The sequence below is a fragment of the Marinicrinis lubricantis genome (assembly GCF_042658665.1).
GTDB lineage: Bacteria > Bacillota > Bacilli > Paenibacillales > KCTC-33676 > Marinicrinis > Marinicrinis lubricantis.
This window is the reverse complement of sequence record NZ_JBHSQV010000184.1, coordinates 57672-115342: the sequence shown is the minus strand read 5'-3', so window position 1 is coordinate 115342 and position 57671 is coordinate 57672. Positions and strand designations below refer to the sequence as shown.

At 46.6% G+C, this 57671-nt stretch carries 57 protein-coding genes, 1 pseudogene and 1 riboswitch (2 of these 59 cut by a window edge); of the genes and pseudogenes, 36 read left to right on the top strand and 22 right to left on the bottom strand.

The window, feature by feature from the left end:
- Positions 1-671, top strand: partial view of a copper amine oxidase N-terminal domain-containing protein gene (locus ACFPXP_RS20490; RefSeq protein ID WP_379896281.1) — the 3' portion only. The gene continues 463 nt to the left of window position 1, outside the view; 671 of the gene's 1134 nt are visible here — the last part of the coding sequence; the start codon falls outside the window, past its left edge; its stop codon occupies positions 669-671.
- 64 nt (positions 672-735) lie between these two features.
- Here ACFPXP_RS20490 and ACFPXP_RS20485 read toward each other — a convergent pair whose 3' ends face one another.
- A complete protein-coding gene (locus ACFPXP_RS20485) occupies positions 736-981 on the bottom strand; it encodes a NifU family protein (protein ID WP_379896280.1) in 246 nt (81 codons plus the stop codon).
- Between the two features lie 142 nt (positions 982-1123).
- On the opposite strand from ACFPXP_RS20485, the gene ACFPXP_RS20480 reads away from it, so the two are divergent.
- Positions 1124-1390, top strand: coding sequence for a YuzB family protein (locus ACFPXP_RS20480; RefSeq protein WP_379896279.1), 267 nt, complete (start codon positions 1124-1126; stop codon positions 1388-1390).
- A gap of 210 nt (positions 1391-1600) precedes the next feature.
- Here the strand turns inward: ACFPXP_RS20480 and mqnE are convergent, their stop codons facing one another.
- Positions 1601-2701 (bottom strand): aminofutalosine synthase MqnE, encoded by a 1101-nt coding sequence (gene mqnE, locus ACFPXP_RS20475; RefSeq protein WP_379896278.1) that lies wholly within the window; start codon positions 2699-2701, stop codon positions 1601-1603.
- Positions 2702-3055: 354 nt separating this feature from the next.
- On the opposite strand from mqnE, the gene ACFPXP_RS20470 reads away from it, so the two are divergent.
- The gene (locus tag ACFPXP_RS20470) at positions 3056-3409 is read left to right on the top strand and encodes a HesB/IscA family protein (RefSeq protein ID WP_379896277.1); all 354 of its coding nucleotides are present in this window, start codon (positions 3056-3058) and stop codon (positions 3407-3409) included.
- Positions 3410-3445: 36 nt separating this feature from the next.
- Here the strand turns inward: ACFPXP_RS20470 and ACFPXP_RS20465 are convergent, their stop codons facing one another.
- Positions 3446-4240, bottom strand: a complete 795-nt coding sequence (locus ACFPXP_RS20465; protein ID WP_379896276.1) for a helix-turn-helix domain-containing protein — start codon at positions 4238-4240, stop codon at positions 3446-3448.
- A gap of 333 nt (positions 4241-4573) precedes the next feature.
- Here ACFPXP_RS20465 and sda point away from each other — a divergent pair, with 333 nt between their 5' ends.
- The gene (gene sda, locus ACFPXP_RS20460) at positions 4574-4732 is read left to right on the top strand and encodes a sporulation histidine kinase inhibitor Sda (RefSeq protein WP_379896275.1); all 159 of its coding nucleotides are present in this window, start codon (positions 4574-4576) and stop codon (positions 4730-4732) included.
- Between the two features lie 346 nt (positions 4733-5078).
- On the opposite strand, the gene ACFPXP_RS20455 is transcribed toward sda, so the two are convergent.
- The gene (locus ACFPXP_RS20455; RefSeq protein ID WP_379896274.1) at positions 5079-6077 is read right to left on the bottom strand and encodes an NAD(P)/FAD-dependent oxidoreductase; all 999 of its coding nucleotides are present in this window, start codon (positions 6075-6077) and stop codon (positions 5079-5081) included.
- Between the two features lie 403 nt (positions 6078-6480).
- On the opposite strand from ACFPXP_RS20455, the gene ACFPXP_RS20450 reads away from it, so the two are divergent.
- Together ACFPXP_RS20450 and ACFPXP_RS20445 are read left to right on the top strand one after the other, a co-directional pair.
- Positions 6481-7680, top strand: coding sequence for an NAD(P)/FAD-dependent oxidoreductase (locus tag ACFPXP_RS20450; RefSeq protein WP_379896273.1), 1200 nt, complete (start codon positions 6481-6483; stop codon positions 7678-7680).
- Positions 7681-7719: 39 nt separating this feature from the next.
- Complete coding sequence (locus ACFPXP_RS20445) at positions 7720-7968, top strand: hypothetical protein (protein WP_379896272.1); 249 nt, start codon at positions 7720-7722, stop codon at positions 7966-7968.
- 139 nt (positions 7969-8107) lie between these two features.
- On the opposite strand, the gene ACFPXP_RS20440 is transcribed toward ACFPXP_RS20445, so the two are convergent.
- Positions 8108-9211: a hypothetical protein gene (locus ACFPXP_RS20440; protein WP_379896271.1), complete on the bottom strand. Its 1104-nt coding sequence runs from the start codon at positions 9209-9211 to the stop codon at positions 8108-8110.
- 185 nt (positions 9212-9396) lie between these two features.
- Positions 9397-10161 (bottom strand): hydrogen peroxide-dependent heme synthase, encoded by a 765-nt coding sequence (hemQ, locus tag ACFPXP_RS20435; protein ID WP_379896270.1) that lies wholly within the window; start codon positions 10159-10161, stop codon positions 9397-9399.
- 173 nt (positions 10162-10334) lie between these two features.
- On the opposite strand from hemQ, the gene ACFPXP_RS20430 reads away from it, so the two are divergent.
- The 4 genes from ACFPXP_RS20430 to dnaI all read left to right on the top strand — a co-directional run bounded on the left by ACFPXP_RS20430 (position 10335) and on the right by dnaI (position 14201).
- On the top strand, positions 10335-10634 hold the full coding sequence (locus tag ACFPXP_RS20430; RefSeq protein WP_379896269.1) for a YuiB family protein: 300 nt from the start codon (positions 10335-10337) through the stop codon (positions 10632-10634).
- A gap of 165 nt (positions 10635-10799) precedes the next feature.
- The gene (locus ACFPXP_RS20425; RefSeq protein WP_379896268.1) at positions 10800-11672 is read left to right on the top strand and encodes an alpha/beta fold hydrolase; all 873 of its coding nucleotides are present in this window, start codon (positions 10800-10802) and stop codon (positions 11670-11672) included.
- 90 nt (positions 11673-11762) lie between these two features.
- Entirely contained in the window at positions 11763-13229 is a 1467-nt protein-coding gene (locus ACFPXP_RS20420; RefSeq protein WP_379896266.1) for a DnaD domain protein, read from the top strand.
- 18 nt (positions 13230-13247) lie between these two features.
- Positions 13248-14201 carry a primosomal protein DnaI gene (gene dnaI / locus ACFPXP_RS20415; protein WP_379896264.1) on the top strand — a complete coding sequence of 318 codons (954 nt, stop codon included), beginning with the start codon at positions 13248-13250 and terminating at the stop codon, positions 14199-14201.
- Between the two features lie 78 nt (positions 14202-14279).
- On the opposite strand, the gene ACFPXP_RS20410 is transcribed toward dnaI, so the two are convergent.
- A complete protein-coding gene (locus tag ACFPXP_RS20410; protein WP_379896262.1) occupies positions 14280-14426 on the bottom strand; it encodes a YqzM family protein in 147 nt (48 codons plus the stop codon).
- Positions 14427-14675: 249 nt separating this feature from the next.
- On the opposite strand from ACFPXP_RS20410, the gene trxA reads away from it, so the two are divergent.
- Both trxA and uvrC read left to right on the top strand, forming a co-directional pair.
- The gene (gene trxA / locus ACFPXP_RS20405; protein ID WP_379896260.1) at positions 14676-14993 is read left to right on the top strand and encodes a thioredoxin; all 318 of its coding nucleotides are present in this window, start codon (positions 14676-14678) and stop codon (positions 14991-14993) included.
- Between the two features lie 216 nt (positions 14994-15209).
- Positions 15210-17054 (top strand): excinuclease ABC subunit UvrC, encoded by a 1845-nt coding sequence (gene uvrC / locus ACFPXP_RS20400; protein ID WP_379896304.1) that lies wholly within the window; start codon positions 15210-15212, stop codon positions 17052-17054.
- On the opposite strand, the gene ACFPXP_RS20395 is transcribed toward uvrC, so the two are convergent.
- Positions 16960-18600, bottom strand: a complete 1641-nt coding sequence (locus ACFPXP_RS20395) for a CPBP family glutamic-type intramembrane protease (protein WP_379896258.1) — start codon at positions 18598-18600, stop codon at positions 16960-16962. The genes uvrC and ACFPXP_RS20395 overlap by 95 nt on opposite strands.
- 147 nt (positions 18601-18747) lie before the next feature.
- On the opposite strand from ACFPXP_RS20395, the gene ACFPXP_RS20390 reads away from it, so the two are divergent.
- Positions 18748-19410 carry a potassium channel family protein gene (locus ACFPXP_RS20390; RefSeq protein ID WP_379896257.1) on the top strand — a complete coding sequence of 221 codons (663 nt, stop codon included), beginning with the start codon at positions 18748-18750 and terminating at the stop codon, positions 19408-19410.
- Here the strand turns inward: ACFPXP_RS20390 and ACFPXP_RS20385 are convergent.
- A complete protein-coding gene (locus tag ACFPXP_RS20385) occupies positions 19400-20317 on the bottom strand; it encodes a LysR family transcriptional regulator (protein ID WP_379896256.1) in 918 nt (305 codons plus the stop codon). The genes ACFPXP_RS20390 and ACFPXP_RS20385 overlap by 11 nt on opposite strands.
- Positions 20318-20630: 313 nt before the next feature.
- On the opposite strand from ACFPXP_RS20385, the gene ACFPXP_RS20380 reads away from it, so the two are divergent.
- The 5 genes and pseudogenes from ACFPXP_RS20380 to ACFPXP_RS20360 all read left to right on the top strand — a co-directional run bounded on the left by ACFPXP_RS20380 (position 20631) and on the right by ACFPXP_RS20360 (position 25920).
- Positions 20631-21284: a succinate dehydrogenase cytochrome b558 subunit gene (locus ACFPXP_RS20380; RefSeq protein ID WP_379896254.1), complete on the top strand. Its 654-nt coding sequence runs from the start codon at positions 20631-20633 to the stop codon at positions 21282-21284.
- A gap of 27 nt (positions 21285-21311) precedes the next feature.
- On the top strand, positions 21312-23069 hold the full coding sequence (gene sdhA / locus ACFPXP_RS20375; protein ID WP_379896253.1) for a succinate dehydrogenase flavoprotein subunit: 1758 nt from the start codon (positions 21312-21314) through the stop codon (positions 23067-23069).
- Between the two features lie 2 nt (positions 23070-23071).
- Positions 23072-23836: a succinate dehydrogenase iron-sulfur subunit gene (sdhB, locus tag ACFPXP_RS20370; protein ID WP_379896252.1), complete on the top strand. Its 765-nt coding sequence runs from the start codon at positions 23072-23074 to the stop codon at positions 23834-23836.
- A 328-nt stretch (positions 23837-24164) separates the two neighbouring features.
- On the top strand, positions 24165-24656 hold the full coding sequence (locus ACFPXP_RS20365; protein ID WP_379896251.1) for a DUF2062 domain-containing protein: 492 nt from the start codon (positions 24165-24167) through the stop codon (positions 24654-24656).
- A gap of 42 nt (positions 24657-24698) precedes the next feature.
- A pseudogene (locus ACFPXP_RS20360) lies at positions 24699-25920 on the top strand (CynX/NimT family MFS transporter).
- A 161-nt stretch (positions 25921-26081) separates the two neighbouring features.
- On the opposite strand, the gene ACFPXP_RS20355 reads toward ACFPXP_RS20360, so the two are convergent.
- Positions 26082-26888 carry a histidinol-phosphatase gene (locus tag ACFPXP_RS20355; RefSeq protein WP_379896249.1) on the bottom strand — a complete coding sequence of 269 codons (807 nt, stop codon included), beginning with the start codon at positions 26886-26888 and terminating at the stop codon, positions 26082-26084.
- 16 nt (positions 26889-26904) lie between these two features.
- Positions 26905-27807 (bottom strand): LysR family transcriptional regulator, encoded by a 903-nt coding sequence (locus ACFPXP_RS20350; RefSeq protein WP_379896302.1) that lies wholly within the window; start codon positions 27805-27807, stop codon positions 26905-26907.
- A gap of 257 nt (positions 27808-28064) precedes the next feature.
- Here ACFPXP_RS20350 and ACFPXP_RS20345 point away from each other — a divergent pair, with 257 nt between their 5' ends.
- The gene (locus ACFPXP_RS20345; RefSeq protein WP_379896248.1) at positions 28065-28838 is read left to right on the top strand and encodes an SDR family NAD(P)-dependent oxidoreductase; all 774 of its coding nucleotides are present in this window, start codon (positions 28065-28067) and stop codon (positions 28836-28838) included.
- Positions 28839-28935: 97 nt separating this feature from the next.
- Here the strand turns inward: ACFPXP_RS20345 and ACFPXP_RS20340 are convergent, their stop codons facing one another.
- Both ACFPXP_RS20340 and ACFPXP_RS20335 read right to left on the bottom strand, forming a co-directional pair.
- On the bottom strand, positions 28936-29178 hold the full coding sequence (locus ACFPXP_RS20340) for a YkuS family protein (protein WP_379896247.1): 243 nt from the start codon (positions 29176-29178) through the stop codon (positions 28936-28938).
- A gap of 152 nt (positions 29179-29330) precedes the next feature.
- Positions 29331-29573 (bottom strand): DUF2573 family protein, encoded by a 243-nt coding sequence (locus ACFPXP_RS20335; RefSeq protein WP_379896246.1) that lies wholly within the window; start codon positions 29571-29573, stop codon positions 29331-29333.
- 82 nt (positions 29574-29655) lie between these two features.
- Here ACFPXP_RS20335 and ACFPXP_RS20330 point away from each other — a divergent pair, with 82 nt between their 5' ends.
- The 5 genes from ACFPXP_RS20330 to lepB all read left to right on the top strand — a co-directional run bounded on the left by ACFPXP_RS20330 (position 29656) and on the right by lepB (position 35331).
- Entirely contained in the window at positions 29656-30939 is a 1284-nt protein-coding gene (locus tag ACFPXP_RS20330; protein WP_379896245.1) for a DEAD/DEAH box helicase, read from the top strand.
- A gap of 253 nt (positions 30940-31192) precedes the next feature.
- On the top strand, positions 31193-32629 hold the full coding sequence (locus ACFPXP_RS20325; RefSeq protein ID WP_379896243.1) for an S-layer homology domain-containing protein: 1437 nt from the start codon (positions 31193-31195) through the stop codon (positions 32627-32629).
- A gap of 157 nt (positions 32630-32786) precedes the next feature.
- Positions 32787-33533: an ABC transporter ATP-binding protein gene (locus ACFPXP_RS20320; protein ID WP_379896242.1), complete on the top strand. Its 747-nt coding sequence runs from the start codon at positions 32787-32789 to the stop codon at positions 33531-33533.
- The gene (locus ACFPXP_RS20315; RefSeq protein WP_379896241.1) at positions 33530-34756 is read left to right on the top strand and encodes an ABC transporter permease; all 1227 of its coding nucleotides are present in this window, start codon (positions 33530-33532) and stop codon (positions 34754-34756) included. Before ACFPXP_RS20320 ends, ACFPXP_RS20315 begins: the two co-directional genes overlap by 4 nt.
- A gap of 35 nt (positions 34757-34791) precedes the next feature.
- Positions 34792-35331 (top strand): signal peptidase I, encoded by a 540-nt coding sequence (gene lepB, locus ACFPXP_RS20310; protein ID WP_379896240.1) that lies wholly within the window; start codon positions 34792-34794, stop codon positions 35329-35331.
- Between the two features lie 45 nt (positions 35332-35376).
- Here the strand turns inward: lepB and ACFPXP_RS20305 are convergent, their stop codons facing one another.
- From ACFPXP_RS20305 to ACFPXP_RS20275, 7 genes are all read right to left on the bottom strand, one after another.
- Positions 35377-36675, bottom strand: coding sequence for an aminotransferase class I/II-fold pyridoxal phosphate-dependent enzyme (locus tag ACFPXP_RS20305; RefSeq protein WP_379896238.1), 1299 nt, complete (start codon positions 36673-36675; stop codon positions 35377-35379).
- A gap of 95 nt (positions 36676-36770) precedes the next feature.
- Entirely contained in the window at positions 36771-37616 is an 846-nt protein-coding gene (gene asd, locus ACFPXP_RS20300) for an archaetidylserine decarboxylase (protein ID WP_379896237.1), read from the bottom strand.
- A gap of 572 nt (positions 37617-38188) precedes the next feature.
- Positions 38189-38986, bottom strand: a complete 798-nt coding sequence (locus tag ACFPXP_RS20295; protein ID WP_379896236.1) for a TatD family hydrolase — start codon at positions 38984-38986, stop codon at positions 38189-38191.
- Positions 38970-39767: an ABC transporter ATP-binding protein gene (locus tag ACFPXP_RS20290; RefSeq protein WP_379896235.1), complete on the bottom strand. Its 798-nt coding sequence runs from the start codon at positions 39765-39767 to the stop codon at positions 38970-38972. Before ACFPXP_RS20290 ends, ACFPXP_RS20295 begins: the two co-directional genes overlap by 17 nt.
- 15 nt (positions 39768-39782) lie before the next feature.
- The gene (locus ACFPXP_RS20285; RefSeq protein WP_379896233.1) at positions 39783-40565 is read right to left on the bottom strand and encodes an ABC transporter permease; all 783 of its coding nucleotides are present in this window, start codon (positions 40563-40565) and stop codon (positions 39783-39785) included.
- Complete coding sequence (locus tag ACFPXP_RS20280) at positions 40562-40852, bottom strand: MTH1187 family thiamine-binding protein (RefSeq protein WP_379896232.1); 291 nt, start codon at positions 40850-40852, stop codon at positions 40562-40564. Before ACFPXP_RS20280 ends, ACFPXP_RS20285 begins: the two co-directional genes overlap by 4 nt.
- Positions 40853-40873: 21 nt before the next feature.
- Positions 40874-41905, bottom strand: coding sequence for an ABC transporter substrate-binding protein (locus ACFPXP_RS20275; RefSeq protein WP_379896300.1), 1032 nt, complete (start codon positions 41903-41905; stop codon positions 40874-40876).
- A gap of 145 nt (positions 41906-42050) precedes the next feature.
- A riboswitch (TPP riboswitch) is annotated at positions 42051-42162 on the bottom strand.
- Positions 42163-42384: 222 nt separating this feature from the next.
- Here ACFPXP_RS20275 and ACFPXP_RS20270 point away from each other — a divergent pair.
- The 6 genes from ACFPXP_RS20270 to pflA all read left to right on the top strand — a co-directional run bounded on the left by ACFPXP_RS20270 (position 42385) and on the right by pflA (position 50769).
- On the top strand, positions 42385-42564 hold the full coding sequence (locus tag ACFPXP_RS20270; RefSeq protein ID WP_379896231.1) for a cytochrome c oxidase subunit 2A: 180 nt from the start codon (positions 42385-42387) through the stop codon (positions 42562-42564).
- 17 nt (positions 42565-42581) lie between these two features.
- Positions 42582-43055, top strand: coding sequence for a cytochrome c oxidase subunit II (locus ACFPXP_RS20265; RefSeq protein ID WP_379896229.1), 474 nt, complete (start codon positions 42582-42584; stop codon positions 43053-43055).
- Positions 43056-43116: 61 nt separating this feature from the next.
- A complete protein-coding gene (locus ACFPXP_RS20260; protein WP_379896298.1) occupies positions 43117-44781 on the top strand; it encodes a b(o/a)3-type cytochrome-c oxidase subunit 1 in 1665 nt (554 codons plus the stop codon).
- Positions 44782-44989: 208 nt separating this feature from the next.
- Positions 44990-47590, top strand: a complete 2601-nt coding sequence (adhE, locus tag ACFPXP_RS20255) for a bifunctional acetaldehyde-CoA/alcohol dehydrogenase (RefSeq protein WP_379896297.1) — start codon at positions 44990-44992, stop codon at positions 47588-47590.
- A gap of 71 nt (positions 47591-47661) precedes the next feature.
- Positions 47662-49932: a formate C-acetyltransferase gene (gene pflB, locus ACFPXP_RS20250; RefSeq protein ID WP_379896228.1), complete on the top strand. Its 2271-nt coding sequence runs from the start codon at positions 47662-47664 to the stop codon at positions 49930-49932.
- Between the two features lie 96 nt (positions 49933-50028).
- A complete protein-coding gene (pflA, locus tag ACFPXP_RS20245; protein WP_379896226.1) occupies positions 50029-50769 on the top strand; it encodes a pyruvate formate-lyase-activating protein in 741 nt (246 codons plus the stop codon).
- A gap of 139 nt (positions 50770-50908) precedes the next feature.
- Here pflA and ACFPXP_RS20240 read toward each other — a convergent pair whose 3' ends face one another.
- Together ACFPXP_RS20240 and ACFPXP_RS20235 are read right to left on the bottom strand one after the other, a co-directional pair.
- On the bottom strand, positions 50909-51640 hold the full coding sequence (locus tag ACFPXP_RS20240; protein ID WP_379896225.1) for a Crp/Fnr family transcriptional regulator: 732 nt from the start codon (positions 51638-51640) through the stop codon (positions 50909-50911).
- Positions 51641-51704: 64 nt separating this feature from the next.
- Positions 51705-52835, bottom strand: coding sequence for a YheC/YheD family endospore coat-associated protein (locus ACFPXP_RS20235; protein ID WP_379896224.1), 1131 nt, complete (start codon positions 52833-52835; stop codon positions 51705-51707).
- A 162-nt stretch (positions 52836-52997) separates the two neighbouring features.
- On the opposite strand from ACFPXP_RS20235, the gene ACFPXP_RS20230 reads away from it, so the two are divergent.
- The 6 genes from ACFPXP_RS20230 to ACFPXP_RS20205 all read left to right on the top strand — a co-directional run.
- Positions 52998-54143 carry a glycosyltransferase family 4 protein gene (locus ACFPXP_RS20230; RefSeq protein ID WP_379896223.1) on the top strand — a complete coding sequence of 382 codons (1146 nt, stop codon included), beginning with the start codon at positions 52998-53000 and terminating at the stop codon, positions 54141-54143.
- A 76-nt stretch (positions 54144-54219) separates the two neighbouring features.
- On the top strand, positions 54220-54399 hold the full coding sequence (locus ACFPXP_RS20225; protein WP_379896222.1) for a hypothetical protein: 180 nt from the start codon (positions 54220-54222) through the stop codon (positions 54397-54399).
- Between the two features lie 175 nt (positions 54400-54574).
- Positions 54575-55435 (top strand): glycosyltransferase family 2 protein, encoded by an 861-nt coding sequence (locus ACFPXP_RS20220; protein ID WP_379896221.1) that lies wholly within the window; start codon positions 54575-54577, stop codon positions 55433-55435.
- The gene (locus ACFPXP_RS20215; protein WP_379896220.1) at positions 55374-56477 is read left to right on the top strand and encodes a glycosyltransferase family 2 protein; all 1104 of its coding nucleotides are present in this window, start codon (positions 55374-55376) and stop codon (positions 56475-56477) included. The genes ACFPXP_RS20220 and ACFPXP_RS20215 overlap by 62 nt, the downstream gene beginning before the upstream one ends.
- Before the next feature lie 3 nt (positions 56478-56480).
- Entirely contained in the window at positions 56481-57530 is a 1050-nt protein-coding gene (locus ACFPXP_RS20210; protein WP_379896219.1) for a GT-D fold domain-containing protein, read from the top strand.
- 77 nt (positions 57531-57607) lie between these two features.
- Positions 57608-57671: the start of a hypothetical protein gene (locus ACFPXP_RS20205; RefSeq protein WP_379896218.1), read on the top strand. The gene runs 323 nt beyond the window's last position; the window shows 64 of its 387 coding nt (coding positions 1-64); its start codon is at positions 57608-57610; its stop codon lies beyond the right edge, outside the window.

Sequence of the window (57671 nt, the reverse complement as noted above, 5' to 3'; positions counted from 1 at the left end):
GGCTTGATCCTGCATTGCAAAAGCTGTATATTTCCGAAGGTAAAAATCCGACAGCTGTCATTGAGCAACTTCAAATGGACAGCACGGAATGGCTCAGTATGGAGGCGGCTGTCATTGACGATACCTCCTACCTTATCACGATTCAATCGGTGACGGGGGAACCGCATCTTCATACTTACCAATATCGCTATCTCGTTAGCGAAGGAGAACTGCGGCATCATACACAGATCGATTATTATGGTTTTAAGTCGACTGTGAATCGATCCGTATTTGATGGCAAAGCGGTGATGCTGGATAGTACGACACTTGAAATTGTAAATACGTCGGGTAACGTCGAGCACAGCTACCCGCTGCAGGAGTATACCGGTATGGAGGGGCCATTCATCGTAGAGCAGGTATATGAAGATTATTTGCTTGTCCGTCCCTATCGGTTGGACGCTTTAGTTCTAATCGATTTGGAAAATAAACGAGCGACAACGCTGTATGAAGCTCTGCTAAGCGAAGAAGAGCAATCTTATTTGGAAGAGCGTTATTCGGATGGCGAAGGCATTATGTTCGACTATCCCGGCGATCAGATTCGCTTTGTGAAGCGGGAAGGGGATACATTCCACTTTACGTATAAAGGTTTGTTCGACAATAAGGAATATAATGTAGAATATGAAGTCCAGTAAAAGATCCATCAACAAATGAACAACAAAAGCCTCTGGCTATGCCAGAGGCTTATTGTTTGTCATATTAGAATACTTGTTCAACTTCCGTAATACCTTCAACCTCTTCAATGAGAGCTCTTTCGATACCGGCTTTGAGCGTAATGGTGGAGCTTGGGCAGCTGCCGCATGCACCCATTAATTTTAGCTTAACGACTCCATCCTCTACATCAACCAACTCGCAGTCGCCGCCGTCGCGCTGCAAGAAGGGACGCAGCTTATCTAAAACCTCCAGTACTTCATCATACTGAGTTTTTTGTGCTTGTTCACTCATTTGATTCAACTCCTTCCTTCCATTATTATAGTACAATAAGCCGTAAAAGAAAATGGCAACCTGAATGAAAAGGTGATGAACAATTTTAGGAAGCCCTAATTCATCCATTATATACACAGATCAAATAGAAAGGTGAAGCGGGATGAGACCGATCATTGAATTTTGCACCAATAATATGCATCATGGGACCGATGAAGTGATGGACAAGCTGGAGGAAAATCCTGATTACGATGTGATTGAGTACGGCTGTCTGAATAACTGCGGACAATGCGTAATGGAGCCGTTTGCGCTGGTTAATGGGAAAATCATAGATGCCAAGACGATCGATGAATTATATACCAAAATATTAAAGGCGATTGAAGACGAAGAGGGAGAGGACCCGTTCGCCTTCCTTGATGATTTGGATTAATCAAAGCTTTAGTATCGGGATCGGATCAAGTAGTCAGCAAAAAAAGAAAAAGGAGCGAGGATTCGTGGCAATCTAACCATGAACCTCACTCTTTTTCGCTAAATAAAGGTGTTAAGGTGTTACACACACCCACCCTGGATCGTATGAACTTAAAACTACGAGCCCACAAGACGCCATCTGGCGTTTTTCTTTTTTTTAACCGCGTCCAGCTTAATATACTTTGATTTCATTGTAGAAGGTGTCGCGCTCGACAGGAATGCGGTCAGCACCTTTAACCAGCCATACGAGCTCATCGCGAGTTAAGCCTTCCTGCGTCAGCGCACCGGCTGCGTGACTGATTCTTTCCTTGACCATCGTTCCGTGTATATCGGAGGCGCCGAATGTAAGCGCCACTTGTGTCAGCTGAGTTCCGATATTGATGAAATACGCTTTAATATGCTGGAAGTTATCCAGCATCAGACGGCTGATGGCGATCGTCTTCAAATCCTCGAATGCAGAATTTCTGCGTTTAATTCCAGCATTTTTGCTTTTTGGTTGTACAGCCAGCGGGATAAAGACCATGAAACCGTTCGTGTCATCCTGCAATTCACGAAGATAGATCATATGCTGCAGGCGTTCCTCATACGTCTCAATCGAACCGTACAGCATCGTGGCATGGGTACGGATACCGATCTCATGGGCGGTACGGTGCACTTCAAGCCATTGCTCTGTCGTTGCTTTGTTGACACTCATTTTTTTACGATAGCGCTCGGACAAAATTTCTGCGCCTCCGCCGGTCAAGCTGCCCAATCCGGCTTCTTTAAGACGAAGGAGCACTTCTTTGATGCTGAGACCGCTCAGTCTTGAGAAGAATTCAATTTCTGCTGCCGTATACGATTTAATCGTTACTTCCGGAAAACGCTTCTTGAGCGCGCGGATCGAATCCACATAATATTCAAAAGGAACCGTAGGGTTATGTCCACCGGTAATATGAAATTCTCTTACGCCTGGATGATAATGCTGTTCCGCGAATGCAATCACTTCATCCGGAGTATTCGTGTAAGCACCCTCGTCACCCGGGTTTCGCTTAAAGTTGCAGAATGCGCAGGAAGCCTCACAGACGTTCGTAAAATATAAGGTCATATTCTCAATGAAGTAGACTTTTTTCTCATTTTTGCGCATGTTGACTTCGTTCGCCAATTGGCCTATCGTCAGCAAATCTTGACTTTCATATAAAAACAGGCCGTCTTCCATGCTCAGTCTTTCTCCAGCGAAGACTTTTTCCTTAATCGTATTCATTTGTTTGTCCGGACTGTTTAAAATGATGGACATGTTGAATATTTCCTCCTTATGAGAACCAACGGAAAACAAGTTGGATCTAAAATGATGGTTGAAGCTGCGCGGAAGGATGACCTTGCATTGTAATAAAGGATTTTGATGTAAGCCCAACTATGTAACTTTTTGCACAAGCAAAAGCATAGGCTGACAATTTGAAGTGCTTTTGTTTATTATAAACCTATTATTTCAGTAGGAGCAATAAATGTAAATGGTAGATTTAGTGGCAAAAGGCAGGAGTTCCTGTATTCGTACTACTTGAGTAACGGCCTGATTGTTGTGTATACTTAATATATACGCTGCTCAACGTATGAACATGTCGTTAGGTTATGAGCAAAGGAGGAATACAATATGATGACCATTACAGAAAGTGCGGTAGACCAAATTAAAGATATGCTGGCGGCTCAGGAGTCATCGAATCTGTTCTTAAGAGTCGGTGTGAAGGAAGGCGGCTGCAGCGGTTTTTCATATGGAATGGGTTTTGATGATGAGGTGAACAGCGAGGATGAGACGCTGGAAGTAAACGGACTAAAGGTCGTCGTTGACCCTTACAGCGCCCGGTTTTTGAACGGAGTCATTATTGATTTTAAACAATCCGATGTCGGCGGTGGATTTACGATTGATAATCCGAATGCCATCGCCACCTGCGGCTGCGGAAGCTCCTTTAGAACAGCGAAAGAGGCAGGAAAACCAGGAGATTGCTAATATGATCAAGACCGCCTTGGCGGTCTTTTTTTTTGATTATCGAACCTTCGAAGGGCTTTTGCCCCGGAACTTTTTGTACTGCCGGCTGAAGAAATATACATCCTTATATCCGAGCGCTTCAGCAACCTCCGACACGTTCATCCCTGCATAATAGAGCAGATGCTCCGCCCTTTCAATCCGAGATTCGATGATAAACTGCTGAAGCGGCTTCCCGATAATTTCCTTAAATTTGATGGAGAAATATCTGGGAGAGAGCTGAGCTCTGGCAGCCAATTCCTCAAGCTTATGCCATTTCGCAGGATTCTGAATAATGAAGTTGGCTGCTTCCTGAATCACTTCGTTAAGATGTCGGCTCGTTGAATTGAGTTCTTTCGGCTGCGCCTGATCAAATCGAATCAGATGAATCATGAGCTGCTTAATAATTAACTGAGCTTCAATATCAGCAGCGAACTCATCATTTAATCGAACCCTTACAAAGCGAGTGAGCAGCATTTCGAAATCTTTGGTATCCTGCAGCACGCGATATTGATCTGGAATCCTGGACGGCTTCTCCGATGGATGGATATTAAAATGGATATAAGTGATTGTGAGCGGGCGCTGAGGATTGTGAGTCGCACTCGTATGATCTCCAGGACGAAATAAGAAACAGCTGCCTCTTTGGACGGAATAGACTTTATCGTTAACAATGACCTCGCCTTCTCCTTCCCAAACGTAAAATAAGTCGAAATTTGGGATGGGCTTTTCTCTTTTCGCCCATTTCCAGGAAGGCTCGCAACTGATTTTGGCGTATGATTGGGTTAATAGAATTGAAGTCGCAGGGGTTTCTATCATGTGGCTAACTCCTATTCATACTACAATTTTAAATATATTTTCATATAATTAACGCAGAAATGCAAATGAAGAGAAAAAGAATGTCAAATAACGAATAATATTCAATCTGAAGTTATTCATTATATTTTTTTATAGGGAAATGGAAAGAAATAGATGTGAACAACTTTATCCACATCACTCACATTAGAGAATAGACACAATACGACAGTTATGAACAATCCACCCACAGGATATCCACATCAAGGTGTGGGTAATCATCAAGTTGTTTGTAATTTCGTATCGTGATAAGATGATAACACTTCAATAAATATCAATTTTTTGGGTGATCTAAAAATGAAGTTACTAAGTAATGAAGCATTAGTGGAGACATACGTCAAAGCCGTCGATCTGAATTTGGAACGCGATTTTATTGATTTGCTGTTTCAGGAAATTAAACGAAGAAAACTGAATGTGACAGGAAGAAAGCATGCTAATCTTCATTTGACCTCATGAAGGATTGTTCATCAACTGCCGCATGATATGTACCTTTGCAAACCGGGCAAAATGCAATATGAATACACCGATGATGCTCGGCATCTCCAGCAATTCCATTCGTCAATTTATACTCATCAATGGGCCGGTAAGGAGAATACGGTCCGTAAAAATCATGAAAACGGCCAAAATCCTCTGTTTTTTGCTGACAGCTTGGACACGTAAAATCCAAATCCCTAAAACCGTTGCATACAGGACAAACAAAAGACATAAGGGTATCCCTCCAATTATGGATTCGGAATACCCTTATTTTTTACTCTTTGTAGAGTTTACATTCACTTTAGGAGACAATTGATTCGCCTATGGATTAAAATTTCATATTGCTGCTATGGCCTGGAGACAGTTTCGCTTCAGGATCAAAATACACTTTGGCATTATTAATCGCAGTCGGAGCCTCTCCGAAACCGACAGCAATGAGCTTCAGTTTGCCTGGATATGTCGTGATATCACCAGCTGCAAAGATGCCCGGAATATTGGTTTCCATTCGTGAATCAACAACGATGGAGCCCTTCTCAATTTCTAATCCCCATTCCGAAATAGGACCTAGGGAAGAAACAAAGCCATAATTGACGATTAAATCATCGACATCGACCACGAGTTGTTCGCCGGTCTTGGTATGCTTTAATATCACTTCCTCAATTGCATCTTGTCCGTTCAAGCCTTCGATTTCATATGGAGTTAAAACTTCAACCTTTGATTTCATCAAGTTTTCTACACTATGCTCATGAGCCCGGAATTTATCCCGGCGATGGACTAAGGTGACTTTTTCGGCAATCGGCTCCAGCATTAAAGCCCAGTCGACAGCAGAGTCCCCGCCGCCGCAAATGAGAACGCGTTTACCGGCATATTGCTGTAAATCTTGTACGAAATAACGAAGATTCGTCTTCTCATATTTGGCAGCATCCTCTATTTCGAGACGGCGCGGCTCGAAGGCTCCGACACCTGCTGTAATAATGACAGATTTGCATCGGTGAATGCCTTTATCGGTCTTTACTTCAAAGAGACGCTCTTCTTTCTTCTCAACATGAGTTACTTTCTCTTCCAGGCAAATCTCCGTAGGAAAATGTTCCATTTGCTGAATCAAATTTTGCACCAGATCCTGTGCTTTTACTTTAGGAAATCCGGCGACGTCATAAATGTACTTTTCTGGATATAATGCTGCTAATTGGCCGCCAAGCTGCGGCATACTCTCTATAATTTTGACACTTGCTTGTCTCATTCCGCCATAGAAAGCAGCGAAAAGACCAGCCGGCCCCCCGCCAATTACGATAATGTCCACGACTTCCTGTTGGTTTGTTTGTGACATGGTTCCACCTCCGCGGTTCTTTATGTATCCATCCTTATTATAACGATTTGCATAGCGGAATGGAAACGACAGGAGAAGCCGCTAGATAGCTTAAAAAGGGGTTGATATTTTGAGCCCGTCATAATATTATTGCATGAGACTTTACATAGAGAGAGTGTCTCATATAGAGAGAGAAAAAGTGAATCCATTTCATAACTGACCATAACATTGGATTTATACCTACATTTGATATACAGCTTTGATGAAAACAGCTAAAGTATAATGAAAATGGATTCGAGTATGTATCATTTTACAAATGTGTGTGTCATCTTTCACAAATATGGCTGCGGCACATGCTTTTCACGGGTACATCAAATATACTTAAAGAGACCACAACTATATACAGGAATGGAAGGGATTTTGGATGAGCAACCGCATACCCCGTATTTTAATTCTTGGAGCTGGTTACGGTGGAATTATTACTGCACAAAAGCTGCAAAAGCAGTTGAATTATAATGAGGCAGACGTAACATTAGTAAGCAAGCATGAATATCACTATGTCACAACCCATTTGCATATGCCTGCTGCGGGTACCGATGATCCGCAAAATGCGAAAGTCAATATATTAAAACTGATTGACGAATTTAAAATTGATTTCGTGAAGTCAACGGTTCAGCAAATTCGGCCGCAGGAGAAGAAAGTGATTCTCGAGGATGGAACGCTGTCGTACGATTATTTAGTCATTGCGATGGGCGGCCAACCGGAGACCTTCGGCATTCCGGGGATGAAGGAAAATGCGTTCTTCATTCGCAGCCTGAATGCGGTGAATATGATCAGAGCACACATCGAATATCAATTTGCTAAATACAAAATGGAGCCGCATCGTCAGGAGTATCTTACGTTCGTCGTGGGCGGTGCAGGTTTTACAGGAATCGAATTTGTCGGTGAGCTGGCAGACCGGATTCCGGTGCTCTGCCGACGTTATGATGTCGATCCGAAGCTCGTAAAAATCTATAATGTTGAAGCGGCACCGACTGCGCTGCCTGGCTTTGATCCAGAATTGGTTCAGTACGGAGTCAAAGTTCTTGAGAATAAAGGTGTACAGTTCAAAATCGGCATTGCCGTAAAAGAATGCCATCCGGATCACGTTGTGCTGGCAGACGGTGAAGTGATTAAGACGAGAACAGTGGTTTGGACGGGAGGCATTCGCGGCAATCAAATGATCGAAGATGCTGGCTTTGAAGTCATGAGAGGCCGCGTGAAGGTCGATGAACATTTGCGAGTATCTGGTAATGACAACGTATATGTCATTGGAGATAATGCATTGGTTTTCAATGAAGAGAATCGTCCATATCCTCCTACCGCACAAATCGCTATGCAGATGGGGATCAATTGCGCACATAATCTCGTTGCTTCCATTCGCGGCGGTCAATTAAAGCCATTCCAACCTCAAATAAAAGGAACGGTGGCTTCGCTTGGCAAAGGCTCAGCGATTGGGGTAGTAGGTAAGAGGAAACTGAAGGGCTGGACCGCTGTTCAAATGAAGAAAATCATTGATAATCGTTGGTTGTTTACGATAGGCGGAATATCGCTCGTTTTAAGAAAAGGCCGTTTCTTCAGCTAACTTTGCGCCGATGCTGTTCGCAGCAGGGAGGAAAAGCACATGAGACATTGCAGTGTACAGGTAAGAGGTTTGTTGACCCGAAGTGAATTGGATCGTTACAATGCATTGATGGAGGTCGGCAAATATCTGGAAGAGCAGCAGCGTTATGATCTGTCAAATATCGTACAGCAGGAAGTCGATATCCTGATTCAGCCAGCCATCGAACGTTTAAAGGAAAAGAGCAGGCAGCGTGATCGAATGACCGAGGAATATTTGCGTTCCATGGATATAGAGGAAGATGAACAATAGTCCTAATTTTTTTACTGAGAGAAAAGAGGCCGCTTATCGAGAGCGGCCTCTTTTTCATATCTTGCTAGGAAAATAAATAAGCCGGTCAATGATGACCGGCTTATGCGTATTACGGGGAATTTTCAAGATAAGCAATGACTTAGTTGGATTCCTCGAAGCTGTTAATGATCTCATCGAAGAGCGGTTTTTGCGCGTCGAAAGTGCTGGCCATCGTCCAAGTCAGGGCTTGATAAAAGTGGTCTTGACCTTCAATAATCGCGACTACATAGCCGAGCTTCACGCCTTCAACTTCACCATTTAAATCAAATTTAATTGCTTTGTTTCCATTGATGGTCGTTTCTTCGTTGTTGACCATATCAAGTCCAGCAAAGTTGGCTTCGATCAAACCGTAGTAATCTTCAAGCTCAAAACCGTCACCAAAATCTGCTTTTGGTTCTTTCAGTACAATGAGATAACCATTTTTGCTTTGGTATTGCAGATCAGCTTCCGGGCTGAGGAATTCATTTTCCTGCCAAGTATCTGGAATGCTCATCACAATGCCGTTTTTATCAACGGTTTCCAATGTGTAGTCTTCATCTGCTGGAACGGTACTTTCATCATAATCTAATGCGACAAAGCTGCTTGCGATGTTTTTGAATTCTTCTTCATGGTTGCCATAGTTGCTTCCTGTAGACCAGCTAACCACCTGATGGAAGTCTCTGTCGGTTTCGATGATTGTGATCAAGTAGCCAATGTCTACGCCTTGCACTGTACCGTTAAGATTGAATTGTACAGCTGGATGACCGTCAATGGTCATGTCGGCAACATCGGATTGTTCGCTGTTTTGAGCTACAGCTGTCATCTGCTGTGTAATAAGATCAGCATACGTCGCAAGATCTAATTCTCCGCCAATATCTGTTTTGGCTTCGCTGATGACCATAATATATTTCTCATCTCTCATATTGGCAGCTTCAAGAGTAGACAAAGCGTTTTGCTTTTGTTCTACAAGGTTCCAGTCATCTGGAAGCGTCACTTCTGCTTTCCCGTCTTCCGTAGAGTGTACATTGCCTTCGATTACCGGCTCTTCATCAACTGGCTCTTCTTCAACGGGTTCTTGATTTTCAGTGGAATTTTCTTCATTCGTTACTGTATTTTCTTGATTACTCGAGGTGTTCTTCTTGCTGTCTTCATTGTTATTGCTTGAACAACCGATGACGGCAGTCGCCAACGTTAATGCAAGCAAAGTCATCCATATTTTTTTCATTAGGGTCCTACTCTCCTCTTTCTGTGTTAGTCCTTGGGAATAAAGGTAAAATATATATAAGGACAAAACAGAGGAACTTCTGCTGGAGAAGTTCCTTCACAGTGTACTGTAAAAGCAAAGATGCGTTTTTTTATATTTGTATCGCATCCATTCAATCGATGATTATGGTATAAACTGCACTGGGCTTATTTAAGAAGATGCTCGATGCCTTCACGGTCAACAAGGTTTCCGACGAAAAATTCCCCAAATTCGCCGTAACGCGCGCTGACTTCGTCAAAACGCATTTCATAAACAAGCTTTTTGAATTGCAGCGGGTCATCAGCAAATAAGGTGACGCCCCATTCCCAATCATCAAAGCCAACTGACCCTGTGATAATCTGTTTCACCTTTCCCGCATAAGAACGTCCTATGAGACCATGGCTCCGCATCATGCTTCTGCGTTCATCCATGCTGAGCATATACCAGTTGTCCTGGCCATCTCTCTTTTTGTTCATAGGGTAGAAGCAAATGTGTTTGCTTTTCGGAAGCACGGGCTTTAGTCTTGCCACAACCTCCGGATTTTCCATCGGATCGGAACCAGGTTTGGCCATATAATTACTGAGTTCGACAACGGAAACGTAAGAATAGGCCGGAATGAGGAAAGGCGCAATGGCTGATTGGTTCAAAGCTGTTTCAAGCTCGCCCAACTGATCCATCGATTCGCGCAAATTCATAAACATGAGGTCTGCCTTTTGGCCTACAATGTAGTACATGGCATGACTTCCGACTTTTTCAGTCTGCGCTTGTTCCCATCCCTGCACAATTGTATTTAAATCTTGCAGAGCTTCTTTTTTGTGACCGTCATCCGCTTGTTTCCAAGCGTTCCAATCGATGTACCGAAAATCATGTAAAGCGTACCATCCGTCTAATGTTTGAGCTGCTTCATTGGTGCGATGTGTGGTTTCATTCATGGACTAGTAACACCCCTTACAGATTTATGCAACGGTATCATTTTATATAATAATTACGCAAAGAGCAATTGAAAGGTTTCGAAAGATGTGCCATTTCTGTTAAAAATATTGAATCCACTGCGTAATTCAAGTACACTTATGGATGTCATATCGATGTAAGGAGGAAACCGGAAGTGACTGCAGAACTGCTTCAGCTGCCCATTCTGCTCGTGCTTTTCTTCGTTTTGCTGTTTGGGATCGGCTTTATTTTAAACATGCTGCTGAAAACCACCTGGCTTACCATCTATTTATATATTTTTGTCATGCTTCCATTGGTGTTTTATCGGCTGTACGACACAGACATGTCCTTCTGGGGGAACCTGAAGAGCTATCAAATCGCAGATTACTTAACTGCGCTTGGCGGATTAGCCGGTGCTTATTTCAGCGGATCGGCGATTAAAACGCTGAGGGAAAAAGGATACAAGATGTTTTAATGATGTTTTCGTTTTACATATGTCAGCTTAATGACATTCGTTTCTAATACAAGGGGACTTTCTTCTCGGCTGTGGTCCGAAAGGAGAGTCCCTTTGTTTTCCGGGTGATAACGATGCGGCTGCAGGGAATAATACACCTTAAGATAATTGGAGGTGTAAAGGACTATGCCGATGATCGATGTGAATGGGATCAAGCTGCATTATCATTTGAAGGGCAGAGGTCTGCCTATCTTGTTTATTCATCCTCCGCTGCTGACGAGTGAAAATTTCAATTATCAGCTGGAGCAGCTTTCCGACCAATTTACGGTCGTTGTATTTGACATTCGGGGCCATGGACACAGTGAGGCTTCAGCAGCTCCTATCACTTATACACTGATATCCTCCGATATTCAGCAATTGATGAACGCGTTGAATATCAAGAAATGCTACTTAGCGGGTTATTCCACAGGCGGGGGAATTGCTCTGGATGCGATGCTTACGTATCCCGATCGGTTTTATGGCGGCATTCTCATCAGCGCGATGTCGGAAGTATCCGATCCTTGGCTTAAGTTTCGAATTTCTATGGCTGAGCGTATGTGCGACATGAAGGCGAAGAAATTGCTTTCTTGGGCGATCAGTTATGGCAATGCAGACATGGATATCACGTACCGAAATTTAATGGAGTCCGCCCTCAAAGGCAATCTGGAAAACATGAAGCAGTACTACTCGATCAGCAAGCAATTTTGCTGTACCGACAGCTTGAGATATCTAAAAATTCCACAGCTGCTCGTATATGGCGAAAAGGATAAAGCGTTCCATCGCTATGCAAAAATGCTGAAAAAGGAGCTTCCTTCGAGCCAGCTTTATTATATTCGCGGTCTCCGACATCAGCTGCCTACGAAAGCGCCATATAAATTGAATGGTTTGATCCGCAAATGGATTACCGAGCATCAAGAGATGGGTTTAAATAATCGTGTTCTCACGACATTGGATAGAGTGCCGCTCGTGAATACCGAATATGCATCTACCGTTTCCAGACAACACCAGGCGCCGCACTAAACATTTATGTAGAACATCGTCGAATTTATGTTAAAATAGAAGAGATCATGAATCGATGTATTCTAATAAAAGCGGGGAATGGTGTTCACCTTGCGAATTAGCAATTTACTGCATTTTACGGAAAATCACCGGTTCTATATGTTCCGGGATTTTTCATTAAGCCCATTGGAATATAAAATGCTGCAGTGGATTTATCAGCCTATGATTGGTCCGACTGCGATCAGCCTGTTTCTTCTGCTCTATGAACAAGTTCCGGCGGAGCGTATAGGATACTCCCGCTTAGAGCAGCAGCGCAGGCTCTTTCTTTCGATGGCCCTGGAGCCAAGCGAAAAAGGTCGAAAACAATTGATAGAATCGGCTTCCAAACTGGAGGCGCTCGGCCTGCTTCAGAGCAGTCGGCAGTATATTAGCGAACAGGATGAATACATATACGCCTATAGACTGCACAAACCTCTTAGTCCTTATGAGTTTTTCAAAAATGATCATCTGCTGCTGCTATTGAGAGATAAGATTGGGAAGCATGCGGTGTTATCCCTTCACAATGAATTGTGCTGCACTGCAGAGTATCCGTGGAATACGGAAAGTGTACAGCAGGAAGATATCAGTACGCCGTTTTATGAGCTTTTTCAGCTGAATACCAATACGATAGATTTTGAGCTGGAGCAGGCGCTGCTAGAGTCCGCTTCGGGGATCATACCGTTCGAATCGCAGAATTCGGAGGAAACCTTGGATTACGGCGAGATGATGCGGCGTTTTCCTCGTACTTCATCAAACCGAGTTTGGGTGGAGCGATTGAAATATGCCCCGGAGCAGCTCAGCAAGCTGCATTATTTGACGATGAAGTATCAATTAAGCATTTCACGTCTTTGCAGTTTACTGGATGAGGATTTTGCATTTAACGCACAGGGCGAGCTGCAGTACGAGGCGCTGGAGCATGCCGCTCATTTGACATTCCGTCAAATGAAAAAGAGAGAAGAAGACCGTACCGTATGGTTGAACCGATCGAATTCGAATGCGGAGGACAAAGACGAAGCTCCAAGAGAAGTCGAGATGCAGTATTATGTAGACGTACCCGCAGCGATCACAAAGCAGGTCGATGTTCACCAATATAACCGGATGCTGAAAAATCAGCCTTATACGAAGATTTTGGATTTGTTTTTTCCCGGAAACGTACCGGATTCGGTACTAAATACTTTTTCTAAAATCGATTTGAATTACAGGCTGAAAGAAGAAGTCATCAATCTGCTAATTCACTATATTAAAAACAACGATTTTTCTTGGAGTAAGCCGTATATCGACGCCATCGCATCGGACATGCTGGGCAGACAAATCGATAGCTTCGAGAAGGCAGTAGAATATATCCGTGCGCAGGAGAATCGTACGAAGCAGCCGAAAGCCGCTGGATCCAAGACGTCCAGATCAAGACGCAATGCCCATCAAAAGCCGAAGCTCGAAGTCTATCAAGGAGAAGCGTCCGGATCGTTCAATGAGGAAGCATACCAGAGGGGCTTGCAATTGGCGGAGCTGCTCGATGAAAAGAACAAGCGGCAATCGTAATGAGGAGGGAACAAGCGGATGGAATCTTTATCGGAGGTTTTAAAATATGTTCCGCAGCAAACGCTGCGTATGAACCCGGATGAAGCCTTCCAGCAGTTGATGGCACATCCTGCGGTCCAGAACTTTATTCATAAGAACGGTCCCTTTGAACCTACCGAGCTTCGAATGAGTATGAACCGACTTTATCAATTTAAAAAAGAATACGATCACTGCAGCGCTTGCCCTGGTCTGGATCAATGTCCGAACGACTTCGAGGGACATTATACGAAACTGTCTGTTCAAAGTGTACATGGTCAGAAAGTGATCGTAGATCAAAAGGTTGCATGTAAAAAAATGCGATCGAAGCAATCACAGGATCTCATCAAGCAGCGTATTCGCAGCTTTTATGTGGATGAGAAGGCACTGCAAACGGGATATTCCTCGAAAGAAATTTATCAGCGTGATATGGAACGAAGCGAATCGGTAGAGAGATTGCTGGAATATATCGTTACAACCAAGAAAAATGGACTGCAGCCGAAAGGACTTTATTTGGCGGGCAGCTTTGGTACAGGGAAAACCTTTTTAATGTGCTACATGCTGCATGAACTGGCGAAGGACGGACTGTCGGGAGTGATTATCTACATGCCCGATTTTGTGGAAGATTTGAAAGCAATGATTCACGAACCGGGGAAGCTGAAGGAAACGATCGAGCTGCTGAAATCTACAGATCTTCTCGTATTTGACGATATGGGTGCCGAAAACCTGAATCCGTGGGTTAGAGATCATGTACTGGGCACGATTCTGAACTACCGGATGAATCGGAAACCGACCTTTTTCACTTCCAATTACGATTTGGATGCGATGGAGAAGCATTTGAGCTTTACGGACAAAGAAGGGGACAATGATTCGAAAGGCAGAAGATTGATGGAACGTATACGCTATTATGTGGAAGTCATCAGTGTGAATGGTAAAAATCAGCGAGAGCACAAGTAACGATTGCACATACTTGCGGCATAGAAAAAGAGCCTGGCTTCTTTAGAAGTCCAGGCTCTTTTTCTATTCGCTAACAGCTTAGCTGTACACATAGGCAATGATGGTAAAGATGACGCAAACGACGAAGAAAAATCCGAAGGTAACGCCAAAACCGACTGCGACGTCGAGAAAGTCATTGCGAGGCTCTTCATTAATATGTAGTTCTGGGTTTTTAGAGTTGCTCATGCTTCAATCCTCCTTAAGCCTTTCCATCCGATAATCGACTTATATCCCATAGTATACCCAAAGGGCGGCAAAGTTGTAAAGAATGCGTCGGTGTTAAAAACTTCATCGGCCATCGCTTGTATAAATTGTAACAAGAAGTTCACAATAAAACAGGAAATGATGCCTCTAATCAAAGACGTGGAATTCACAAAATAATATGGTATACTGTAATTGTTCTAAATAAGAAAAGAGAGTTGGGAGGAATTGCACATGGCAATTGTTAACGTTACGGATCAGTCCTTCAATCAAGAAGTTGAAGGTCAAGGCACTGTTTTAGTAGATTTCTGGGCACCTTGGTGCGGACCATGCAAAATGATCGCTCCAATCCTGGAGGAATTAGATACAGAGATCGGTGAACAGGTAAAAATCGCAAAGGTCAATGTCGATGACAACCCAGAGTCCGCGTCCCGATTTGGTGTAATGAGCATTCCTACATTAATCGTTTTTAAAGACGGTCAACCTGTAGACAAAGTGGTCGGTCTGCAATCCAAGGATGCGCTCAAAGGGGTATTGTCCCGTCACAGCTAATATTTACCTTCTCAAAGATCTCCTTTTGTCCTAGGCAAAAGGAGATTTTTTTGTGTTATAATCATCTTTCAAGCGAACATACATGAAGATGAAAGATGGATATATGGATATAGATGAATGAGGGGAAAGGAGGGGTATTCCATGGATCAGAATCATTTCACCGATCGCGAACAGATGGAGGAACAGACCGAATTGACGACAGGCGAACGCGAGCGGGTGATGGAAAAAATTAAACACAAGCTTGCTCTTTTGCCGGATCAGCCTGGATGTTATTTGATGAAAAACAAAAGCGGGAAAATAATATATGTGGGTAAAGCAAAGGTTTTGAAGAATCGTGTTCGTTCCTATTTCACCGGCAGTCATGATGCGAAGACGCAGCGGCTGGTCAGCGAAATATGCGATTTTGAATACATTGTGACCTCCAGCAATATGGAAGCACTCATTCTAGAGTGTAATCTCATCAAGCAGCACCATCCGCGTTACAATGTACTGCTGAAGGACGATAAGTCGTTTCCTTACATTAAAATTACTGGAGATTTACATCCCCGCCTTGAAGTGACGCGTCGTGTCGTGAAAGACCGAGGCAAATATTTCGGACCGTATCCGAACGCTTACGCTGCTCAGCAAACAAAGAAGCTGCTCGATCGTCTGTATCCATTAAGAAAATGCAGCACGATCCCAGACAAAGTATGCTTGTATTACCATATGGGCCAATGTATTGCTCCATGTGAGTATGATGTTCCCGCAGGTCAGTACGAAGAGATGGTGCAGGAAATTACTCGCTTCTTAAATGGCGGACATGAGGATATTAAGCAGGATTTGGAGCGCAAGATGCATGAGGCCGCTGAAGAGCTGAACTTTGAACGGGCGAAAGAGCTTAGAGATCAGATTGCCTATATCGATGCGGTCATGGAGAAACAGAAGATTACAACGAACGATTCTGTCGATCGGGACGTCTTTGGCTATTACGTCGATAAGGGCTGGATGTGCGTTCAAATTTTATATATGCGGCAAGGCAAAATGATTGAACGAAGAGCTTCGATCTTCCCTTATTATGGGGATGAATATGATGATTTCATGTCCTTCATCAGCCAATATTACAGCGATAACCCGGCACTGCCAAAAGATATTTTGATTCCTGATCACGAAAGCAGACAGGAGCTGTCAGAGATGCTGGAGCAATGGCTGAAGGTGAAGGTGCATTTTCCGCAGAGAGGCTTGAAGAAGCAAATGGTGGAGATGGCCTGCAACAATGCCAAGGTCGCCCTGCAGGAGAAGTTTCAGCTGCTTGATCGGAATGAGGGACGTACTGTAAAGGCGGCCGAGCAGCTTGGAAAGCGGCTTGGCATGGAGAAGGTCCATCGGATTGAGGCTTTTGACAACTCGAACATTCAAGGAACGGATCCGGTTTCGGCGATGGTTGTATTTACTGACGGAAAGCCGGATAAAAAGGAATATCGCAAATATAAAGTCAAGACGGTTACGGGCCCCGATGATTATGAAACGATGCGCGAAGTGATTCGCAGAAGGTATGAGCGGGTACTAAAGGAAGGCCTGACACTTCCTGATCTGATCGTCGTCGACGGAGGCAAAGGTCAAATTTCCGCGGCCATCGACGTCCTCGAGAACGAACTCGGATTGCATGTGCCTGTATGCGGGTTGGTTAAGGATCAAAAGCACAAAACAGCGGACTTGATGATTGGGGATCCACCTGAAGTGGTACCGATGCCGCGGGATAGTCAGGAATTTTATTTGCTACAACGGATTCAAGAAGAGGTACACCGATTCGCCATTACGTTCCATCGACAAACGCGTGCCAAGTCGATGGTCGGATCACAATTGGATGCGATTCCGGGGATTGGTGAAACACGCAGAAAACGGCTTCTTAAACATTTTGGCTCGCTAAAAAAAATGAAAGAGGCCGAAGTCGCAGACTTCAAGCCTCTGGGCATAGGTGAAAAGCTGGCTAAGACGATTTTAGACCATCTAAACGGTCGTGTGGCAGAAGCGGCTCCGGATGCTTCTGTCGAGGATACAGCCAGCGATGCAGCAGAGCAATGATGATTGCGACAATGGCAGGTGAGCCAATATACAGGAGGGCCACCAGGCCTTTGTACGGTTCCTGCGAATAGAGCAGACTCATGCCCATGAGGAAGCAGTCCAAGGCGGCATGTGCGAATATAGCGGTGATTAATCCGTATCTTAAAAAGATAAAGCTGAAAATGAGACCGATAATGAACACTTCCACAAGCCGCGTATACGGTGGGAAGAAGGGATAGCCGATATGACCCGAGGCCCAAATCAAATTTGGAAGCAGAATCGCCAAAATATCGAGCCGGAATAATTTTTTGAATAATGCAATCCCGAACAAGCGGTATGTTCCTTCTTCCATAATCGCGGCGACCCAAGCGCTGATTGGAAATAGAAGCGGGTATACGTAATTCTCGACATAGAAGGCTGGATCATCATACGTCCATACTTGAAATTGTTTGTCGCCAATGAAGAAAATGATTTGCTGCAGAGAGATAAGGATGACGGCATACAGATAGCCTCGACCCATCGATCGGATTGTATGTCGGCCATAATCCGCTTCCTGCCATCTCGCCCAGGTTCGCCTTCCCAACGTCTTAAACATGCCGTCTCCGGATGCAAATGACAGATAGAGCGAGAAGGCCAGTATCACATAGATTCCCTGCTGGAATAGAAGACCAGACATGGCCAGGCTTCCTGACGCCGGATCTTCGGCATAGGCGGCCTTAATCGATGGAAAAGAGTTATACATGTTGATTGAAATAAGCACCAGCACAATGAGACTAAGCAGGATGCCGCGCCGCCATGGGGCGGCTTTTCGGTATACAATCGCTGTGACCAGCGAAGCGACCACTAAAAACGCCATCATCAGCAGCTGAATGATGGATAGTCCTGCACGCTTCTCTTCTTCCGTTTGAAACCAGCTGATGAAGGTGTCAGTAGGGGTTATTCCCTGATGCAGCATCACGACTCGGCCTTTTTCGATTTGGACGGTGAGCTGGTACGCCGCTTCTCCTATGCTGGGCTGCTTTGCCCTGAATACATAAAGGCCTGGCTTCTTCTCAGTCATCCAAAAATCGTTTGGCTGATAACCCAAAGACGTAAGCTCAGACTCAGCCATTTGCTGCATTTTTGCTTCTTCGATATCATTTCCTTCAACAGCTCCGTAGATGTTCCAACCAATTACTTCTCGTTTGGCAGAATGAACCCGAATGAAGTATGTGCGATCCGCAGATGGCTGCTTCAATTCGACCTCATAATAATCGACCGGATATTTATCGGCAAACTTCAGGTCGTATTCACTCATCCAATCGTTCTTGTTCAAATAGGCGCTTAAGGGAATATTGGCCTGCAGTACGATAGAGCTTTCCAGCTCGGATGTACTTATCCCGTACTTTTCTTGGATGTGGGCTGCAGCCGTTTCGATCGCTTCATTCTTGGTTAGAAGCTTGACCGGTTCTGCTTGGGGTTCTTCCAATTGCTCCGCGCCGCTCATGATAATAATGATGAATGCAGTGATAACGAGGACGACGGCAGCAATCACTTCTGTAAAAATGACCCTATTTTTGTTTTGCATAGCTTTTCTCCTTGATAACAAAATTAATAACGATGCGAATGCATCATTTGTTTAGGCTGAAAGCACCTCGTTCTTTTCAGGTTCGCAGCAGCATATCCTGTTCGAAAACATAAGAGACTGTACATGATGAAGCGGAGGGACATCCTGATGAAGTATTCCCAATTTGCCGTGATCGGTCTCGGCAGGTTCGGATCCAGCTTGGCAAAGGAATTAATCGCTCAAGGATATGAGGTCATGGGTATTGATAAAAATGAAGAAATTGCGGATGACATGAGCGATGAACTAACATTTACTGCCGCTGCTGATACGACCGATGAAGAGGTTCTGAAAGAGCTTGGAATTCGAAATTCGGATTGCGTGATTATCGCGATTGGCAATGACATTCAAGCAAGCATCATGACAGCGATCTTGTTAAAAGATTTTGGTGTCAAAAAGGTCGTAGCCAAAGCGTTAAGCGAGCTTCACGGCAGAGTGCTGGAGAAGATCGGGGTAGATCGCGTGATATATCCCGAACGCGATATGGCGATACGGCTGGCACACCAATTGGTACAACCTAATATACTTGATTTTATTGAATTATCGAATAAATATACCATCGCTGAGTTATCGGCACCCCAAAAAATCAGCGGCAAGACGTTAGGCAAGCTGGACACTAGAGCGAAATACGGCTGCAGTGTTGTGGCCCTTCATAAACAGGAGGAGATTTTGATTGCTCCTTCTGCCAATGACGTCGTCGATAAAGACGATATTATGGTGCTGATTGGTACGAAGCAGCAGATTGAGCGCTTCGAGGATGCCGTTACAGATTAAACGAGCCGCCTGACGACTGGAAAAATCGAATCGCGGACTTCAGGCGGTTCTCTACTTCTGGATGGAATACGCTGTCTTCTCGATAAATAAGAGATGTCGTGCGCGATGTTTCCTTCAGTTCTACCACATCCACGATGACGATACCGTTGTCCTCGAGTAAGCTGCGTCTCAAATACGATAATGGGAGCAGTGTAGCCAATCCGCTGTTGCCGATGAGCCTAATGATGGCTTCGAACGAGTCGATTTCCATTTTAATATCGGGATGAACTTGATGACCATGGAACAGCTCATCCATTAAAACTCGGTACCACGTTCCCTTCGAGAAGAGAATCATCCCCATGCCGTCCAGATCCTTCATACGGATCGATTTACTACCGGATAGAGGATGGCTTGCGGGAAGCAGCAGGGCGAGATGATCGTCAAACAGCGGCACGCAGACCAGCTCTGGGTGTACAATACTGGATGCGACAATGCCGAAGTCCACTTTATGATCTTTTACCATTTCTACGATTTCATGCGTTTTACCCGTTGCGGCTTTAATATCAAATTTGTAGTCTTGCGCAGTAAAAGCAGCTATGATGTCAGGCAAAGTCGACTGCAGTGTCGTCAAGCTGGCTCCGATCAGCAGCTGTGTCTTCTCTGAAGGCTTGTAGTTCATTAAGTCCTTCTGAAGCTTTCTCTCCCACTCTTGCAGCTGCAGCGCATAATTGTACGTGATGGCCCCGACCTCCGTCAGCTGAAGCTTTTTGCCTCTGCGTTCAAACAATTGGACGCCCAAGCTATCCTCCAGCTTGCTCATTTTACGAGATAGGGCGGGTTGAGACAGATTTAGACTTTTGGCTGCTTTATTGAGGCTGCCGTGATCTACCACAGCTGCAAAGTAAAGCATGAGTTCCAGCTCAGTCAACGGGAATCATCCTTCCAGTGTTCGTTTAAATGATATATAAAGCATAGGGTAATCAGTTATGCGTAATGCTTATAATTTATTATAATATAATTGCATTTCCTTTATAAGAGAAAAAGAGTTAAGATTAACATTGAATAGAGCGTCACAAAATTGTAATGATTGTTTGGAATTGAGAATACGCTTGATCCGAAAATGTGACAATTTATTGACGCGGGGTACAGGCCGCAGTACAATGTAAAAGGTTTATTGCTATGAATAAAGGCGAAAGCCTTTACAATTACATTCTTTGTCAATGATGGGGGGACTTACGTTCATGAAGTTGAATTCTTACTATTCCCGAAAGCTGCACTCCCTGTTGGGGGTAATCCCTTTGGGATTTTTCCTGCTGGAGCATTTGTACACGAACTTCGAAGCTTACAATGCCGGGGAAGAAGGATTTAATGAAGCAGTACAATTTCTTCAGAGTTTACCACTCGTACCGATCTTAGAAATCTTCGGTATCTTTTTGCCTCTGCTGTATCATGGTGTGTACGGGCTGTATATTGCTTATCAAGCAAGGAACAATGTCAGCCATCACAGCTATGCAAGAAACATTATGTTCATGCTTCAAAGGGTTACGGGTGTGATTACCTTTGTGTTTATTATTTGGCACTTATGGGAAACCCGGATGCAGGTGGCGATGGGCAATGTGGGGCACGAGGAGTTAGGTGGAGTCATGCATGAGTTGGCGACGAATCCTCTCTACTTTGCGCTGTACTGCGTCGGAATTGTCTGCGCCGTATTCCACTTCTCGAACGGAATGTGGTCGTTCCTTGTCAGCTGGGGAATTACAGTAGGCCCTCGAGCGCAGCGAGTTTCTTCATATATTTGGATGGGGGTATTCGTCATCATGTCCATCCTGTTCATCATGGCTTTGTCAGCATTTACGAACCAGGAATTTGAAGCCATGGCTATGGCCATTTCATAATCGGATAGAGAAGGGGGACATACCAAAATGGCAAAATCAAAAGTGATTATCGTCGGCGGCGGCTTGGCTGGCTTGATGGCAGCTGTTAAGGCCGCAGAGGCTGGCGTACATGTCGATTTATTTTCCGTTGTGCCGGTCAAAAGATCTCACTCTGTATGTGCGCAGGGCGGAATTAATGGAGCTGTAAACACAAAAGGGGAAGGCGACTCTCCTTGGGAGCACTTTGATGATTCGATTTACGGAGGAGACTTTCTGGCCAATCAACCGCCTGTAAAGGCGATGTGTGAAGCAGCGCCTGGAATTATCCATTTGATGGACCGTATGGGGGTTATGTTCAATAGAACTCCGGAAGGATTGCTTGATTTCCGCCGTTTCGGCGGAACGAAGCACCACCGGACCGCATTTGCTGGTGCAACTACCGGACAGCAGCTGCTGTATGCGCTTGATGAGCAGGTAAGACGTTGGGAAGTTGCAGGATTGGTTACAAAGTATGAGCATTGGGAATTTATTTCCGCAGTAATTGATGATGAGCAAATTTGCCGCGGTATCGTAGCTCAAAACTTAAGAAACATGGAAGTGAAATCGTTCCGCGGAGACGCTGTGATTTTGGCAACCGGTGGCCCTGGAATTATTTTCGGTAAATCTACGAACTCGGTCATCAATACGGGGACGGCTGCCAGCGCAGTATATCAGCAAGGGGTGTACTACGCCAACGGCGAATTTATCCAAATTCATCCGACAGCTATTCCGGGTGACGACAAGCTTCGGCTAATGTCGGAATCGGCTCGGGGAGAAGGCGGGCGCTTGTGGACCTATAAGGACGGCAAGCCTTGGTACTTCCTTGAGGAAAAATATCCGGCTTACGGTAATTTGGTTCCTCGGGATATCGCGACCCGTGAAATCTTCCACGTTTGTGTTGATTTGAAATTAGGGATCAACGGCGAAAATATGGTTTACCTGGACCTCTCTCATAAAGATCCGAAGGAACTGGACGTGAAACTCGGGGGCATCATCGAAATTTATGAGAAATTCATGGGAGACGACCCACGCAAAATCCCAATGAAGATTTTCCCAGCCGTGCATTATTCGATGGGTGGATTATGGGTCGATTACAACCAAATGACGAATATTCCGGGTTTGTTCGCTGCGGGTGAAGTGGATTATCAATATCACGGTGCGAACCGCCTTGGAGCGAATTCATTGCTGTCTTCGATCTTCGGTGGAATGGTTGCAGGGCCTAAAGCGGTAGAATATATCAAAGGCTTGAATAAGTCGTCTGAGGACGTTTCTTCACAAGTGTTCGAAGCGGAGCAATCGAAGCGGGCTGCCGAATTCGAGAACATTCTGAAGATGGACGGAAAAGAAAATGCATACAGTCTTCATAAAGAGCTCGGAGAATGGATGACGAACAATGTGACCGTTGTTCGCTATAATAAAAATTTGAAAGAAACGGATCAAAAGATCCAAGAATTGATGGAGCGATATAAGAATATCAACATCAATGATACGAGCCGTTGGAACAACCAAGGGGCATCCTTTACACGCCAGCTGTGGAATATGCTGCAGCTTTCCCGTGTTATTACATTAGGCGCTCTTAATCGGGATGAAAGCCGCGGCGCGCACTATAAGCCGGAATTTCCGGAACGTGACGATGAGAACTTCCTGAAAACAACGAAAGCGAAGTTTACAGCGAATGGACCTGAAATTTCATACGAGGATGTTGATATTTCATTAATTCCGCCGCGTAAGCGCGATTACACTACGGATAAAAAAGGAGGCAACTAATCGTGGCTGAAGCACAAACTGCGAATCGTACCATTCGCCTCACTGTAACTCGTCAGGATGATCCAAGCTCCAAGCCGTATAAAGAGGAATTCGAAATCCCGTATCGCCCGAACATGAATGTCATCAGCGCATTGATGGAAATCCAGCGAAATCCAGTGAATACGAAAGGTGAACATACCACTCCGGTTTGCTGGGAATCGAACTGCTTAGAGGAAGTATGCGGTGCCTGCTCGATGGTGATCAACGGTAAGCCCCGTCAGGCATGTACGGCGCTTGTGGATAAGCTGGAGCAGCCGATTCGGATTGAGCCGATGAAAACGTTCCCTGTCATTCGCGATGTCGTCATCGATCGCGGCCGTATGTTCGAATCGTTGAAACGAGTGAAGGCTTGGATTCCGATTGACGGTACTTACGATTTAGGTCCGGGTCCGAGAATGGCTGAAAGCAAACGCCAATGGGCCTATGAGCTTTCGAAATGTATGACTTGCGGCGTATGCTTGGAAGCTTGTCCTAACGTGAACGATAAAACGAGCTTCATCGGTCCAGCGCCAATTTCACAGGTTCGCCTCTTTAATGCACATCCAACGGGCGAAATGAATAAAGAAGAACGTTTAGAAGCTTTGATGGAAGATGGCGGTATCGAGGGATGCGGTAATTCTCAAAATTGTGTGCAGGCATGTCCGAAGGGTATTCCGCTCACAACCTCCATTGCTGCAATCAATCGCGATACAACCAAGCAATTGTTCAAAAAATGGTTAATGAGCTAATCCAATTAAGACGTCTTCATTACAGAAGGCGTCTTTCTTTTTAAAGATAAGAAAGTATACAATTTTAGGGTCATCATTTCCCAGAGGACGCCCGTCAGGCGTTTTTGTTTTTAATCGACAATTCTCAAATCAATTTCATAATACCTTCAGCAGTTTTAATCAAGACTACATTGTTGTAACGAACGGTTCAATCGATCAATATGTAGTTACAAATTCGGTGTTTAGATCATTTATGAAATGGATTGACTCATCAGCAAATTTAGGAAAAAACGATGGGAAATGCTATAATGTTTGAAATGGGTCTAGTCATAAAGGATGAGCTTCATTCATGAAATGGATAAGAAAAGCAGCGAGAAACGGAAAATACTATATCATTCGCTTAGTTCGATTGCGCAACAGCACCCATCAAATTGCCCTAGGTTTAGTACTCGGTTTTTTTCCATGTTGGTTTCCGACGTTCGGTATTGGACCGATATTATCGATCGCTCTTTCGAAAATGTTGAAAGGGAATTTGGTTGCTGCTGTCATTTCGGCCGCCCTGGGATCATTTCTGTGGCCGGTCATGTTTTATTTCAATTACAAGACAGGATCGCTGTTCTTCGATGCGGGAACCGCAGCGGAACCGAATATTCATTATGAACATGGCGGCTATTGGAATTCTGTGGTGTATACATTTGAAAAGCTGGGGAAACGATTTATGATCGGTTCCATCCTCAATAGTATCGTGTTTAGTCTGATAGGCTATGTCATCGTATATTTCATATTTAAAAAGTACCGCAGCGGATTTTTGATCAAGCTGAAATCGCGTGCAAAGCGTTAGGCTTCACATGGGAGAAGTGGGTAGAGGAGATTTTTTGAAGAAATGATACAAGGACATAATGAAAAAAGCCGGATTAATAGGGTGCTTCTCGTCGCAGGCATTCTCCTCATTGCGGCGAATTTAAGAGCTTCCATTACCGGACTAGGTCCGCTAGTTAACCATATTCGCGACGATATTGGATTGTCTCATACGATGGCTGGAATGCTGACGACTCTGCCGCTAATCGGGTTCGCGGTGTTTTCATTCGTCACGCCAAGAATCGCCAGGATGATCGGGCTTGAGAATAGGTTTCAGTCTCATCTTATTGACAGCTGGTATTGCGCTGCGCAGTATTCCATCGGTTACGGCACTTTTCACAGGAACTCTGATTCTCGGTGCAGCAATAGCTATCGGTAACGTACTGCTTCCTGGTCTCATTAAACGGGACTTCCCCGGCAACGTTGGATTGATGACAGGCGCTTATTCGGTCTCGATGAATACGTTCGCTGCATTCGCCTCCGGCATTACCGTGCCGATATCAGAGGATGCAGGATTGGGCTGGCGCGGTGCCTTAGCTTGCTGGGTATTCCTTTCGCTTCTAGCGCTTATCGTTTGGCTGCCTCAGCTGCGTAAAGTACATCACGGCGGGGATACAGGGAAGCGGGACGGGGCGATATGGCGCTCCAAGCTGGCGTGGCAGGTTGCATTGTTTATGGGGCTGCAGTCCTTATTGTTCTATGTAACAATCGCTTGGTTCCCGGAAATTTTGCGGGAAAGAGGCATGAGTGAAGCTGCTGCGGGCTGGATGCTTTCTTTATTGCAATTCGTCAGTCTGCCAGCGTCATTTATCATTCCGATTTTGGCTGGTAGAAGTTCAAATCAACGAAGACTTGTCACGTCCATCGTCCTGATGTCTGCTGTAGGATATGTTGGCATGCTCATCGGAGGATTGGGGCTGATATGGTTGTGGATGATCTTGATCGGATTTGCCGGAGGCGCATATATTAGCTTGGCGCTGACGTTTATGGGACTCCGGACGAATTCAGCGCAAAAGTCAGCCGAGTTGTCGGGGATGGCACAATCGATCGGTTATCTCATCGCTTCCGTCGGTCCGCTTCTGTTCTGCTTCTTTCATGATATAACGAATGACTGGAGTGTGGGGTTAGGCGGATTGCTTATCGTTTCCGCTCTTGTATTCGTGGCTGGCATGGGGGCAGGGCGCGACGCTGTCGTGGAAGATGATTTGAAGTCTACCGCCAATTCTACAGCAAAGTCTTTAACTTGATTCGGAACATTTGTTACACAATTGTAATATTACTGTGATCTAATAATAACGTTCATCGTTTAATATCGTAGATAAGACCCCCTTTAAATTATATATATCTGAAAAAGACCTGCTTACGCAGGTCCATTTTTTTGCACAGATGGAGTTGGAAAAAGAGAGGCTTACAGCTCCACCATATAGCGTTCACGGTTGCGAAAACAAGCCCATTGTTTAAAACCGATGTCCTTCAGCCTCTGGACGACAAGTTCGAATTCGTCGCCTACACGCTCCGGAATATGTGCATCCGATCCGAATGTGACCTTGACTCCGTAATGCAGTGCCTTCTCCAGCACTTCGTCGGAGGGGTACCATCCCCCGCAGTCCTTTGTTTTACCCGATGTATTGATCTCGATCGCGACATCACATTGTGCAATCACCTTCAGAGCAGTATCGACGCGGTCAGTGGGAATACTCGTAAACTCTGGGTAGAAGCCCTTCATCGCATCGATATGTCCTAAGATGTCAAACATACCGCTGCGTGCGGACTGCTCGATTAAATCATAGTACAACTCTTTCTCAACGATCTTCTGTTCCTCGTTCAGCTTTTTCCAGCGATTGCGGTTGAAGATGCTGATTCCTTTCACAGAATGAACAGAGCCGATGATATAGTCGAAGGGGACGTTCTGATAAGCCTTTTTATAAGCATCCAATTCGTCCGGGAAGTAGTCGGACTCCACTCCCAGCAATACCTCAATCTTGGATGCATACTCCTTCTTCAGCTGCAGCACTTGTTCAATGTATGCGCTAAATTGGCTTTTGGCCATTGCGATTTTCGGAAAAGCTTGATCGACCGGCATCGCAAAATAAGGAGAATGATCAGAAATACCAATCACACTGAGTCCTTGCTCGATCGCCGATTCGATATATTCGCGTATGCCTCCTTCCGCATGACCGCAGCGGTTATGGTGTGTGTGCAAATCAAATTTCATCGTATTCGATTCCTCCTCACTCAGAACCAAGAAATTGGGATTCGGGCATGCCTTTTAAATCGTTCAAAAATTGCCGAATGGCTGCGTTTAAATATCTGCCGGTACGGTAAAAAACACTGACGGGTTGGGGAATGCTCAGCTCGTGAACGTGAATTTGTTTTAGTGTTCCCAATTTGACTTCCTTCACAATCGAGGATCTGGCAATAATGGCTGCGCCAAGATTGATTTCGACCATCCGTTTCACTTCCTCGCTGCTCGACAGCTCCATGACGATTTGCGGTTGAATTTGAAACTGCTTGATCGTACGGTCCATAAATTTTCTGCCGGCGGTATCCGGCGTGAGCATAATCATCGGAAGGTCCTGAATGCAATCAATATGGGCATGTGACTGCTGCGCAAGTGGATGCTCCGGAGCAACGACTAATTCAAAGTTGTCATAATATAAAATTGATGATTCCAGCAGCGGATTTTTCTCGAATTGAAATGCAATTCCAAGGTCAATGCTTCCGTTCTCGACACTGCTGACGACTTGAGCAGAGGTCATGGAGTGAATGGTCGTCTTAATCCTTGGAAACTGATTCTGGAAGTAAGACAGGACTCTAGGAAGCACTTGCATCGCGATGGATGTCGTCGTGCCGAGCTGAATGTTGCCTTGCGGGAGCTGCTGCAGATCTGTGAGCCGCTGCTTGAGTTCTTCCTGAAGCTGCAGCATTTTTTCTGCTTGCTCGAGGAAAATCATCCCGCTTTCGGTTAATGTAACGGGTTGATTACGATTGACCAAAATCGTTTGGAACTCGTCTTCCAGACTTTTAATCTGTGCGGATACGGCGGGCTGGGTAAGGTTTAACAGTTCACCTGCCTTGCGAAAACTCATCGTCTTCGAAATGGCCAGCAGTGTTTCGAGTTGATTCATATTCAGACGGCATCTCTCCCTTCCATAGATAGATTTTATTTATCATATGAGTAAAAAGGATAACATTTTTTTAGCTACTGTCTATTATAAACAAACCGATTCGAAGAAGAAAGGGAAGAGCGGTTGATGCTTGGAATTTTTATGAAAAAAAGGTATAGTAGAGACGGCTTGCTTGTGCAATGCTGCCGTTACTTAGCAAGCTAGAGGCGAAATAGCCTCTCGTCTGACTCTGATGGCGAAACGCAGGTGAAAGAGGGATAACCATGAATTCAAGAGTCGTTGTAATCACAGGCGCATCAAGCGGTATCGGATTCCAGATGGCACAGCTGTTGTCTAATCAAGGAGATATTCCGGTCATGATGGCCAGATCCAAAGATAAAATGGAAGAGCTGGCGCGTTCACTGGAAGGCGAATACGGGGTATACGGCGTGGACGTTACATCAACCGAGGACGTTGAGAAGGCATACGCTTCCATTATAGAACGGTGGGGCACAATTGATGTACTCATCAATAACGCCGGATTCGGAATATTTAAGACGGTGGAGCAGTCGACGCTGCAGGAAATAGAACAAATGATGGATGTCAATTATTTGGGAATGGTTCGCTGCACGAAAGCGGTGCTTCCCATGATGCTGAAGCAAAACAAAGGTCATATTATAAATGTGGCATCGATGGCAGGAAAAATGGCGACGGCCAAATCGGCAGGATACTCGGCGACGAAGCATGCCGTCGTGGGCTTCAGCAGCGCGCTGCGGCAGGAAACGAGGAAAACAGGCGTCTATGTGACTGTGGTGAATCCCGGGCCGATTGCGACTCCGTTCTTTGACATAGCTGATCCAAACGGAGACTATTTAAGTCACCTGCCCAAATGGTTCGTGCTCCAGCCAGAGCATGTCGCACGCAATGTGGTCGGCTTGATTGGGAAAAATAAACTCGAGCTTCATTTGCCGGTCTATTCTGGATGGGCCGTCAAGGCTGCTCAGCTTTTCCCCAAGACCGTTGATCGGTATTTATCCAGGATGCTGAACAAAAAATAAGACAGCACTCGCTTCAAATGGCGAAGCGCAATTCCACTCGTTGATCATGAAAAAAGTGCTCCAGATCGCGAGAATCGAAGCACTTTATCGTCATGTATTACGATTGGATGCGCTGCTGTACCTGCTGCACGACATCTTCCGCGCTCATACCTTCGGCATTGATGACGGATGCTTGTGTTTGCACATCACCCATCCCCATCATATTTTTATCTTGACCGGAAATGACACAGCAGTCACAGCTTTGCATTGAATCGGCTTGCATATCCACCACATCGTAGCCGTTTTGCTGAAGCGCTTGTTTCACATTGGACAAGCTTGGTTCAACTGCAATTCTTGCCATAGCTCGGTTCACCTCCCTTGTGCCTGAATGGTCATCATGTCTGACGGAGAATGTGTGTGAGACATGAGACTTCAATAGTATGAGCAGTGGGAGGAAAATTATTCAATATATGGCGAATGGTGCTTAACGAAGAAATGATGTATTTCGGAAGACTATCCTTTTCGTACAGCTTCATTTAATTGTTTAATTTCTTCAAAGATCGCACGAATGGCTTGTTTGCCTTCGGGGTGTTCTTTCGCCCAATGGGCCGTGAGATGGGGCATTGTTTTATGCATATGGTTGTACAGGCTCCAGATTTTTACCTTCTCTAACGTCTCAGGATCTTGCTTTGCTGTGAGCAGCTCACAATAGGTCTCCAACAGGCCTTCGAACTGCTCCTCGAATGACGTTTCCATATGTTTTTCACCACCTTTACCTTTGTTTATCAGTCTAATCTATGACGAGTTAAGGTGTCAAAATCGAAGGAATTGAGGTTGTATGATGACAGACAATTTTGAACGTTGGCCACTTCCGGAAGGCTGGCTGGACGTGCTGCGAGATCAGCAAATTACAGCTCCGAGTCCGGTTCAAAAGGCTGCTTTTCCATTCGTCAAGGACGGTAAAGATTGCTTCATCCGTTCACAGACCGGTTCAGGAAAAACGCTGGCCTATCTGCTTCCGCTCATGCTGAATATCGATAAAGAACTGAAAAATCCACAGGTATTGATACTGGTTCCGACGCGGGAGCTGGCCTCGCAAATTACGCAGGTTATCCGCGATTTGAGTCCAGCTACCGGTTTCAAAGCGGGAAGCCTGATCGGGGGCACGAGCATCCAGAGGCAAATCGATAAGCTCAAAGAGCACCCTCAGTTCGTAGTGGGGACTCCGGGACGAGTTGCTGAACTGATCGAAATGAAGAAACTGAAAATGCACCAAGTGCGAACCATTGTGATCGAAGAAGCCGATCAAATGCTGTCGTTAGATTTGGCACCAGTATTAGATGGTGTGATTACAAGTACGATGCGGGACAGGCAGCTTTTATTTGTGTCAGCCACATTGGATGAGGCGACGGGCGCATATGCGGCCAAATGGTGCGATAGCCTAAAGCATATTGAAATTGAACAAGGCGAAGACATACCGGCTGCGACCCGCCATCTATTCATACAGACCGAGCAGCGCGATAAGGTGAACGATCTAAGAAAGATCCTTCGTATGCTCGAGCCGTCCAAAGCGATCATCTTCACCGGTGCAACGAACAAAGTAGGGGAAATCGTTGAGAAGCTGAAGTTTCATCGGTTATCTGTGGATGCGATTTACGGAGATCAGGAACAGAAGGAAAGAGCGGAAATCATCCGCAAATTCAGAGCAGGGCAGTTTCCACTATTGGTGACGACCGATTTGGGCTCTCGGGGATTAGATTTCGAAAATGTAGAGCTTGTCATTCAGCTAGACGCTCCCGAGCATGAGGAACAGTATATTCACCGAGCTGGACGGACGGGACGCATGGGCAAAGAAGGGACGGTCATTACTTTTGTAAATGCTTGGGAACGAAATGCGTTCGACAAGATGACCCAAAAAGCCGGTGTCACCGTCTCCGAGAAAGTGATGTCTGAAGGGAAGCTCGTGGACCCTGGTCAGCGAAAACGATCTGATGCACGTAGACCTGCTCGAAAGCCGCAGCAGAAAAAAGAGGAACCGAAGAAAAAAACGGATCGCCATCGCGATCGTAAAAACAAAGGTGCGCCAAAGTGGCTTAAAGACAAGTCTGAACATCGCTCGTAATGAGCGGTGTTTTTTTTATGCAATGCCATTCGTCGTGTGCAGCGCCGCATGATTGTCGCACAAAAGTCACTTCGAAATGACCTGAAAGTCATTGATTTGCTTTATTAGAATATGCATTGACGAAGAAAAATGTGGATCGAATGGAAAGTGTACCCCCAAAACGTTCGAAATGCCGACGAATACTTGTAGCGAAAACGGAGATTCGATCGATCTCATCCAAGTTAACAAATTCAAAAGGCAGGAGTGAATACGGATGAACAAACAACGGATGCTGAAAAATATGGTTGTAGGCGGTTTGTCTTTAGCGATGGTCGTCGGAGGAACAGCGGGCGCTTTCGCGGATGGAAAAGGGAAAGGTAAGGGGAATGATAAGGATCACGATTGGAAAGGGAAAAAGGAAATCGAGATTCACATTTCTTTCTCAGACTTAGATAAATATCCTTGGGCCGAAAAGAATATCGCTAGCTTGGCTTCGATGGGTATTTTTGAAGGCTATGCGGACGGCACCTTCAAACCGAACAAAAATGTTTCTCGATTGGATGCTGTCGTCACCGCAGTTCGATTAATGGGATTGCGTGAAGAGGCTGAATCGGATGCGGAGATGGACAGCCAAATTAACTTTCAGGACGCGAACCTCGTATACAAGCGTTATCCGAATGCCGTAGGCTACATATCCGTTGCTCTAAAGAACGATCTGTTCATCGAAACGGAGATGAAGCTGCAGCCCGAGAAACCGGCTGATCGCCTATGGACTACCATCCTGCTCGTGAAGGCGCTTGGATTAGAGGACGAAGCACGGGAACGCGTGAATGAAGAGCTTCCATTTAAAGATGAAGATAAAATTCCAGCAGCAGCACGAGGATATGTTGCAGTTGCCTTAGAGAACGGCATTGTTTATGGAAATGACAAAGGCATGTTCCAGCCGAACAAACCGGTGACACGTGCAGAAATCGCAGCATTCCTTGACCGTACCGGACGTCTGATGCCTGAATTTGGCAGCACGACGGTAACTGGACAATTGGCTGCAGAAGTAAACAATAACGTATTGCTAATTGCGACAGAGGAAGGTCGCAATGTTCAGCTGGCGCTGGATCCGAACGCATATATTTTCAGAGACGGCAAGAAAGCCGCACCATCTGAGCTCGAACCAGGCGATGAACTGTTTGTTCATACGTATAACAATGTTGTCGTATTCGTGGAAGTCACGAAGAAAGCAGTAGAGCAGGAAGAGCAAGAGCAGGAAACGACGGTTGTCGGCACCGTAACGACGAATGATACGGAGGATGCTGAGCTGACGCTGAATGTGGATGGTAAATCCGTAGAATATGACGTTTATGCGGATGCGGAGATTTTCCGCAACAACCAAGCATCCAAGCTGTCCGATATTAAAGTGGGGGATGTTGTATTCGCCAAGGTAGTCGGGAATGAAATCCGGTACTTGAATGTCGTGATGACGACGGAGCAAAACCAATTTAAAGTAAACGGCTATTTCACAGGCTATACGCTGAATACAGAGGGCAAAATTGCAGCGATTTCGATTAAAAATAGTGTATCGGATGACAGCCAAATTACGATCTATGCCGTCTCTCCCAATGTGAAGATTGTCGGCAATCCGGCTGATCTCGTAGAAAATCGTGCTGTAGAGCTGATCGGCAGCCAGCAAATCATTACTGAAATTCGCATTAAGTAATTGTAATCATATTTCGTAATTCGGTAGACCGGCGGGCATTCATGCTCCCGGTCTTTTTACTGTTCATTGATCACTGAATCGTCCCGGGGTGTGGCGCAGGAAGTTCGCATTGCATAAACGAATTCGGTATAATGAAACTAATATTGAGGTGATTCGCATGAAACCCGTTTTACATATCGATAGGTTGATAGGCGGTTATAGTATGAACAAGCCTGTGCTGCACGAAATATCGATGAAGATTTACCCGGGAGAAATGGTTGGCCTGATCGGACTCAACGGGGCAGGCAAAAGTACAACGATTAAGCATATATTAGGCTTAATGAAGCCGCATAAAGGGACGGTACAGCTCAATGGCCTAAGTCTGCAGGAAGACCCTCAGGCATATCGCAGTGTGTATGGTTACGTACCGGAAAGCCCAATCGTATATGAGGAAATGACGGTGAAGGAGCATCTGGAAATGACTGCGCTGTCGCGGGGCATGACGCAGCAAACGATGAATGAACGGCTCGGCCCGTTGATGGAACGGTTTCGTATGACGAAGCATGAGAAACAGCTGTCCGCGCATTTGTCCAAGGGCATGAAGCAGAAGCTGATGATCATGAACGCGTTTTTGGCGGAGCCGGAGCTCTACATTATTGATGAACCGTTTCTCGGACTAGATCCGCTTGCGATCCGTTCCTTATTGAATTTAATGGTAGATGCCAAGGAGAGCGGATCGGCCATCTTAATGAGCTCTCATATCTTATCGACGATCGAGCAGTACTGTAATCGTTTTTTGATTTTGCACCAAGGACATCTGGTCGCCCAGGGAACGTTGGAAGAGCTGAGGGAGAAAAGCGGGCTTAAGGATGCTGGACTCGAAAGATTGTTTGAGTATTTTGTCCTGGATGGGATCGAGCAATGAACGTCATCGACATTAGAAAGAAGAGAGCCCGCAGGTTTTGGGGGAAGATTGTTCCGTTCGTACCTTATGCACTTGGCAGCGGCCTGCTCTTGTTTATCGGCGGTGCGTTTATTATATTTCTTTTATATTATAATCGGCTTTTGGACAATATACCGACTGATTTTCCATTGACCTGGGTGTCTGTAGCTGTCCTTTTACCTTTTGTCCTTACCTCGGCCATTTGGACTTATTTGAAGCCTGCAGATGTTGTGTTTTTGCTTCCATTCGAGGGGCAAATCCGCGCGTATTTTAGAACGGGAATCGTTCGAACGCAGCTTGTAAAGATGATCGCCATTTGCGTGCCCTGGTTCTTCCTATGGCCTTTGTACCGAGAGCTGAGACAGATCGAAGGGACGACAGCGTTTTGGGTCATTCTGGGCAGCCTCTGGGCGATGCAGGCCGTATGTACGTTATGGCATTGGATGGAGATGCAGCTGGCGGAAAAGAAAATGTCTATTTTGTTTTTACAGTTTAGACGGATCACAGCATTTCTCGTGCTGTATGCTTTTTTTAAGCATGGCGTCGTTACCGGTTGGATCATGGGAGCGGCATTGAGCGTGCTGTTCTTAGGGGGGATGCGTTATGTTCCGCACCATCAGATCCATTGGGAAAGATGGATTGAAAAAGAGCAGATTTATCGCTCGCGTGCCTTTCGCTGGTTAAATTTATTTGTGGATGTCCCCTATTTATTGGAGGACAAGCTGCAGGTGTCGTACATCGGCGGGAAGCTCAGCGGCTTGACGAGATGGCTGCCGTTCCGAAGAGAATCTCTTTTCTTGTATTTCTATATGAAAAAGCTGCTGAAGGGGGAGAGCTTCGGTATTCTAGTGAGACAGTGGCTGCTGCTCTGTTTATTAGTGATTGCACTGGATTATTCATTGCTGCGCGTTGGGCTGTTCGCAGCATTGATATACATTGGATCTGTACAGCTGTCGGCATTCGTCAGTCAAATGACGGAACGAAGATATTGGTCATTGTATACGCTGGATCGATCTGAACCAATAAAGGCTGCATGCACAGTTGCGGCTTGGGCTCATTTGATTTTGATTGGCTTGTCTTCAGCGGTCTGTCTTGTGGCCGAACCGAGTATTTGGATGGCAGCCGCTGCAGCAGGAAGCGTGTTATGCTCGTATCTTTATTTCCGTGCTGCGCTGCCACGAAAAATGATGAAGCGATCTGCTTAAGCGAATAACATATCTATCAAGATGGGTGGAAGGTTATGGTTAGAGAGCTGTTGGATTGGGTAAAGACGATTGCGATTGCGCTCGTTCTGGTGTTTTTAATTAAGTATTTTCTGCTTGGCAATTATCAGGTTGACGGCTCATCGATGGAACCGAACTTCCATGACGGAGAGCGGATTATCGTCAATAAGGTCATCTATGATATTCGAGATCCGAAGAGGGGAGAGGTGGTTGTGCTCCATTCGCCGGATGGTAGGGATTTTATTAAACGTATTATTGCGCTGCCGAATGAGGAAATCGAGGTTCGCGGCGATGAGGTCTACATTGATGGCAGCCTCATCGAAGAGCCGTATTTGGCTGAAGTGATCAAGGAAGCGGCTGCGAAGGGAATACCATATAACGATAGGGACCAACCGAACGTCAAGGTACCTGAGGATTCTTACTTCGTGTTGGGCGATAATCGCTCTGACAGTACAGACAGCCGAATGATCGGTACGGTCGCCAAAGACGATATTGTGGGCAGAGCAGATTTGATCTATTGGCCACTCTCGGAGATGGAGCTTCTCCCTTGGGAATAAAAGAAAAATGCGGCCAACGGGCCGCATTTTTGTATGGTCATTGTTCTACTGCTTCTGAATATCGAGAACGGCTTGGTAGATCGTATGGAACAGCTCTTCGATATCTTGTTCCTCAATGCAGGAAAACGCCACACGCAAATCATGTTCTCCTAGAGCGATCGTGCCGATTCCGTACTGATCCAGCAAATGTACACGAAGCGTCTCCGCATCGACTGTTTTCAACTGTAAGCACATGAAGTAGCCGGAATTGAATGGATAGTATTCCCATACCTCATCAAACTTACCGCTGTCCAATACTTGTTTCGTGCGGTTCGCCCGCCCTTTCATAATCTGGGCTTTCTCCTGCTTTTGAGCTTCGAATTCAGGAGATTTGAGGGCCTTAAGTACGAATGTTTGCGACGGATGAGGGCCGCTGGAAATGGTTGCACGGATAATCCCCATCGTTTTTTGCTCTAATGCCTGAAGCAGTTTTTCACTGGAAGCCGCATACGTGATAAAGCCGACTCGAAATCCCCATACGTATTCTTCTTTCGTGGCGCCATCGACTTTAACAGCCAGAACGTTCGGATGAAGTTCGGCTAAAGCACCGAAGATCGACTGTCGCAGCGAATCTTCGAAGAACAAAGAAAAGTATGCGTCATCGGATACGACGACAAGCCGAATGCCTGCTTCCGCCCCCGCTTTGACAGCGGCAACGATTTGCTCTGCTTCCTCTACTCCCGGAGTATAACCCGTCGGATTATTAGGGAAATTGAGCACGATAATCGCTTTTCCTTTGTCCTTTTGGGCAAGAATCGCTTCCTTCAGCCCTTCGCTATTAAATTTACGCTGTTCGTTATATAAAGGATAGTAGACCATTTTGGCGCCGCGGCGAATTTCGAAGGTGAGCTCATAGTTCTCCCAATTTTTCTCCGGGATAATGACCGCATCGCCTTCATCCGCGAACAAATCGGCTACGATGCTCAGACCATGGGTTAGCGCATTCGTTACAATAGGATTGCTGATCGTCTTGCCTTGAACGGAAGGGTTTTCCTTCAGCATCTTTTCCTTCCAAAGTGCTCGAAGTTCTGGTTTTCCCGCAGGTGGAGCATATGGATACAGATCCTTCGGTGCATAGGCGGAAAGCGTATCTTGAATAACCGCCAGGTGCATCGGCTCATGATTTTCCAAAGCGATCCCGATGGTCGCATTGAATTTCTTCGCTTTTTGGCCGGCTTCCGCCGATTGACTCAAAATGCCTTCTTTAGGGAAATAAATATTTTTTCCAAGACGTGAGAGCATCGCATAAATGTTCGGGTTTTCCTGTTCAATGGTTTCGTTTAAAGCTTTGACAAGAGGATTCATCGACTCCATCCTTCCAAACTTTTTACTCATGAATGAACTTTATTATAACACTTGGCCAAGTCATTCGTCACGATTTTCATCACGATTTATCGCTGTTATTCGATCGAATCGCGATCTTCTGTCTTCTTTGGCGAGCCTCGATGGGAGCTTTTCTCATGTTTAGCTGTGAAGTGACCCAACGATTGTCCGACACGAACCTTATCGCCTGGTTTCAGAGAAAGGTTCGGATTGAAAATCCCGCTTTCCGTTAGGAGGACGACGGTGGAGCCAAATTCAAAGTATGCCAGCTCCGCTCCACGCTCAATCTGATGAGGAAGAGAGGGGACGTATTGTATGGAAGCGACATTCAATGCTCCAACTTTGACTACGGCGACTTCTCCGAACTCATGCTGAATGTAGGTAACTAGTCGTTCATTGCGGCTGAGCACCTGCTTCATATGCTGCATGCTGAAATCATGAACAGGATATACTTTTCCTCTAATCCGATCTTTCTCCAGTATTTCACCGCTTACCGGTGAATGAATACGATGGTAGTCTTTGGGGCTCAAATAGAGCACAAAGAAGTGCCCATGCTCGTAATTGATCATGCGCGGAGAATGATTCAATAGCTCCTCGATCGTATAATTTTGTCCTTTAATACTCAATAATTCCCCTTCTTGAATCGTCCCGCACGCCGTAATGACCGCATCTACCGGACTGAGCATTGCATCTGGGCTGGGATCTAAGGGACGGCTGCCTGGTTTGAGACGGCGGGTAAAGAAGTCGTTTAAGCTTTCGTAGGCTTCGATCGGCTTCTCCGCTTCCTCGACGTGAATGCCGTATATTTTGGCGAACCGGCGAATCCACCTTTTGCTGAGAGCGGATTTTGCCAATTTGCCGCTGAATTGGGAGACCCATCTTCGTGAAGATAATTCCGTCAATAGTTTAAATAATGGCTTCATTCCCTGCACTCACTCCTGGCGTGAATGTGATATGCGATTATCTTGCCATATCTAAGGTCAAAAAACAACAGGTGACATAAAAATAACGGCTTAGCAGCCGTTATCAAGGGAAATTTAGATTCATTAAAGTATTGAATTCAGCCTGTTTCTTGACGGAAATGCTGCCGATCACATTCACTTGTGTAAGGGCTTTCAAATTCCGGACAAGAAAGACATGTTTTCTGGTTCACGTGTATAGGAAATTGGGAGCCGGATAATTTTATGCATTGAATCGGCGTATTGCTGTGGTGGGGAGTTATCCCCGAGCAGTATGCGCAGCGACTTATCCAGTTCAGCAGTTCCACGGGATTTGCTGGTATTTCCTTCATCTGCTGTAGCTCCTTCGTTCAAAGGGCTGCCGAAGCTCCTGCGAGTTCAGCCAGCGCCTATGTATTCAAAATGGCCGCATATAAGCTGTATTTTGAAAGTTGAAAAGTAACGGGTCCATTCGTTCAGTTTTTGACAAACCGTGTCAAATGAGACTAACACAATATGGGATTATAGTAACATAATATCGTTTTTTTGTCATTACTTTACAGTTTGTTTAGGCGATAAAACAAGTTCGTGTTTCGGAATAATAAGCGGTACGCTACCTGTTCTTCTAATCCTGTCAGCTTACTGAACACAGGAATGGAGCGGTGCAGCATCTCCGGACGTGTCACTGAGCCGAGAAAAGGACCCTCAAATAGCCATGGACCGTCTGTTTCAGCCATCAGTTGATCCAGCGGATACTGCTTTACGACGGTTTGAATTTCTTCTTCATACACGATATCAGGAGTAAACGAGATATAGTATCCATTTCTCGCCATTCGCTCCGTCGTGACTGGATCCCCCTTATACCAATGAAAGTGTGCCTTGTCATAACCCGCTTCCTCCAGAAGCCCGCAAGCGGTGGCAGCATCTTCATATACCGCGTGAAGAACGATAGGAAGGTCCAGCTCCTTTGCCAGCTCGATGAAATGCTTTAACAATTCGATATAGGGCGCCTGTTCCAATCTGCTGCCTCGCCTCTTCGCTTCCAGTGCCGAATAGTAGGGCAACCCCACCTCGCCGATCGCGACAGCATCCGCAGCGTTCTGGCGAATCCATGCGAATAGATCGGCAATTACGTTGTCTGCAGGGAGTGCTTGTTCCGGATGAAAACCGTAAGCAGGCAGGATGACGTTCCCGTGCTGCAATGCAAGCATTTGATTGGTTTTGCAGGAATCCAGATCCATCGAAACGGCAACCATGCCTGCTACTTGCTGCTGCTTGGCTTCCAGCAGTATGGATTGCCGTTCCTCTTGTGTATACTTATCCAAGTGAATATGAGCGTCAATGATCGTGTGCACTCGCCATACTTCCTTTCAGTGTGCGGTATATATCAGATTTCAGCTCATTAAAGGTATGGCTGTATATGAGCTCTTCACGGCGCGGTCTGGCAAACGGGACCAAATGTTGTTGGATGACCTTTGCCGGTCTTGGCGAGAAGACATAGATTCGATCCGACAGAAGCAGCGCTTCCTCGATGCTGTGCGTAATGAGCAGCACGGTTTTACGGTGCTCCTCCCATATTTGCAGCAGCCACTGCTGCATTTCAAGCCGGGTAATCGCATCCAAGGCTCCGAAAGGCTCATCCAGACACATGAAAGACTGGGGGCTGAGCATCGCTCTGACGAAGGAGACTCTTTGCTGCATTCCGCCGGACAGCATGTGCGGATACGCGTGAGCGAACGAGGCTAATCCGGCTTTCTCCAGCCATTCCACTGCCTTGGCTTTCATTTGCGAACGTTTCACGCCAGCAATTTCACTTCCCAGCACGACGTTGCTGAGAACATCTCTCCATGGAAGAAGAGCAGGCTGCTGCGGCATATAGCTGATATGGCCCTTTTGTCCGGTAATGTCCTTTCCTTGCAGAATGACTCGCCCAGACTTGGGTGTCAGCAATCCTCCGATGTTTTGGAGCAATGTGCTTTTGCCACAGCCTGACGGACCAAGAAGCGATACAAATTCACCGTGCTTCACACGGAGGTTGATGCCGTTTAAGATATGAAGCGGCTTCCCATCTTGCTCAAACGTTTGGACCAGATTTTCGATCCACAGATCACCGCTTGCTTCATGGTTGTAATTCATTGCGTAGATTGCACCTCATTTCCTTGTATCCGGCTTCCAGCGCAGCAGCTTTTTCTCAGCCCATGATACGAGTCCAACCATCACTAAGCTGAAAATAATGATCATAAAACAGCCAATAAAAACTCGATCCACGCGGAATGAGGATTGAGCGATTTTCATATAGGAAGCAATGCCTTCCTGTGAACCCGCTGACCATTCGGCAATCACGACACCCATTACGCTGTATGCGGCAGAGATTTTCAAGCCAGAGAATAAGAAAGGAAGGGAATAAGGCCATTCCAGCTTGGTGAAAATCTGCAGCCTTGAAGCGCCTGACATCTTCATATAGTTTATCATCGTCCCATCGGTTTGCTGGTAACCGCTTAAGCAGGCCATCGTGATGGGAAAGAAGCAAACAAGGCTAATGATGATAAAATGAGGAACTAAGGTGTAGCCGAACCAAATAAAGAGAAGCGGCGCCATAATGATAATCGGGATATTCTGCGATATAATGACGAGCGGATAGAGCGCGCTATGAATCCATGAGACGAGATGAAGCGGAATGGATGCCATAATGCCGAGCAATGCTCCTACGGCGAACCCAGCGATCGTAATGCGCACGGTAACCCAAGTGTGCTGCAGGATCCTTCCAGGCTGGGATATGAATTCTTCCCAGATGGAACTGGGTCTTGGCAGAATATAAGGCTCGATCCTGCCTAGCAGAGCTCCCCATTCCCAGAGAATAAGCAGAAGGATGACCGTCGCTGCCGCCGGCCATCCTTTCTTTATCCATTGCGGGATTCTAGCATGTCCGCTCATTTATATTTCTCCGTCAATCGATCCATCGAGGCGCCTTCCGGATTGTAGTAGATTTTTACCTGCGAAATGACATTCGGACATCCCATCTCAATCATCGCTTTGTTCATTTGTTCAATAATGGACAGCAGTTCATGCAGTTCACCTTCCATTGTCGTTTCCAATGGATGAACCTCGTGCTTGACACCGGACTGCTGAATGATCTCAATCGCTCGGTCTACGTAAGGAATGACCTGCTCGCCGTTAGGTGTTTTCGGAATGATTTGAATACTGACTAGTGCGTTGGCCACTTTTACAATTCCCCTTTCGAATCAGGCTTCCGGTAAAAATTCATTCGTGTAGGCTGCGTCTACATCCAGCTCCTGCTCGAGCAGCCCGTGCTCCATCATCCAGTCGGCATAGCCCTGCCATACTTCCTGCTTCTGCTCACCCCAGCGCGGCGCATCGGCTTGATATTGATCGACGAGCCACTCTTGGCTGGCCTTCACCAGCTCCGGATCGAGATCGGGCACGGCAGCGATCAAGATGTCCGCCGCCTGCTCCGGCTGCTCGATGGCGAACTGGTATCCTTTCGAGGTGGCTTCCATAAACGCTTTAATCAATTCAGGGTTTTCGTCTATTAAAGCTTCATTCGTAATGATCGTCGGCGTATAGTAATCTAGTTTCTCGGAATAATCCTTCACATAGATCATATGGATATCTTCTCCGCGGAGCTGCGCTTCAATGCCGGTCCAGGCATAAAATATCCACGCAAAATCAATGTCTCTCTTCGTTGCCGTAAAGAAGTCGCTGTTGCCGATATCGACGATTTTCACCTTGCTGACATCCGCTTGCTCCATCTGCATGATGGAATCCATAACCTGTTCTTCAACGGGGCTGCCCCATCCTCCGTAAGTTTTCCCTTCAAAATCTTTCGGAGATACAATTCCTTTCTCCGCTGGAGCAGCAAATCCAGAAGTGTTGTGCTGGATCACTGCGGCGATCGAAACGATCGGCAGCGGATCCTTCGATGTCCGAGCCATCGTTATTTCTTCCTGATAGCTGATGCCAAAATCCGCACGTCCGGCCGCAACCATACTGGCCGCTCCAGCATCCCCAGGCTGAATAATTTCTACATCCAATCCGGCTTCATCATAATAGCCTTGTTCTTCTGCGACATACAGACCCGTATGATTCGTGTTTGGAGTCCAATCGAGGACGACAGTTACTTTTTGCTTTGCTGCTGCATCCCCTTGATTTTCGCTGCCTGCTTGATTTCCTGAGGTGCCATTGTTCTCTCCTGCATTGTTGCCGCAGCCTGCAACGACCAAAGCAGACAGCAGGGCGAACGTCCATACCTTCATCCATAATTTGTTTTTCTTCAAAGTCTCCCTCTCCTTTATAAGTTTCATGTTCGTCTTGGCAATTTCAGCGAGGTAAGAGCCCTTATCTGTGAAAGAACGCACAAAAAAAGCACTTCCGTAGGAAGTGCGGCTGCACAAAAAGGATCGATGAGATCCAATAGCTCCCTACGCTGGCATTACCCAGATCAGGTTATAGGGTCTGCGTCTTGACGGGACGCACTCTCAGCCGGCCGATTCCAGCTCCCCCGTAAACTTGAAAACAAAGCCTATTATACTGATTTTTTCTATCACTGTCTACATTGAACACCCCTGACGGCCACAGGGACGATCTGAGACGGAGGCATTCGATGTTCACGATTTGTTAAACAAAACACGTTGTCGATGTGAGCAACATCACAGTACGGTAAGGTCTCGAAAAATACAATGAGTACAAATGAAGCAGTCGTAAAAAAACGGCGGTTCACGAGGAGGGGTAAGCGATGACAGAGTTGAAAACGGAGCGAGACAGACAGTCTCAAGCAGCGATGGAGCCTAAGAAGCAGATCGAAACAGAGGAACCGTCTCTCAAAGGAACCTTCGTTTCCGTCATGCTGCTGGGAGGATTTTTGATCCTAAGCTGGGTACTTGTTTTTATGTTGTTTATAGCGCGCAATGGGTAAATATGGGGGGATAAACGATGCATATTCATAAGTTGGAGAAAATTTGGCTTACCTTTGGGATTACGATGTTGGTTGCATTTTTAGTGATTTTAGGAATTTCTACGTTTGCTTTTGGTCTAGAGCCGCCAAGTCATAGCCATACGATTGACCCGGAGAAAGTCAGAGAAACGGCTCCCTTCGACAATCCAGGCTTGCGCATGGTGGGTGACGGGGAGTATGAGGCGGTCATGACCGCCTATGCGTTCGGCTATGATTCCGGAGATCATCCACTGACGGTTCCTGCCGGGTCAACCGTTGAGTTCGTAGTTACCACACCGGATGTCGTTCATGGCTTCCAAATTCCAGGGACGAACGTGAATATGATGATCGTTCCGGGAGAGGTCAGCCATATCAAACATATGTTTAATGAGCCTGGAGAATATTTGATTCTGTGCAATGAATACTGCGGCGGCGGCCATGAATTCATGCATACGACGATCGTTGTGGAATAGGGACTGAAACCGTATGGGGGTTATGAGTACGAAATATGAACAACAGAAAGAAGTGAAGATTATGAGGCCATCCGATGTAATTTTACAGCAAAACAAGTTTCATAAAGAGGATACTGCGCTCGTACTAACACATATATGCTTTGCTTTCGCAGCCTTGTTTCTTGGAGGCGTAGCCGGTCTGCTGCAGGGGCTCGTACGCGGTGGGACGATTACGCTTCCTGCCGGAATTGGTTACTATCAGCTGCTTACCGCACACGGAGTGTTCATGGCACTTGTGTTCACTACCTTTTTCATCATAGGATTTTTATATTCAGCCGTTGCCAAGACGCTTGGCGGCGAGCTGCAGCCAGTAGCAAGAAATTTAGGCTGGATCGGATTCGGTCTCATGTCCATCGGAACCATTGTCGCTACGATGATGATTTTGCTGGATAAAGCCACGGTGCTGTACACGTTCTATGCTCCGATGCAGGCATCGGTTGACTTCTACATTGCGTTAGTACTGATTGTTGTAGGAAGCTGGGTGAGCGGAGCGGGAATTTTTTATCAATATCGGTATTGGAAAAAGCATCATAAAGGAAAATTGTCGCCTTTATTGTCATTCATGTCTGTCGCCGTCATGCTGTTGTGGATCATCGCCACCTTGGGTGTTGCGATTGAGGTGCTCTTTCAATTAATTCCGTGGTCGCTCGGCTGGGTCGATGAAGTCAACGTATTGCTGAGCCGCACGTTATTCTGGTATTTTGGGCACCCGCTCGTATATTTCTGGCTGCTGCCGGCCTATATGTGCTGGTACGTATGTATTCCGAAAATAATCGGCGGCAAGGTGTTCAGCGACGCTTTAGCTAGGTTTTCCTTCGTCTTGTTCTTATTGTTCTCGATTCCGGTGGGTTTCCACCACCAGTTGATGGAGCCTGGGATTTCACCGTTTTGGAAATACCTGCAGGTTGTCTTAACCTTCATGGTAGTCATCCCGTCTCTGATGACGGCGTTCTCTCTGTTTGCAAGCTTTGAGATGAACGGCCGTGCGAGAGGCTCGAAGGGCTTATTCGGATGGGTGAAGAAGCTGCCTTGGAAAGACGTGCGGTTCTTTGCTCCTTTTATGGGGATGCTGATTTTCATTCCTGCAGGTGCGGGCGGGTTGATCAATGCTTCCAACCAAATGAATGCGGTCATTCATAACACGCTGTGGGTGACGGGACATTTTCATTTGACGGTAGCGACCAGCGTAGCTTTAACCTTCTTCGGCATGACGTATTGGCTGATTCCTTCGATGATGGGCCGCGAGCTGACGCCTGGAATGAACAAGCTGGGCATCATTCAAACCATTCTTTGGTGTATCGGAATGTTCTTCATGTCCGGATCGATGCACACGGTCGGCTTGCTCGGTTCTCCGAGAAGAACGGCCTATACAACCTATAGTGACCATCCCGATGCTGTTGGCTGGATGCCGTACCATGTGGCTATGGCTGTAGGTGGAACCATCTTGTTCGCAGCAGTGATTTTGATGGTCGTTAACATCCTGCTGATGTTCAAGCTGCCGAAAGGTTATACGGAATATCCTGTTGGAGAGGTGGCAGACGCCGCTCAGCCGGTTCCGCGCTTGTTCGAAAGATGGGGTCTTTGGGTCGGCCTGCTCGTTCTTCTCATCGTTGTTGCTTATACGGTACCGGTTATCGATATGCTGAACAACACGACGCCGGGATCGAAAGGCTATGTCACCTGGTAATTTGTTTCTTGCCAAAATCATAAGAACGCTGAGCTGAACCCAGTTTCAGTGTTCTTATCGGCAAAATATTGTGAATTAATTCACAAAATATTCATCAAACCTGCTATTCTGCAGGATAAAAGTCATAGTGAGCCTCGAGCTGGATTTATATGATGGAATCAGAAAGAGATCAAACCATTCATTGATAGGAGGCGGACGAAAGATGAATATGCAGGCGAAAGAAATGCGGGTGCAGCAGGAGTCCAGGAAACAAATCGATGCGTATGTGAACAACGCAAAAATCGCATTGAACAAATTGTTGGAAATGGATCAGCTGCAAATCGACCATGTGGTTCAGCAGATGGCTTTGGCTGGACTCGATCGACATATGGAGTTGGCCAAGATGGCTGTGGAGGAGACAGGACGGGGCGTATACGAGGATAAAATAACGAAGAACATTTTTGCAACGGAATATATCTACCACGATATTAAAAAGGACAAAACCGTCGGAGTCATTGAAGACAATCGTTATGAGAGTTACCAGTTGGTTGCGGAGCCAGTGGGGATCATCGCCGGCGTAACACCGGTAACGAATCCGACGTCGACGACGATGTTCAAATCTCTTATCTCGATGAAAACAAGAAATCCGATCATTTTCGCGTTTCATCCATCCGCGCAAAAGTGCAGCGCCGAAGCAGCGAAGACTGTCTATGAAGCGGCTGTCAAAGCGGGTGCACCGGAGCACTGCATTCAATGGATTGAGCTTCCTTCACTGGAAGCGACGCAGATGCTGATGAATCATCCCGATGTAGCGCTCGTGCTCGCAACAGGTGGATCGGGCATAGTGAAATCTGCTTACAGCACAGGCAAACCGGCATTAGGTGTAGGTCCTGGCAACGTGCCGTGCTTCATCGAGAAGACGGCGAACTTGAAGCAGGCGGTAACTGATTTGATTTTGTCTAAGACATTCGATAACGGGATGATTTGCGCCTCCGAGCAGGCTGTCATCTTGGAGGAGCCGATCTATCAGCAAACGAAAAAAATGATGCAGGAGATGGGCTGCTATTTTCTAAATACGGAAGAAATAGAAAAAGTGTCCGGTCTGGTGATTCAGAAGGACTCCTGTGCCGTTAACGGCAAGATCGTAGGGAAATCCGCTGAATTGATAGCTGAGCTGGCAGGCGTTCAAGTGCCGAAAAATACGAAAATATTAGTTGCCGAGCTGCAGGGGGTAGGAGAGAAATATCCGTTATCTGCAGAGAAACTGAGTCCCGTGCTGGCTTGCTACAAAGTGAAGAATGCAGAGCAGGGAATTGAGCGCGCTGCCGAAGTGATCGCGTTCGGCGGCATGGGACATTCCTCGGTTATTCATTCAAACGATCAGAAGGTGATCGACCGATTCGCTGAACGTCTTCAAACCGGCAGAATCATGATCAATTCACCTTCCACGCATGGAGCCATTGGAGATATCTACAATACGAACCTGCCGTCACTGACACTCGGCTGCGGATCTTACGGCCGCAATTCAACGACGTCCAACGTTTCGGCTGTGAATTTGATTAACGTGAAAAGGGTGGCCTATCGAACGGTGAATATGCAGTGGTTCAAAGTACCGGAGAAAATCTATTTTGAAAGAGGCGCAACGCAGTATTTAGCCAAGATGCCGAATATATCGAGAGTGCTGATCGTTACCGATCCGATGATGGTCAAGCTGGGATACGTAGAGCGTCTTGAATATTACCTGCGAAAGCGGACCGCACCTGTAGCAATTGAGGTATTCAGCGAGGTAGAACCGGACCCTTCTGTGTCGACGGTTAACAAAGGAACGGCTGTGATGCGGCAGTTCGAGCCGGATTGCATTATCGCACTCGGCGGAGGCTCGCCTATGGATGCGGCTAAAGGGATGTGGTTGTTCTACGAATATCCGGAAACCGACTTCCAAGCGATCAAACAGAAATTTATGGATATTCGCAAACGGATCTATAAGTATCCGAAACTGGGACAAAAAGCGAAATTTGTTGCCATTCCAACGACATCGGGGACAGGATCGGAGGTCACTTCGTTCGCCGTCATCACAGATCGGGAACACGGCAATACGAAATATCCGCTTGCGGATTATGAGCTGACCCCAGACGTTGCGATCATTGATCCGGAATTTGTGCTCAGTCTCCCGAAAACGGCCGTTGCCGACACGGGCATGGACGTATTGACTCACGGGATTGAGGCCTATGTATCTACGATGGCGAACGACTACACGGATGGACTGGCGATCAAAGCGATCCAGCTCGTATTTGAGAATATTGAGAAGTCTTTTCATACGGCAGACCCGCTTTCCCGTGAAAAAATGCATAACGCATCCACATTGGCAGGGATGGCTTTCGCCAACGCATTTTTGGGCATCAACCACAGTTTGGCGCATAAGTGGGGCGCCGAATATCATACGGCACATGGAAGAACGAATGCCATCCTGATGCCGCATGTTATTAAGTTCAATGCACAAAAACCGAAAAAATTCGCTTCGTTCCCGAAATACGATCATTTTAAGGCGGATGTGAGGTATGCGGAAATCGCTCGAGCTGTTGGTCTGCCGGCGAAAACGACGGAAGAAGGAGTGCACAGCTTAATTGAAGCGATTCGCAAGCTGAACAGGGCGCTCGGCATCGAAGAGAGCTTTCAGCAGTTAGGCATAGATGCGAAGGATTTCGAGGCGAAGGTGGGTGCACTTGCTGATCGCGCCTTCGAAGATCAATGCACAACGGCCAATCCGAAGCTTCCACTCGTTGCAGATTTGGCTGAGATTTATCGAAACGCGTTTTACGGAAGGTTTTAAACGAAACGAATGAGCTGCCGGGGAAGCAGTGGCTCCCCGGCAACCATTAAATCCATGGAGGTGCGTGAATCATGTCTGTGATGGAACGTGATTTAAGAAACAGCAAGGAAGGGCAGGATGCATGGAGAGGTTTCAGGTTTGGAAAATGGATGAATGACATCGATGTGAAGGACTTTATCGATCGGAATATTACGCCTTACACCGGGGATGACTCTTTTTTGGCAGGGCCGACGGAGGCAACGAAGAAATTGTGGGAGCGCATATCCGAGCTGACACGGCTGGAGAGAGCGCGCGGCGGCGTGCTGGACGTGGATGTAAATACGCCTTCTACGATTACTTCGCACGGGCCGGGCTATATTCAACAGGATTTAGAACAAATTGTCGGCTTGCAGACCGATGAGCCATTTAAGCGATCGATTCAGCCTTTTGGCGGCATCCGGATGATGGCGGATGCATGTGAAGCGTATGGCTTTGAGCTTCCAGATGAGATCATTCGTTTGTTTACCGACATTCGCAAGACACATAACCAAGGTGTTTTTGATGCGTATACGCCGGAAATGAGAGCTGCTCGCAAAGCCGGGATCATTACAGGCCTGCCGGATGCTTACGGCCGGGGAAGAATTATTGGTGATTACCGCCGTGTCGCCCTTTATGGCATTAACCGGCTCATTGCAGGCAAGAAAGACGATTTAATTCAATTAGAAACAGAAGTAATGACCGATGAAGTGATTCGCGCGAGGGAGGAAATTTCCGAGCAAATCCGTGCGTTGAACGAATTGAAGCAGATGGCCAAGGATTACGGCTATGATATTTCCAAGCCTGCCACAAATGCGAAGGAAGCGATTCAATGGCTCTACTTTGGCTATTTAGGTGCTATTAAAGAGCAAAACGGGGCGGCGATGAGTTTGGGACGCGTCTCCAGCTTTCTCGATATATACATGGAGCGGGATTTGACGGAAGGTACGCTCACCGAGCAGGAAGTACAGGAGCTCGTCGATCACTTCGTGATGAAGCTGCGTATTGTGAAATATTTGCGTACGCCTGATTACAACGAATTGTTTAGCGGTGATCCGACTTGGGTCACGGAGTCGATCGGCGGCATGGCTTTGAACGGAGAAACGAGAGTAACGAAAAACTCGTTCCGCTTTCTTCAAACGCTGTACAATCTCGGACCGGCTCCTGAACCGAATTTAACCGTGCTTTGGTCGGTGAATTTGCCCAAAGGCTTCAAGCAGTTCTGTTCCAAGGTGTCGATCGACACCAGTGCGATCCAATACGAGAATGATGATTTGATGCGGCCATACTACGGTGATGATTACGGTATCGCATGCTGTGTTTCCGCGATGCGGATCGGCAAGCAAATGCAGTTCTTCGGGGCACGCGCGAATTTAGCAAAGGCACTGCTTTACGCGTTAAATGGCGGCGTGGATGAAAAGCTGGGCATTCAGGTGGGACCCGCCTATGCACCTGTTTCGGGAGATGTGCTCCAGTACGAAGAAGTGATGCAAAAATATGATGAAATGATGGAATGGCTGGCTAAGCTGTATATGAACACTTTAAACATCATTCATTACATGCATGACAAGTACTGCTATGAACGTCTGGAAATGGCTCTTCACGATAAGGATATTTTACGTACAATGGCTTGTGGAATAGCTGGATTGTCGGTAGCGGTTGATTCCTTGAGTGCAGTGAAATATGCGAAGGTAAAGCCGATTCGGAACGAACAAGGCATTATCGTAGATTTTGAGGTGGAAGGAGAATACCCGCAGTACGGCAATAACGACGACCGGGTGGATTCCATTGCCGTGCAGCTGGTAGAAACGTTTATGAACAAGCTTCGCAAGCATCAAACGTACCGCAATGCGCTGCCGACGATGTCGATCTTAACGATCACCTCTAATGTCGTATACGGGAAGAAGACGGGAAATACCCCGGATGGCAGAAGAGCCGGCGAGCCGTTCGCACCAGGGGCCAATCCGATGCATGGCAGAGATAAGAAAGGAGCGCTCGCTTCGCTGACCTCCGTCAGCAAGCTGCCTTATGAGCACAGCCTGGACGGCATCTCCAATACGTTCTCCATTGTGCCGAAAGCGCTTGGTAAAGAACAGCCGCAGCGGACCTGTAATTTGGTGGCGATGCTGGACGGTTATGCGGCGCAGCAGGGACACCATCTGAACGTGAACGTGTTCCATCGGGAGCAGCTGATCGATGCGATGGATCATCCGGAAAAATATCCTCAGCTTACGATTCGAGTGTCCGGTTACGCCGTTCATTTCGTGAAGCTGACCCGAGAACAGCAGATGGATGTCATTAACCGGACCTTCCACAGCCGTATGTAATGGTAGCAAATGTGCAAATAGATCGGAGGAAAGAAACGGAATAGGAGAATTTAAGAAACCGTTTTGCCGTGAAAAACAAAGGAAGGGATGAAGACTATGAAAGGACGCATACATTCCATTGAAACCTTCGGCACCGTAGATGGTCCCGGCATTCGCTTCGTCCTGTTTATGCAGGGATGTGCCCTGAGGTGCCGCTATTGTCACAATCCGGACACGTGGGATACAGCATGTGGAAAAACGATGACCGTTGAAGAGGTTTTGGCCGAAATGGAGCCATATTTAAATTACTACAAGCTGTCCGGAGGAGGCATTACGGTGACTGGCGGCGAGCCTACACTCCAGGCTTCCTTTGTTGCGGAGCTGTTTCAAGCGTGCAAGGAGCGTTTTGGGGTGCACACGACCTTGGATTCGAACGGCTTTTGCGACACGGGCCATATCGAAAAACTGATGAAATATACAGACCTTACACTGCTTGATATCAAACATATGGATGATCAAAAGCATATCGAGCTTACGTTTCAATCCAATGAAAGGACACTGAAAACAAGCCGCTATTTGTCCGATCACGGTCACCGGATGTGGATTCGGCACGTGCTCGTACCGGGTTGGACGGATGAGCAAGACGACTTGATCCGATTGGGCCAATGGATCGGCAGCTTGAACGGCGTTGAAAAGGTCGAGCTGCTTCCTTATCATCAAATGGGTGTCTATAAATGGGGACAATTGGGCAGGCCTTATACACTCGGGGATGTCGAGCCTCCTGCAAGGGAAGACGTCGAGCGGGCTCGTATGTGGATTGAGCAAGGCATGAACAAGCCGATCTCTGTTACGATTTAACCACGAAAAAGGGCTGTCCGTTGATGATATGCTCCCCTCACGAAAACAGGTTTTATTATTTCACCTGTCTACCGTAAGGGGAGCATAAAGTGGACAGCCCTTTATTTTAGAAGGATTTCTTTCGTATGATAGGTAACTTTTATATTCTGCAAATTTCCTCCGGGCAATTCGGACAATGGACCAGATCCCGGAAATACTGCAGGTCATGCACCGTGATTTGACTGTGCAGCATACTGATCGCGCCGGCGTCCTTGTACTCCTTCAGAAGCCGATTGACGCTTTCCCTCGTCGTGCCGATCATATTAGAAAAGTCGGTATTGTTCAATTTAATTTGCAGCTCGATTCCATTTTCAGTCATTTTCCCGTATGAATTGCACAGCCGAATGATCGTAGATGCGAGCGCACCGTTCTTGCCGAACAGCAGCAAATCTCGGAATTTGGACTCCGTTGTACGCTGCAATACACCCATCCATTTAATAAACTGTACCGCAAATTCCCCGTTCATCGAAATGAGCTGCTCCAAGTCGAGAATATCGATAATCCCGGCTTCCGTATTTTTCATCGCTTCCCCGGAGAAACTGAACTCCGCGTCGTTGAATCCGCCCATTTCCCCAAAGAAGTCGCCATCTTGAAGAATATAAAGAATCATTTCCCGACCTTCATCTGTCGTTTTGGTGACTTTTACTTGGCCTTTTAATATATAAAACAGCTTTTGAGCCGGCTCTCCTTCCCAGAACAGCCTGGTCCCCGTTTTATACTGAAGAGGAGTCATGATGCTGCGCAGCTTTTCTAGGCTGTCTTGCGACAAATACTGCTGCAGCTGGTTCGTTTGTGATGCCAATGTTAAGGCAGCGTTTCCGTTAGGTTGCATAATCATGGCCTCCTGAACAAAATCAGTCTGTTGCATATATTGTAACATACGAATGTGAGCTTTATCACGGACTAAATGGATTCATATCGATAGGGGCTTCCTGTTGCGGCTTCTCCGAGGAGACTGCCGCGGTTTTCAGCCAATAGCTTGCATAAGCCATGGGGTTATAAAAGGTTGCTTTCCATATGTCGTCCAGTCCCCCATTTTTAAAGCTGTACCGCTGATCTCTTCCGTTGCATTCAATAAATACAGGAAAACCGAACGACGTGATGCCGACGTCCAATCCGATATCCGCTAAATGAGGGAGATGCTTGCTTAAATGCTGCGCAACCTCCAGAGAGAACAACTGAAGATGTTCTCTTACTTGATCGGGATTTAAGTTCGGATAAGCCGCAAGCAGCTGCTCTAGTGTAAGGGCGCTCCCGCCTTGGGCAAGATTGGTAACCATTTTGCTTGGAGCGGCTACTTTGCCTACCATACCTGTCACCTGCCATTCTCCGCTGCCGTCACGTTGGACCGATATTCGGAAATCAAAAGGCCTGCCTTCGTAATGGGCTAAAGGCAGCTGCTTCTGAAGCAGGTGCTTCTTTGTTCGAAAGGCATGGACAATTTGCCAAGGGACTTTTTTTCGAAAGCGCAGCGTCTGACTTCTTCTAAATTTGCTGCCGGCTTGGATACATTCCCAGAAATCCCCCTTTTTTCGAAAAAACCATATGCCTCTCCCGATGCTGCTGCTGTTCGGCTTCAGGAAGAAATGGTTATACAGCTTCATGAAACGGTGAATGTTTTGAAGCGAAGCGATTTCGGTATGCGGAAGATGCGGACGAATCCCTTCATGGAGCATCAGCAGCTGATGAATATGCAGTTTTCCGTATCGGTTGTTGCGATTAAAGGTGTACGTATGCTGCAGCAATTGTTTGTATTTGATCCGGGCTTTTTTTGTGGAGAAAAACGTCCGATTATGGATGCATGCGGGAAGAGGGATCATGCGCCTTACGAACCATTCCCCGTTCCAGAGCCAGGCCTTCACACGAAGGTCGTGCAAACGGATATCCTTTAAACGGAAAAAGGTGGGCGTAATCCCGTGGGCTTCTCCCCCTTCGATATAAAATGTGAGCTTTTCGATTCCCATTCGTCCGTTCTTAATGCCGCGATGAACTTGCTCGCTAATGAGTATCCCCGCATAAGGCAACATACAACAACTCCTTTGCAGCCATTGTCCATATAGTGTATGTCACGATTGGATAAAGGCATGGACACATTACAGGCGTAAAGTGTCTATTTTTAGTTGATATTCACCCGCTTTCGGCCGGTGGTGAGTAATATGAATTAACATTATGGGAAAGAAGGAGTTGGCATGAGAAAAATCGCAATTGTGACGCCCGGCACCTTCACCTTGCCATCAGAACACTGTTCTTCTGTGGAAAACATTGTGCAGCAGACATCCGTCCGGTTAGCGTCCCGCTATATATTTCGGATTTACTGCAAGAAAGAGCCGCAGCAGGCCGCATTGGAACGGATCGGGGGTATCACTTATGTGCGCCCATGGGCTTCAACCCGTACTTTATACTGGCGACGAACCGTTCAGAGCCTGCGGCGCAGCTTTTCCGACGCGATCCAATTGGAGAACCGGCCTATGCGCATTTCTTTCATTCGCAAGGCCTTTCCAAAGAAGCCGCTGATCCTGCAGCTGCATTCCGTGCAGTTTATTTCCATGTCCTCAAAACGGAAAATGAGCGGCCAGCTGGAGAGATGCGATCGCATCGTCGTGAACAGCCATTTTTTACAGAGATATGTATCTGAACGTTTTCCCCATATCGCTCAGCTTGTACGAGTAAACTACCCGGGCGTGGATCCTAATGTTTATGAGCCGAAATGGACCGAAGCCGGAAATCAGATTGCCTCGGATATGAAGCGTGGACTCGGTTACGAAGGAAAGAACATCGTTCTGTATGCAGGCAGATTGATTGAACAGAAAGGAATCCATCATTTGCTGTATGCTGTGCCGGAAGTGATCCGAAAGCATCCAGAGACGGTTTTCGTTATTGTCGGAAGTCCTTATTACGGCAAACATCACATTACACCTTATGTCGCATCACTTCATCAATTAGGCAATCAATTCCCGCAGCACGTCCGTTTTATTCCTTTTATCGCTCATGATCAAATCAGGTACTGGTATACGATGGCCGATGTCGTCGTCGTACCGTCCGAGAGAGACGAAGCATTCGGTTTAGTCAATATAGAGGCGATGTCATCCGGCGTTCCCGTCGTCGCTACCGATGCAGGAGGCATTGGCGAAATCGTGAAGGATGGAGAAACCGGATTTCTTGTGACAGGGGCAGAGCGAGTGAGCGGTCTAGCGGAACGGATCGATCTGCTGTTATCGGATGATTCCCTTCGCTTGCGAATGGGAACGGCTGGCCGTGAAAAGGTATTGCAGCAGTTTACTTGGGATCATACCGCTATGCGCATGGCCGGCATTTATCGCGAAATAGGCTTATAACCGTTTACGGGTGGACAATCGACCACCGAATACGGCTTGGCATATAGTATCATGAACGAAACGATGAGGTGATAGGATGAAGCGCAGAAGAAAGAGAAGAAAAATGATTCGATTGAATCCCTCGTATGATGAATTGAAAGAGATCGAGCTGGAACAATCAGAGAAAGCCGCTATCGCTCAGGTAGACATTGAAGAAGATTCTCAGGCCAAGGCTGCATCCATGAATCATGCACCGGAGGATCGCGTACAGGGGTAAGCAGCACTTAGAGAACGAGGCATATCCAAGGAAAAGGCAGCTGGATATGTCTCGTTTTCAGGTGTAAGTAGCTGAGTTATTTTCCAAAAGGCTCAGGCAAGCGCCGTTTCCGCAAAAGCCACCTTACATACAATGTGATGAAGCCCACCCTTATGCAGCGGAGGTGACGGAAAATTTGGCTGGAGTAAAAAGGCGCATAAGGAAAAGCACAAAGCAACGCCGCCTGCCTATCGTTTGCTCGAAATACCCGCTCGTATCGGTTATCATTCCGGTCATGAATGAAAGCCGGACGATTGGACGGGTCATCCGAGAGAGCTGGAAGGTTGACCCCGAAACGGAAGTAATCGTCGTCGTCAACGGAAGCAAGGATCGTACGCGGCACATTGCCGAGCGCTCAGGTGCGAGGGTGATCTATTACGAAGAAGCGCTGGGGCACGACATTGGGCGGAGCATCGGTGCCGCTCATGCAAAGGGAGACATTTTGCTGTTCGTGGATGGGGATATTGTCATTCCCAGCTCGGAGCTGAAGCCGTTCGTCGATGCGATAAAGCAAGGGTTCGATGTGGCGCTGAACGAATATCGAGGACCGGTTCGCAAACAAGCGGTGCACAGTGTCGTGCTTGCGAAGCATTCATTGAACGTGCTTTGTTCAAGACCCGATCTAGGGGGATCGTCGATGACGACGATTCCACACGCGCTGCACCGAAAAGCGATGGTCCGTATCGGTGCTGAAAAGCTCGCTGTTCCTCCCTTGGCGCAAGCAGCGGCGATTGCATATAAGCTGAATGTTGCTGCGGTCCATTACGTGTCTGTAGGCAGGGAAAACCCGAGAAAAAGAAAACATTTGAGACCCGATCCGCTGGAGAGGCTTATCGTCGGCGACCATCTCGAAGCGATTCATTGGTATCTCGAAAATACGGATTCAAGGGGCTTAAAGACAGATTTAAGCAGAATGAGGGGGGTGCTTCAGAGCGATGAAGGAGCGTCGGAACAGCTGCCGAGCCAAGCGATTCTCGAAACTGCGGATGAAAGCTAATTCACTCCATCGTAAGAAAAAAAACGTAAGGTCACGCCCAAGGAGCCATTTGCAGCTGCTTCATCAACTCCGTCAGAACGCGTTTCGTGACGGGAAAATCGACGGAATCCTGAGCCGACCCTACTTTGCTGAGCCTCCCCTCTCCAGTATTCAGGAATGCTGGTTGAGCTGGCTTGATCGAAATCAGCAGGGCATATGGACTTGGGATGTGTGGAAAAAGGTCAGCGAATCGTATATGCGCGGCTTTGAGACGGCTTATGGCTTAAGCAGCGGGAGGCTGCTTCGTCCGACAACGAAGTCGGTCGCTGCGATTGTGACCGTGATGAATGAAGAGACTACATTACCCCCTTTGCTTAGGGAGCTTGACCGATTTTCACCGGATGAGCTTATTATCGTTGTAAACGGATCGACGGATAACAGTCACAGCGTGGCTTCACAGCATCCGAACGCTCGCATTGTGTACTACGAGCAAGCATTGGGCCACGATGTGGGGAGGGCTGTAGGGGCCATGGCCTCCTCTGCCGATATTTTGCTGTTTTTGGACGGCGATATTACGGTGGACGCGGAGGAATTGCTTCCTTTTATTTATGCCATCGAGCAGGGAACGGATATTGCTTTGAACGATTTAACCCCTTATATCGGAATGTTTCATCAAAGAGACGGTGTCAGCATCGTGAAGGAGTTTTTAAACCGAAGCCTGGGAAGAGCCGATTTATCCGTCAATTCGATGACGGCCGTTCCGCATGCGATGTCGAGAAAAGCGCTGGACGTCATTGGCTGTCACATGCTAATGGTTCCTCCAAAGGCACAGTCTGTCGCGATCATGAACGGACTGATCGTTGGCCATGGTGGAAGCGTGAATGTGTTTCAGAAAAATAGACAGCGTGAAACGAATCAGGGTCAGAGTAATTTAGTGGCGGATTTAATTATTGGAGACCACATGGAAGCTCTGCATACAACAATGAAGTCGGGCAGCCCCAGATTCAACTTTGCGGATTCGATTCGCAAACGGCACATGATTACAGGAGGAGGGCTGACCTGACCGATGAAGAAAAGAGCAAAATTGAAGAATCCTCTTGTTCGAAGATGGCAGCGCCGGCTGCGTCTAAACTTTAACAGGGGGTATAACCAAGGGTACGACGACGGTTATACCAAAGGCGTCTATGAAGGGCAGCAAGGAGTATTCGATCTAGGTTTTGACAGAGGCTACAATCAAGGATTTGATTACGGGCACGAGAAGGGATTCATCACAGGGATGGCGTCGACAGAAAGCTATAAAGCAGGATATGAGAAAGGCTGGGAAATGGGGGCCTATGAGGGCGGTGAACAGTGGATTGAGAAGGTGCTTCCCCAGAATATGATTTTGCCGGGCATTTCCTTGGAGCAGATTGCGTCCGCAGGTGTTCAGCAGTACCAGCATGCGTGGCTGAAGCTGCTTGAAGCGAGAGAGGTTGCCGAGCGGTTTAAGCAGGCTCTGGATCAAAAGACTCCTTTCAGCGTCGTACGTTTAGGGGATGGAGAGCTTCTTACACTTGCCCAAGATCGTGTGCTTTCAATCGAAGAAATTAAGCGGCTGGGGCACTTCCTGCCCTATGCAGGCATCCAAATCCCGGATTATCACTCCCGTGACCAGCTGTTGACGTCTGTCCTTCGCGCGAATGTCGTTGGAATACCGGATAAACGGCTGCCATCTTTTCAACCACTTGCTTTCAAGGTATTCCAAGCCTATGCGGTTCCATACCGACTCATGGCCTTGACGAATTCCTTAATTAACTACCAGCTCTATGAGCATGGTCTGCTTCACGACATATGGAGAGGTCGAAAGGTCATTTGTATCGGCAATTTGGCTTCTTCTTTAGCCAAGGCGCTGAGCAGTCATGAATGTCAGGTGACAGGGATGATTGATCATGTGAACGGGATGAAAGATGCCGAAAGGGTTATTGTCGAAGCCGGCGGCATGGATTTTGATATTGCATTGGTATCCGCCGGCGTAGCAGCTGTTGTGATTTGTGAGCAGATTGCAGCAAGATACGGAAAGGCCGCTTTGGATTTCGGGCATTTGGCAGATCGGCTCATCCAAGAGAAGCAGGATTAAAAGCGATATCGAACCATCCGCAGAAGCGGAGAATACATTAAGGATAAGGGCAGCTGCTCCTTGCGGGAAGAGGGGCGTTGCTCCAGGCGTTCAATGAAGACTGGGTGAAGCCTCTGCTGCGGATTTTAAAAGCAGGTAGGC

Coding starts and splice junctions, on each gene's coding strand:
- ACFPXP_RS20485 (WP_379896280.1), bottom strand. CDS start 981: ATGAGTGAACAAGCACAAAAAACTCAGTATGATGAAGTACTGGAGGTT.
- ACFPXP_RS20480 (WP_379896279.1), top strand. CDS start 1,124: ATGAGACCGATCATTGAATTTTGCACCAATAATATGCATCATGGGACC.
- mqnE (WP_379896278.1), bottom strand. CDS start 2,701: ATGTCCATCATTTTAAACAGTCCGGACAAACAAATGAATACGATTAAG.
- ACFPXP_RS20470 (WP_379896277.1), top strand. CDS start 3,056: ATGATGACCATTACAGAAAGTGCGGTAGACCAAATTAAAGATATGCTG.
- ACFPXP_RS20465 (WP_379896276.1), bottom strand. CDS start 4,240: ATGATAGAAACCCCTGCGACTTCAATTCTATTAACCCAATCATACGCC.
- sda (WP_379896275.1), top strand. CDS start 4,574: ATGAAGTTACTAAGTAATGAAGCATTAGTGGAGACATACGTCAAAGCC.
- ACFPXP_RS20455 (WP_379896274.1), bottom strand. CDS start 6,077: ATGTCACAAACAAACCAACAGGAAGTCGTGGACATTATCGTAATTGGC.
- ACFPXP_RS20450 (WP_379896273.1), top strand. CDS start 6,481: ATGAGCAACCGCATACCCCGTATTTTAATTCTTGGAGCTGGTTACGGT.
- ACFPXP_RS20445 (WP_379896272.1), top strand. CDS start 7,720: ATGAGACATTGCAGTGTACAGGTAAGAGGTTTGTTGACCCGAAGTGAA.
- ACFPXP_RS20440 (WP_379896271.1), bottom strand. CDS start 9,211: ATGAAAAAAATATGGATGACTTTGCTTGCATTAACGTTGGCGACTGCC.
- hemQ (WP_379896270.1), bottom strand. CDS start 10,161: ATGAATGAAACCACACATCGCACCAATGAAGCAGCTCAAACATTAGAC.
- ACFPXP_RS20425 (WP_379896268.1), top strand. CDS start 10,800: ATGCCGATGATCGATGTGAATGGGATCAAGCTGCATTATCATTTGAAG.
- dnaI (WP_379896264.1), top strand. CDS start 13,248: ATGGAATCTTTATCGGAGGTTTTAAAATATGTTCCGCAGCAAACGCTG.
- ACFPXP_RS20410 (WP_379896262.1), bottom strand. CDS start 14,426: ATGAGCAACTCTAAAAACCCAGAACTACATATTAATGAAGAGCCTCGC.
- trxA (WP_379896260.1), top strand. CDS start 14,676: ATGGCAATTGTTAACGTTACGGATCAGTCCTTCAATCAAGAAGTTGAA.
- ACFPXP_RS20395 (WP_379896258.1), bottom strand. CDS start 18,600: ATGCAAAACAAAAATAGGGTCATTTTTACAGAAGTGATTGCTGCCGTC.
- ACFPXP_RS20390 (WP_379896257.1), top strand. CDS start 18,748: ATGAAGTATTCCCAATTTGCCGTGATCGGTCTCGGCAGGTTCGGATCC.
- ACFPXP_RS20380 (WP_379896254.1), top strand. CDS start 20,631: ATGAAGTTGAATTCTTACTATTCCCGAAAGCTGCACTCCCTGTTGGGG.
- sdhA (WP_379896253.1), top strand. CDS start 21,312: ATGGCAAAATCAAAAGTGATTATCGTCGGCGGCGGCTTGGCTGGCTTG.
- ACFPXP_RS20365 (WP_379896251.1), top strand. CDS start 24,165: ATGAAATGGATAAGAAAAGCAGCGAGAAACGGAAAATACTATATCATT.
- ACFPXP_RS20355 (WP_379896249.1), bottom strand. CDS start 26,888: ATGAAATTTGATTTGCACACACACCATAACCGCTGCGGTCATGCGGAA.
- ACFPXP_RS20345 (WP_379896248.1), top strand. CDS start 28,065: ATGAATTCAAGAGTCGTTGTAATCACAGGCGCATCAAGCGGTATCGGA.
- ACFPXP_RS20340 (WP_379896247.1), bottom strand. CDS start 29,178: ATGGCAAGAATTGCAGTTGAACCAAGCTTGTCCAATGTGAAACAAGCG.
- ACFPXP_RS20335 (WP_379896246.1), bottom strand. CDS start 29,573: ATGGAAACGTCATTCGAGGAGCAGTTCGAAGGCCTGTTGGAGACCTAT.
- ACFPXP_RS20330 (WP_379896245.1), top strand. CDS start 29,656: ATGATGACAGACAATTTTGAACGTTGGCCACTTCCGGAAGGCTGGCTG.
- ACFPXP_RS20325 (WP_379896243.1), top strand. CDS start 31,193: ATGAACAAACAACGGATGCTGAAAAATATGGTTGTAGGCGGTTTGTCT.
- ACFPXP_RS20320 (WP_379896242.1), top strand. CDS start 32,787: ATGAAACCCGTTTTACATATCGATAGGTTGATAGGCGGTTATAGTATG.
- ACFPXP_RS20315 (WP_379896241.1), top strand. CDS start 33,530: ATGAACGTCATCGACATTAGAAAGAAGAGAGCCCGCAGGTTTTGGGGG.
- lepB (WP_379896240.1), top strand. CDS start 34,792: ATGGTTAGAGAGCTGTTGGATTGGGTAAAGACGATTGCGATTGCGCTC.
- ACFPXP_RS20305 (WP_379896238.1), bottom strand. CDS start 36,675: ATGAATCCTCTTGTCAAAGCTTTAAACGAAACCATTGAACAGGAAAAC.
- asd (WP_379896237.1), bottom strand. CDS start 37,616: ATGAAGCCATTATTTAAACTATTGACGGAATTATCTTCACGAAGATGG.
- ACFPXP_RS20290 (WP_379896235.1), bottom strand. CDS start 39,767: ATGAATTACAACCATGAAGCAAGCGGTGATCTGTGGATCGAAAATCTG.
- ACFPXP_RS20285 (WP_379896233.1), bottom strand. CDS start 40,565: ATGAGCGGACATGCTAGAATCCCGCAATGGATAAAGAAAGGATGGCCG.
- ACFPXP_RS20275 (WP_379896300.1), bottom strand. CDS start 41,905: ATGAAGGTATGGACGTTCGCCCTGCTGTCTGCTTTGGTCGTTGCAGGC.
- ACFPXP_RS20270 (WP_379896231.1), top strand. CDS start 42,385: ATGACAGAGTTGAAAACGGAGCGAGACAGACAGTCTCAAGCAGCGATG.
- ACFPXP_RS20265 (WP_379896229.1), top strand. CDS start 42,582: ATGCATATTCATAAGTTGGAGAAAATTTGGCTTACCTTTGGGATTACG.
- ACFPXP_RS20260 (WP_379896298.1), top strand. CDS start 43,117: ATGAGGCCATCCGATGTAATTTTACAGCAAAACAAGTTTCATAAAGAG.
- adhE (WP_379896297.1), top strand. CDS start 44,990: ATGCAGGCGAAAGAAATGCGGGTGCAGCAGGAGTCCAGGAAACAAATC.
- pflB (WP_379896228.1), top strand. CDS start 47,662: ATGTCTGTGATGGAACGTGATTTAAGAAACAGCAAGGAAGGGCAGGAT.
- pflA (WP_379896226.1), top strand. CDS start 50,029: ATGAAAGGACGCATACATTCCATTGAAACCTTCGGCACCGTAGATGGT.
- ACFPXP_RS20240 (WP_379896225.1), bottom strand. CDS start 51,640: ATGCAACCTAACGGAAACGCTGCCTTAACATTGGCATCACAAACGAAC.
- ACFPXP_RS20235 (WP_379896224.1), bottom strand. CDS start 52,835: ATGTTGCCTTATGCGGGGATACTCATTAGCGAGCAAGTTCATCGCGGC.
- ACFPXP_RS20230 (WP_379896223.1), top strand. CDS start 52,998: ATGAGAAAAATCGCAATTGTGACGCCCGGCACCTTCACCTTGCCATCA.
- ACFPXP_RS20225 (WP_379896222.1), top strand. CDS start 54,220: ATGAAGCGCAGAAGAAAGAGAAGAAAAATGATTCGATTGAATCCCTCG.
- ACFPXP_RS20215 (WP_379896220.1), top strand. CDS start 55,374: ATGAAGGAGCGTCGGAACAGCTGCCGAGCCAAGCGATTCTCGAAACTG.
- ACFPXP_RS20210 (WP_379896219.1), top strand. CDS start 56,481: ATGAAGAAAAGAGCAAAATTGAAGAATCCTCTTGTTCGAAGATGGCAG.